Source organism: Deltaproteobacteria bacterium (assembly GCA_016218975.1).
Taxonomy (GTDB): domain Bacteria; phylum Desulfobacterota; class Deferrimicrobia; order Deferrimicrobiales; family Deferrimicrobiaceae; genus JAENIX01.
On record JACRCO010000086.1, the window covers coordinates 1 to 47,341 of the forward strand.

The following is a 47,341-nucleotide window of genomic DNA, read 5'->3' on the forward strand; positions in this document are numbered from 1 at the left end:
CGGTAGTTTTTATCATAATGAGCAATATTTAGTATAAATTAGATATAATTAACTCACCTTAATCCGGTGAATGCGAGGTGGATCATGAAATCACGGCCGGCGGCGTTCCTGGCGGTAGTCATGCTTGCTGCATTTCTTTCGATCCCCGGCCCGGCGCCTGCCGAAGAGGGCGCCACCCCTGCCGCGGGAGCGGCGGCATATCCCGACGGGCTGGTCTACACCGTCGCCGAAGGGGATACCTTGTGGGATCTTTCCGCGAAGTATCTCGGGTCCCCATGGAAATGGCCGGAGCTCTGGGAGAAAAACCGTTTCCTTACGAATCCGCACTATATTTATCCCGGAATCAGGCTTGTAATCTTCCTGCCTCCGGGAAAGGAAATCGCCCTGCCGATGACGGGAGCCCCTGAAGAGGGGGCCGCAGGCGCCGACGTCGCCGGGAAGCCGCAGGCGACCGCCGCCGGGCGGGGCGCCGCCGTAAAGCCGCCGACGCTTGCCATTTCCCCGTCGGAATATGTGCGCGCAGGTGAATTCGTTAAAGAGGCGCAGGCCGGCATAGGGCGCATACGGGGAGGGGATGAGCCGAAAGTGGCGTATTCCGACGGAGACACCGTGTATATGAAGCTCGGCAAGGATATTCCGTCCGGGCAGCTCCTCGGCGTGTATCGCGTTCGCGGTCCGATTGACGCACCGGGCGACCGTCCCGTTTCCGGATACGCCGTGTATCTTGTGGGACTCATTCAGTCGTTGGGAAAGAAGGACGGCGAATCGGCCGGGATCGTGCGGAAATCCTTCGAAGACCTTTTGCGCGAGGATATCCTCCGCGAGGAGATTCCCTCCTACGTTCCGGTAGTGTTGTCCCGCGTGAAGGGTGACAAGCTCGAAGCGAACATCATATCGGGGCAATGGGAAAACGAGGAATTGGCGGACGGTAATTTCATCTTCCTGGACCGGGGAGCAGCCGCCGGAGTCGCCGTGGGGGACGTTTTCCTGGTTCTGGATGAATGGGGCAGGTCGCTCGAGGGCAGCGCGGGGGCGGGGACCAGTGTCCCCGTCGAAGTGGCCGAGGCCGTCATCGTCCGCGTGTCGCGAGATTTTTCCACGGGATATATCTTGAAGAGCCGGCAATCCTTTTCCGCCGGCGCCAGGGCTGTTCGGGGGGGACCGGGGCTGCGGTAGGAGAGCCGGCCGAAGGTGGCGGGCTCGTCTCCGGCACGCCTTTTGATCGGACGGAAGACGATATGGAAGCGTCCGATCCGATGCCGTTCGAATCAGCCTCTCTCGATATCCTCCTCAGGCTCTGCCAGGTGGAGGGCTTTACGGTACGGCATCTCCGCTCGCTGCGGCAGGAGAGCCGATATCCGTGCCTTCCCGAAATGGAGGGGGGAGACCTCCAGGGTATACTCCGTAAAGGGATCGATGCGCTCACTTCTACCCGGGCGGGGGAAAAAGCGCTGGGTATCCGCGAAGCATGTTGCAGGGGCGGCATCCGGATCGTTCCCTTCGGTTCCGGGGATTACCCTCCCTTGTTGCGCGGCATTCCCGACGCTCCGCCGGTGCTTTTCCTTGTGGGGGGGAACATCGCGCTCGAAAATTCCGTGGCGATCGTCGGGAGCCGCTCCCCCACCGATGCTGCAGTCGAGTTCGCGGGCCTGCTCGCCTCGGACCTGGCCTGCGCCGGATGGACTATAGTGAGCGGAATGGCGCGGGGAATCGACGCGGCTGCTCACGAGGGCGCCCTTCGAGGAGGCGGAACGACGCTTGCGGTACTCGGTTGCGGCGTCGACATCGTCTATCCTCCGCAGGCTGCGGGACTGCGAACGCGGATCCTGCGCCGGGGCGGACTCCTTTCGGAATATCCTCCCGGGACCAAGCCGTTGCCTTACCGTTTCCCGGCGAGGAACCGGATCATAAGCGGCGTCTCGCGGGGCGTCGTCGTCGTCGAAGCCGCTGCCCGCAGCGGCGCCCTGATTACCGCCCGCATCGCCCTCGAACAGGGGAGAGAGGTCATGGCGGTGCCGGGAAACCCGATCCACGCCCATACGGCGGGCAGCAACCGGCTGATCCGGGACGGCGCAATCCCGGTGACCGGGGCTGAAGACGTTGTCGCCGCGCTCGGCTGGATCCAACCGGTCCCGCCGAGTGGAAGCAGGGAGCGCCGTATAATGGATTTCCTCGACAAGGCGCGGCGAGTAGACGATATCGCGGAGGCCCTTGACATCCCACCGCAAGAGCTGCTTCCCTGCCTGCTGGAAATGGAGATGGCGAAATTGCTTGAAAGAGGAGCGGGGGATTATTATAAAAAAGCGTCGGAATCACCGGGAGGGATCTCCCGTTATTGATATGGAGGAAGAATGGCCAGGTCGCTAGTCGTCGTCGAATCGCCCGCAAAGGCCAAGACGATACAGAAGATATTGGGCAAGGGATACCAGGTTCTTTCATCGATGGGGCACGTCATGGACCTGCCGAAGAGCCGGCTCGGGGTGGATGTCGAGAACGGTTTTACGCCCAGGTACATAGTCATAAAGGACCGCAAGAAGGTTTTGGGGGAAATCCTGGAAGCTTCACGCTCCGTGAAAACCGTCTACCTTGCGCCCGACCCCGACCGGGAAGGTGAGGCGATCGCGTGGCACATCGCCGATGCCATCCGGTCCGACAACGGCAAGAAGAAGAAGAAAGGAAAGGCGGCGCCTAAACCGGCTGCCGAGATCATGCGGGTGCTGTTCCATGAAATCACGAAGAAGGGAATCACGCTGGGGATGGCGGCCCCGCGCTCTCTCGACCGGAACAAGTACGATTCCCAGCAGGCGCGACGTATCCTCGACCGGCTCGTCGGGTATACCCTTAGCCCGCTCCTCTGGTCCAAGGTCAGGCGGGGCCTTTCGGCGGGCCGGGTGCAGTCGGTGGCGGTGAAGATCGTCTGCAGCCGCGAAGGGGATATCGCCGCCTTCGTTCCCGAGGAATACTGGTCCCTGTCGGCGCGCCTCGCGGGAGAGTCGCCCCCGCCCTTCCTCTCCCGCCTTGTGGAAGCGGGCGGCGAGAAGGTGCGGCCGAGGAGCGAGGGGGAAACCCTGGAACTTAGGAAGGCCGTGGAGAACGGCCCCTTCGTCGTCCGGGAGATCAGGAAAAAATTGCGCCGGCGCTCCGCCCCCCCGCCGTTTACGACATCGAAGATCCAGCAGGAGGCGGCCAGGGTGTTGAGGATGCCTCCGTACAAAACGATGATGGTCGCCCAGTCCCTCTACGAAGGGGTGGACATCCCAGGGGAGGGACTCGTCGGCCTGATCACCTATATGCGGACCGACTCCGTAAGGGTCGCGGAAGAAGCGGTGAGCGCGGCCAGGGAATATGTCCTGGCGGCGCACGGGGAAGCGTACCTTCCCCAGGCGCCGAACGTTTTCCGTAACCGGAAAACCGCGCAGGACGCCCACGAAGCGATCCGGCCCACCTCGATGGAGCACTTTCCGGAGAAGCTCAAGTCGATACTTTCCCGCGATCAACTCCGGCTTTACCGGTTGATCTGGAACCGCTTCGTGGCGTCGCAGATGGCGCCGGCCGAATTCGAGCAGACCGCGATCGACATCCTCTGCGACCCCGAGGGGGGAATCGCCGGCGGCTACCTCTTCCGGGCGACTGGGTCGGTGCCGAAATTCATGGGATACCTCGAAGTGTACCAGGACGGCGGCAACGGCAACGGACGGCAGGCGGGGCAGGGCGCCTCTGAAGGAGACGCTTCGGGCGGCAACGGCGGGGAGAACGGGGAGACTGACGGGGAAAAGGCGGAAGGGAACCTGTTGCCGGTTCTCTCCGAAGGAGATCGCCTTGACCTGAAGGAACTGATCGGGGCGCAGCATTTCACCCAGCCGCCTCCGCGTTTCTCCGAAAGCTCGCTTATCAAGGAACTGGAGGATCAGGGGATCGGCCGCCCCTCGACGTACGCGTCCATCGTGAAGACGATAAAGGACCGCGGCTATGCCCGGCTCGAAGAGGGCAGGTTCCATCCGACGGAGCTTGGCCGGGTCGTCACGGGATTGCTGGAGGAAAGCTTTCCCAAGGTCATGGACGTCGCATTCACGGCCCGGATGGAGGAAGAGCTGGACCAGATAGAGGAGGGAGAGCGGGAATTCACCCAGGCGCTTACGGACTTTTACGGGCCGTTTTCCGAGGAACTGGAGCGGGCGAAGCTCTCGATGCCGATGGTGAAGGACGAGCTGATCGCGACGGGAATCTCCTGCAGCGCATGCGGCGGGGAAATGGTGATCCGATTCGGGCGCGCAGGGAAATTTCTCGCTTGCCGGAATTACCCCGAGTGCCGCAATACCGCCAATTTCCGCGAGACCGCGGAGGGAAAGATAGAGATACTTCCCGACGAAGAAGCCGGAGTCGCGTGCGACAAGTGCGGCAAGCCGATGGTGATACGTAGATGGAAGGGTGCCAGGTACATCGCCTGTTCCGGTTACCCCGATTGCCGGAACAGCCGTCCGTTCCCGATCGGCGTCGCCTGCCCCGAGTGCGAAGAAGGGGACATCGTCGAGAGGACTTCCCGCATGGGAAAGGTCTTCTACAGCTGCTCGCGTTTTCCCGAATGCCGCTTCGCATCATGGAGCCGCCTCGTTCCGGGGCAATGCCCCGTTTGCGGCTATAAAGCTATGGCGGAGAGGGTCCGGAAAGGCGGCCTGACCGAGATCGTCTGCGCCCGGAAGGGGTGCGGTTCGAACAAGGCGAAAAAAACCGCGGCGGGGGAGTGACCGTTTGAAACATCGCCTCCTGGTGGTGGACGACGAGCAAAGCCTGCGGCAGTTCCTTACGCTTTTCCTCCAGAAGGAAGGATACGAGGTGGACGTCGCCGCCTCACGCATCGAGGCGGAGAAAACGATTCGGGAAAACGTATACGACCTCGTAATCACCGACATGCGCATGGCCGCCGAGGACGACGGGTTAAGGATCCTGCGCGCGGCGATCGAGATGTCTCCATCCACCCAGGTGATCGTGCTTACGGCTTTCGGCACGATCGAAGGCGCCGTCGAAGCCATGAAGCTCGGGGCCTATAATTACATCGTCAAGCCGTTCAACAACCAGGATCTGCGCGACCTTATCCGCGGTGCGCTGGCCAGCAGGGAAACCGCCGTCGAGCGGCGCCGGGCGCTCCGCCAGGAAATACAGGGGAAATCCTCCTTCGAAGGGATCGTCGGGCGCAGCGAAGCGATGCTCATGGTCTACGAGCTCATAGATCGGGTCGCCCCTACTAACGCCAACGTGATGATCCTGGGAGAAAGCGGCACGGGGAAGGAGCTTATCGCCTCCGCCCTGCACGCCCGGAGCGAACGAAAGGACGCCCCCTTCATAGCGATCAATTGCGCCGCTATACCGGAAACGCTTATGGAGAGCGAGCTTTTCGGCCACATGCGGGGTGCGTTCACTGGCGCCGTTCAAACCAAGCGCGGGCTCTTCGAGGCAGCACACAAGGGTACGTTGTTCCTCGACGAAGTGGGAGAAATCCCGGCGAACATGCAGAGCAAGCTGCTTCGGGCGATCCAGGAGCGGGTTTTCAGGCGCATCGGCGGCAACGAGGACATTTCGATCGACGTCCGGATCGTGTGCGCTTCGAAGCGTAAGCTCGAAGAGGAGATGAAGGCGGGGCGTTTCCGCGACGACCTGTATTTCCGCCTGAACGTCATCCAGATCGTCGTGCCCTCCCTGCGTGAGCGAAGGGAGGACATACCCGTTCTTGCGCAGCATTTTCTAGATAAATATGCGAAACTGATGGGCAAGCCGATAGCCCGGATGGACGGGGGAACTATGCGGTCCCTGCTTGCCTACGATTACCCGGGGAACGTGCGGGAACTGGAAAATATCATGGAAAGGGCGACGATCATAGAGACAAAAGATGTCATATCGATTGCTTCCCTCCCTCAAAATGTGACAAAAATTGACAGTTCCGCCGGTGAAGCTGCGGTGTTCATACCGGAAGCGTTCGACGTCGAGGGAAGTTCCCTCGATACCGTGGTCGACCGCCTCGAAAAAGAACTTTTATTGAAGGCACTTGAACGGTCGGGAGGGAACCGCACGGAAGCCGCGAAATTATTGAATATCTCCTTCCGCTCCATGCGATATCGGCTCGACAAGCACGGGATCGAGTAGATGGCATGGTTTATGCGTTATAAAATATCCCGGAATATTCCGGGAAACAGCGAGGGGCTAAAATGACCGGGAATAAAAGGGGTTTTAGCCTGGTTGAGCTTATGATAATCGTCGCGATTATCGGGATTATCGTGACATTGGCGATTACCACCTATATGAATTTCATCGTGAAAAGCAGGAGATCCGAGGTCAGGTACAACCTGGAAGGGATCTATAAAGCCGAATTATCCTGGTACGGTGAATATAATTATTTTTCAGACAGTTTTTCGACAATTCGCTGGCAACCCGAGGGAGTATGCCAATACACGTATTTTTTAGGTGGAGCAGAATATAAGGGCAAGGACATACTTGCGAATCCTGAACCGACCGCTCCTTCTCCGCCGATAGTGCCTGCCACGGTTGCCGGCAGCTCTTTCACTGCAAAAGCATGGGGAAATATCGACAACGATCCAACTTTTGACGTATGGCACATAAATGATGTAAAAGATATGCAGAATACGGTTGATGACCTTTCGTCTTGAATTGGCACCGCGGTTGCAAGATTTTTTGACGGATTCGATGAAAGGCAATCAACCCGCGGGAAAGGAGAAAACCATGCGGATCGGAAAAAAGGGATTCACACTGATCGAGTTGATGATCGTCGTGGCGATCATCGGCATCCTGGCGGCAATCGCGATACCTAACTTCCTCAAGTTCCAGGCGAAATCAAAACAGTCCGAGGCGAAAACGAACCTGAAGGGGATCTACACGGCGGAGACATCGTACTTTGGTGAACAGAATACTTACGGCAACTTGACCGCTGTGAGTTGGGTTCCTGTAGGCAGGACACGTATTTATGGGTATACGATCCAGACCACTCCGATAACCGGTGGCGCTGCCGATACCGACCTCATGAAGCCGGCGACCACTGCCCTTACCGGCACACAGACCCTTGTTGTAACGCCGGGTTTTGCCTCGAACGCCTTCACCGCATCTGCGGCGGGCAACATCAGCACCGGCGGCACACAGGACACCTGGTCCATAAACGACGTAAACTCGCTGGTCAACAACACGACTGGGCTCTAGTAGCACGCAAGGATTTCTCAAGAGGATCGGGGGCGTCTCGTCCCTGATCCTTTTCATTTTGTTCTTCTCGGCCGTTGCGCACGGCGGCGAGACCCCCGTCTCTCTATTCGTCATCCGGCTGGCGGCGTTTTCCCTGGCTGGGGTCGCGCTTTGGCGTTCCCGAAAGGAATATCCCCTGTGGCTGCCGGTCGACATCTCCGTAACTGTTTTCCTGTTTTATGTCACGCTCTCGACAACCTGGGCGGTTTATCCGTGGTCGGCGCTCCAGTATGCGATGAATGTGCTGGCGGCGGCGTCGGTTTACGTTTTGCTTCGGGTGCAATGGATGGAGGGCGACACGGGGAAGCATGCGGAGCGCCTGCTTCTTGTCATGGTGGTTGCGGGAATCGTGCAGTCGGCCTGGGCGTCATATCAGTATCTCTACGGACAGCCCGGGCGTGCGAGCGGATCGTTCGCCAATCCCAATCACCTGGCCGGCTTTCTCCTTTTCGGGGTAGCGGCGGCCGTACACTTCCTGAAAAGAGAGGTCGACAGGCGCAATGCCGCAGGAATATTCGTATTCGGTGCCTTCGCTTTTCTGATGGCGTGCAGCGTGGTTCTTACGAAGTCGCGGGCGATGATTCCGGTGATTGCCGGGGCCTTCCTGTTCCTGTTGTTGGCCTTGCGGGGGAGGAATGCATACCGATTCCTGGCGGGAGCGACGGCGAGCGCGGCAATCCTTGCGGCCGTGGCAGCGCCGCGATTTTCCGCCCTGGTCGATCCGTACGCGTACAGCCGCTGGAAAATATGGAAGGCGGCGGTGCGGACGGCGCTTGACCATCCGCTTGGCGCAGGCCTCGGCGGGTTCAAGTTCTTCTGGCTTCATTACCGGGATCCGATCGAAGGGGCGGTATTCCGGTACTGGAAAACCGCGGATACGGCACACAGCCAGTTCTTCGGGTTTCTTTCGGAGCTTGGGTTCCCGGGTGTTTTCCTTGCGGCGACGGCGGCCGTGTCTGTCCTTGCTCTTGTTCTGCGGGAAAGCCGGAGGGAAGACCGCATTCTTCCATTGTCCCTGATTCCGCTGGCCGCAATGATCCACGCGTTTTTCGACGTGAACCTGGATATTCCGGGCATAACCCTGCCCGTGGCTGCCTGTACCGCCCTGCTGGCGAACCGGAATATGGGAAGCCCCCGGAGAGGCATCTCCGTTTCCCCGGTCATCAAGTCGGGCATTTCGCTTATTCTGCTCCCGTGTCTTGCGTATTCCGTAGCGACGTTTGCGGGGCATCGCCGGTATGCGGATGGCGTGGAATTTCTCCGGAAAGGCGACACGGAAAGGGCAATGGAGGGTTTTTCGGAAGCGAGCCGCATTGATCCTCTCAACTCCGGCTACCCCGACGCTGTGGCGTCGGTGCATTACCGGAGATTCCTTGCAAGCCGGCATCCGCAACACCTGGCGGCATCGGTCGATGCCGAGCGGAGAGCGATTTCCGCGAGCCCATGGAATCCATACCATTTGTCCCAGGCGGGATTTCTGATGGGAGAGTTGTCGAAAACGTTTCCGGACGGGGAGTCCCGGCGGCGATTGCTGTCATTATCGATATCCACGCTTGAGGAAAGCCTGCAGAGGAATCCCAACGACATCGTTGCGCAAATGAGAATGGCCGACGTTCTTCGAATTTCGGGCATGGAGATGGGCGCGCGCGATATATTGGAAAAGCTGATTGCCGTCGAGCCCAACGCCGTTCGAGCCTACGTAATGCTCGCCGACGTTGAGGCATCGGCATATCCCGGGAAAGCCGCGGAGCTTTACCGAAAAGCAATTGCCTTGTCCATGGAACTTGAGGGAAAATCGCTCGAGCCTTCGCTTCGGGAATTCGTGGAACTGGACCGGGACGCAATCCGGCAACGCGTCGAAATCCTCGAAAGCGACATTTCAGGCCGCATCTCGCGGGAGAATGATAAAATCCGAACGCGATAGCAGGTTCGGAGGAAGGGTTTGGCGGAAGAACGTTCGATTTCGTATTCGAGGGGAGCGGCAGGGTGGATTGCGTCACTCATCCTCTTCGCGGGATCCGTCCATTTCTCCTCCCATATCGCCCTGGAACGGAAATCCGCCGTACCGAGTGCGGGTCCGCACGCCGAATCCGGTCTTCTGGAGGAGCTCAGCCGCCGGCCTTCGCTCGCGTTCGGATTCGGGAATTTCCTGGGAGACGTGGTCTGGCTGAAGGCGGTGCAGGTATCGGGGGCCCTGAGTATGTCCCGTGCCGACTACGATCGGCTTTATGTTCTTCTAGACACCGCCATAAATTTCGATCCCAGGTTCACGGTCCCCTACCTTCTCGGCGGGATGATCCTCGGGGATTCGCCGAACCATACCGGCGCTGCGCTCCAGGTGCTTGCCCGGGGTCGTAAAAACCACCCTTCGGAATGGAGGATTCCGTTCTACATCGGTTACATTCGATATTTTTCCCTTGGCGACCCCGTCCGTGGCGGCGAGGCGTTGTTCGAAGCGTCGCGTATTCCGGGAAGCGCCCCATACTTGCCGTTGCTGGCGTCGCGGATGCTTTCCGAGGGAAGGGCGCCCGCGACTGCGCTTGCGTTTCTGGAAAGGATGATGGACCAGGAGACGAATCCCGCCCGCAGGGAAACGCTTGATCGTCGAATGCGCGAAGTGATTGTGGAGCGTGACGTGCAGATGCTGGAAAGAGCTGCGGAGGAGTACAGGCGGCGGGAAGGAAGGGCTCCGGAGCGTCTTTCGGATCTCGTGTCGACAGGCATGATATCGTCGGTTCCGAGAGAGCCGAACGGAGGAAGGTATATCATAACGTCCGAAGGCAAGGTTAGGTCGAACAGGGTAAGTACGCGATTGAAGGTGTTCAGGGGGAAATGACCACGGTCCGTCCGATATTGAGCATCGACGGGATTTCCAAGTCGTACCCGGTCGGCTTCACGAGGAAGCGCCACAGGGTGCTTTACGACCTCTCCTTCGCGGTCTGCGAAAACGAAATCGTGGGGTTCCTGGGTCCCAACGGAGCGGGGAAGACGACCACCATCAAGATCGTCAACCGCCTTTCGTTCCCCGATGAGGGCGAGGTTACCGTCTTCGGGGAACGGATCGGGCGGAGGCCGGAGTTTCACCGGCGAATCGGTTTCATGCCCGAGCAGCCCTACTTCTATGAATATCTTACCGGTGTGGAGTTCCTTGGGCTTTGCGGGAGCCTGAGCGGCATGAGGAAGACGGCTATCGCCGTGCGCTCCCGGTCGATGCTGGCGCGCGTGGGACTGGAGGGGGCCGGAAAGACGGCGATCCGGAAGTACTCCAAGGGGATGATGCAGCGGCTGGGTCTTGCACAGGCGCTTCTTCACGATCCCGAGCTTGTCATCCTCGACGAGCCGATGTCGGGTCTCGACCCCATGGGGAGGCTGGATGTAAGGAACCTGATCCTTGAACTGAAAGCGGCGGGGAAGACGGTGTTTTTCAGCACGCATATCATCTCCGACGTCGAGGCGCTGTGCGACCGCGTGATCATGATCGACAAGGGACGCAAGGTGGCGGAAGGCTCGGTAGAGGAGTTGATGGGCGGGGAAGGCGTTCAGTACGTCGAGATCGTGATTTCCCCTGTTCCCTCCTCCGGGTGGATTTCCGCGGCCGGATTGCCTCCCGCCGCAGGCGCCGTTCGCGGCAACACCTTCGTCCTGAAGGCGGGAAGCGTGGAGGAAGCGAACCGGTGGATCGACGGGTTCCGGCGGGCGGGGTCCATGGTGGTATCGTGCGTTCCCGTCAAGAAGCACCTGGAAGAGATCTACGTGGAACGGGTGGGGGGGCGTGGTTAACAGGATACTGTCCATAGCCGCGAACACGTTCCGCGAGACGGTCCGGAACAAAATTCTTTACGCGATTCTCGCGTTTGCTCTTCTGGTAATAATGCTTACCTACTTCCTTGCAGACTTGTCAGTCGGGGAACTGACCCGCATTATAGCCGACGTCGGGCTTGCCTCGATCCACATCTTCGGCGTGATCATGGCCGTCTTCATCGGAATTACCTTGGTCAGCCAGGAAGTAGACCGGAAAACGGTCTACCTGATTCTCTCGAGACCCGTTCCCAGGTGGGAGTTTATCATCGGAAAGGCTTTCGGACTGTCCCTGACGCTTGCGCTCACGACTCTCGTCATGTCAGTGACGTTGTTCCTGGTGCACGCCGCGTACGGCAGGGCGCCGGAAACCGGTATCTTCATCGCTTCAACAGGGATCTACATGGAGCTCGTTGCGCTCATCTGCCTTGCCTCTCTCTTTTCTACGTTCACTACGCCGGTGCTCAGCGCCATTTTCACGCTCTCCATGTTCCTCATTGGACATGTCACCGGGGAGTTGCTCGTTTTCAGCGAACGCGCCTCGTCGGGAATCGCGCGCTCCATATCCAGGATTCTCTTTTACGTCCTTCCCAACCTCGAGAACTTCAACTGGAAGAACGAAGTGGTTTATGAAAAGGTCCGTTCGGCAGGCGTTCTATGGGCGGCGTCCGGTTATCTTTTTTGCTATTTCGCGGGTGTGCTCTGCGTCGCCTGTCTCCTGTTCTCACGGAAAGACCTCAAATGACCGGAGGCGCGGTGTTGGCCGTCGCAGCCTCGTGCGCAGCCTCGCTCACCGCTTCCCTTCTTCTGTCTCTCTACCTGACTCCCATATTCCGGGATTCGGCGCGGAAGTTCGGCGTGCTCGACCGGCCCGACGGGGAGCTGAAGACGCAGAAGGAGCCCGTTCCCTATTTCGGCGGCCTCGCCGTTTACAGCGCCGTCCTGATTCCCGTGGCTATATTCCTTCGGTTCAGCGACCAGTTGATGGGGCTGCTCCTCGCATCCACCCTCGTCGTTCTCATGGGACTCATCGACGACCTCGGCGGTCTTTCTCCCCGGATCAAGCTCATGGTTCAAGTCGTCGCGGTGTTCCTCATGATCAAGTCCGGAATACGGATTCGAATCGATTTCATGCCTCCGCTTGCGTGCATCGCCCTGACGTTCCTGTGGATGATCGTGATGACGAACGGCTTCAATCTCATCGACGTGATGGACGGGCTTGCGGGAGGGGTCGCCTGCGTTTCCTCAGCTGCGATGGCCGTTATATTTTTACTGCAGGGGGAATCGATCGGCGCGATCGTTTGCGTATCGCTGGTGGGGGCGCTCATCGGATTCCTCCGTTACAACCGGCCGCCGGCCCAAATCTACCTGGGCGACGCCGGATCGCTTCTCCTCGGATTCCTGCTGGGCGGCCTTGCCGTCAAATGCGACTACACTTTGCGGAATCCCATGGGATGGCTGACAGCGCTGGCCGTTTTCGCGGTCCCGCTGTTCGAAATCGCTTTCGTGTCCTGGCTCCGCGTACGAAGGGGCGCCTCCATCTTCGCGGGCAGCCGGGACCATTTCAGCCTGCGGCTCAGAAAATGGAGGCTGTCCACGTCGCAGACGGTGGTCTGGAGCTGCTTCGCGGCGGCGTTGTCGTCGGCAATAGGGATCGCGGCGATGCATCTTCGCCCCGCCGTGTCCCTTGCATACTACGCATCCATCGCGGGACTCTTTTTCGCGGTCGCGGCCTGGCTGAAGAAGATCGACATGAGTTTGTAAGAGCGGGCGGAAGGTATGATCCTGGTATTGGGCGGAGGGGTGACGGGACTGGCCGCCGGGACGGCCCTCCAGGCGGCAGGAGCGGAGTTTCTCGTCCTCGAGAAGGAGGCCGAGCCGGGAGGGTGGTGCAGGTCGTTTTCCTCCGGAGGGTACGCTTTCGACCTGAGCGGACACTTCCTCCACCTTTCCGATCCTGCCGCGAAAAGTTTCATTCTCGATGTCCCCGGCGTTCCCTGGCAAAAGGTGGAGAGGGATGCGAGGGTCTGGCTCCGGGAAGTGCTGACGCCGTATCCCTTCCAGGTTCATCTCAAGGGGCACGACCCCGCATTCGTCCGCCGCTGCCTCGCCGATTTCGCCTCCGAGAGGATAAGGGACGCGATTTCCGGGGAAGGGACGCCCGGGAACCTTGCGGAGTGGCTCATAAGGAGATTCGGAAAGGCGATGTGCGAGGCTTTCTTTTATCCCTATAACAGGAAAATGTGGCGGGCACCGCTTTCGAAGCTGGGTCACGAGTGGACTGGATGGTCGGTGCCTGTTCCAAGGTTCGAAGACCTGCTGGAAGGGGCCTCGGGCGGAATTCATAAAGGAATGGGGTACAACGCGGAGTTTTACTATCCCCGCCGCGGGGGGATCGGGAGCCTTGCCAGGGCGTTGGGACGCGGCATTGGAAGCCGGTTGCGCACCGGGGTCGAAATCGAGCGGATCGACCTCAGGCGCAAGGTTGCGTATGCTTCCGGCGGCGAGTCGTTTCCGTTTCGATCGGCGGTCTCCACCGTCCCGCTTCCCCGAATGGCGGCCTTCTCCGGCGGCATTCCTTCTCGGGCGCGCAGGGCCGCGAATTCCCTTTCCTGGGTGAAAGTGCTCGCGATCAATATCGGCGTCAGGAATCCGGGCATGGCGCCGGGGCACTGGGTGTACGTCCCCGAGCGGAGCTATCCGTTCTTCCGGGTCGGATTCCTATCGAACGTTTCCCGTTCGGCTGCCCCCCCGGGCCGCGTTTCGATGTTCGTCGAAAAGAGCTTCCCGTCCTCCGCTCGCGTGAACGTGACGCTTGAAGTCGAGGCGGCCCTTCGCGGGCTCAGGAAAATGGGAGTGCTCAGTGAGGGAAGCAGGATAGAGGAACTCCATCCCGTGATGCTCGATCCGGCTTATGTCCGCTTCGACGGAGCAAGAAAGGGGGCCGTATCCCTCCTTGCGCGTGAGTTCGGGCGGCACGGGGTTTTTCCTGCCGGCCGGTACGGCGCATGGGACTATTACGGAATGGAAAAATCCATGGCGGACGGCATTCGCGCCGCCCGCGAAGCGGTTCGTGCCGCGCGGATGAGATAAGCAGCCGGTGGAAGGCCGGTCCCTTCATGGGAAGCGCGCGTGCGTTGCGCACGTCATTACGCTCCTCGAGTGGGGGGGCGCGCAGGAGAACACGCTCTTCACCGTCGCCAACCTCGATCCGGAACGATTCGACAGGGTCCTTGTCGCCGGCAAGGGGGGGATGCTAGATTCGAGGGCTGCGAGGATCCCGGGCATAAGGTTCCGGCAGGTCGATTCCCTCGTGCGTGAAATCCGTCCCGCGTGCGATGCGCGAGCCTTCATTTCGCTCAGGCGGATTCTGCGTGAGGAGAAACGACGGATGGAAGGAATCCCCCTCATCGTGCACACGCACAGTTCCAAGGCGGGTATCCTCGGGCGGGCCGCCGCGAGGGCGGCAGGCGCCGATGTCGTCCTTCATTCCGTTCACGGCTTCGGTTTCCATGACGGCCAGCGAAAAAGCCTGCGGAGCTTGCTGGTGGGTCTGGAACGCGCCGCATCGCACTGGACGGACGCATTCGTCGCGGTTTCCGAGGAAAACATCCGGACTGGAGTGCGGGAGGGGATCTTTCCGTCAGGCAAGGCGCGGTTGATCAGGAGCGGATTCGAAACCGGCAGGTTTCTTGAAGGATCGCGCGAAAGGGGGCGGCGCCTCCTTGGTCTTCCCGGCGATGTTCCCGTCGTGGGGACGGTAGCGGTATTCAAGCCGCAAAAAGCCCCGCTGGATTTCATCGAGGTCGCGCGCCGTGTGCGGGAACGGATCCCGGCCGCCCGGTTCGTCATGGTGGGAGACGGTGAACTTCGCCGGGAGGTGGAGCGGGCGGCGGAAAAGGCATCGCTCGCGGATAGTCTCGTCCTCGCGGGTTGGCGGGATGAAATTCCGGACCTGCTGCGCGCGTTCGACGTCTTTCTCCTTACGTCGCGTTGGGAGGGTTTGCCGAAGGTGGTTCCCCAATCGCTTCTCTCCGGCGTTCCCGTCGTCGCCACTGCGGTCGATGGAACGCGGGAAATAATCGACGACGGCGTCGACGGCTTCCTGGTTCAGGCGGGGGACGTCGCCGGACTCGCGAACCGCGTTTCGGGGCTGCTGGCGGGGGAACTCAAGGTAAATCCCCTGTCCAGGCGGGCGCGGCTGCTCCGGGAGTTCGACCAGGGGGAAATGGTCCGCGCCCAGGAGCGTTTATACGAAGAACTGTTGATGAAGAAGGGGATCGCGGTTTGACGGCCCTCACTATCCTGGCATTCGTCGCGGGCGCCTGCATCGGCAGCTTCCTTAACGTGCTTATCCATCGGCTTCCCCGCGAAGAGTCTATCGTCAGTCCGGGCTCCCGCTGTCCCGCCTGCGGCCGCGGCATACGGCCGTGGGAAAATATCCCCCTTGCGAGTTTCGTTTTTCTCGGCGGCAGGTGCAAGGGATGCGGGATCAGGATCTCCCTGCGGTATCCGTTCGTCGAGGCGATAACCGCCGCCGGTTACGCGCTCCTTCTCCATTTCGACGGCATGGGATTCACTCTCCTCCGCGATCTTGTCTTCTTTTCCCTCCTGGTGCCGATTACCTTCATCGATATCGATCACCGGATCATCCCCGACGAGCTTTCCCTCGGCGGGCTCGCCGCAGGCGTTCTCCTCTCCTTCCTCCCCGGTGGCGACTGGCAGGGGAGCCTGCTGGGAGGCGTGGTCGGCGGCGGGATCCTGTATGCGACGGCGGTCGCATACGAAAAGGCGACCGGCAGGGAAGGAATGGGAGGAGGCGACATCAAGCTCATAGCCATGATTGGCGCGTTCCTCGGATGGAAAGGGGCGCTGCTGGCCATTTTTTCCGGTTCATTGCTGGGAACGGCGGGTGGTTTGATCGCCATGAGGAAAGGCAAGGATGGGTTGAAGACCGCTATCCCGTTCGGCCCTTATCTCTGCGCTGCGGCCGTGATCGCCCGGTTCCTTGGCGGGACTTTCTGGGGTTTCCTCATGGGTTATTGATCCTGAGAGTTTCGGGTCTCCTTGTCGCGTTTTTCCGCCAGTCTCCTTGAAAGGTCCTGCAGGAGTTCCGCCGTTTCGTGGAAGAAATCGCCGTGGCGGAGCGAGATCTTTTCCGGATATTCTCCGGAAGCGAGCTGCTTCAGGATGTTGTTGATACGGTATATCGGACCGGCGACCCGATGGCTGATATAAAGCGTATAAACGAACACTCCCGCAAGGGTGGCGAGGACCGCCGGCCAAATCCTGTCATGGAGGACGAGAAATTCACGGGCTGCGGGAACCAGCTCATCGGTCTTCGTTCCCGTCGCCAGGCGGAGGACCGACGGCGCGAACATGAGGGCGACGCCGATGAATAGAAAAAACAGATATGCGATCATCATTCGCCAGGCCAGCCCGATCTGGAATTCCCTGTCGATCATTCTGAACCGCTGGCGTTTCACGGGATGAGTCACGTCACCCTCCCAGAGCCGTTTTTGTTATTCTAATATTCGTGCGCCGCGTGTCAAACCACTTCCTTCCCGGGCGGTCCGGTTGAAACGGGACGTTTCGGTGCGGACGGGCGTCGTCATCCAGTTGACGCTTATCGCCGTCGGCTCCCTTTCCCTGCTGGCCCTTTTTTCCCTGAAAGCCATCGAACTCAGCATGGAACGCCGTCATGCCGAGGCGGCGCTTTCGGTCGCATACGCCGTCAGAAGCTCCGTTGAAGCGGCGGGAGAAGGCGGGGTCGCCGGCATGGCAAGAATCCCGGGGGCGGTTTCCGGTCAATCGCCCTATGTGCAGGGGGTGGATCTGCTTCCCGAAGGCCCTCCGGCGGACGGCGTCATCGTCGAACCGGCAGGCGAAACCGCCGGCGGAATACTTTCCGTCCATCCGGCGGTAGATGTGACTCTTCCGCTTGCCGCGGGGACGGATCGCGCCAGGGGAATTCGTGTCCGGTTCTATTCGCCCGGGGTCGTAAAGGAGGCGCGGCACCTCGTCAGGATCGCGGGCCTGCTGGTGGGAGCGGATATAATCGTCATGGTCCTGTTCGGGACGTTCCTCATGGATCGTTCGGTCGTGCGCCCCTTGCGGCGCCTTGCATCAGTAGCCGAAAAGATTGCAGCGGGTGATTACGGCCTGCGGGCGGACGAATACCCGGGGAATGAGGTGGGGCAGCTGGGCGCCTCGTTCAACCGGATGGTCGAAGCGATGCTTTCGGCGAGGGAAAAGGCCCGACGTGCCGAATTCGACGCGTACCGTTCCGAAAAGCTGGCGACGGTCGGACGGCTGGCCGCCGGTGTCGCGCACGAAGTGGGAAGCCCTCTGATGGCGGTGAGAGGGTACGCGGAGTACCTCGGGAAGACTTCCGTGGACAGGGCGGAGCGTGAGGAATGTCTTGGCAAGATCGTCGAGGAGACGCGGAAAATAGAGAATATAGTCCGCGGACTACTGTCGGTGGCTTCCCCGGGGGGGATCGAGGGCGAGGCGCAGGCGGACATTAATGCCGCCGTGCGCGAAACATTGGATGTTCTCTCGTTCAGGAAGATGTTCCGTAATATCGAAATCGATGTCGAATACGGGGAGGTCGGCCGTGCGTGCATTTCCGCAGGGCGGCTTCAGCAGGTCCTTCTGAATCTGGTTCTGAACGCGGTGGACGCGATGGGAGATAGTGGAACGCTCCGGATCCGCACCTTCGAAGTCGTGCCGTGGATTCCGCGGTCTGCCCGCGACGTAAGAAGGCGCGCCACCGATCCATCGAATGTGGATGTCATTACGCTGCGCGGGGGGCGGGAAAAGGCCCAGTCCGAAGGGGTGGCCGTGTCGATCTCGGATACCGGGGGCGGGATAAGCCCCGAAAACCTGGAGATCGTATTCGATCCGTTTTTCACGACAAAGGAACCGGGTAAAGGGACGGGCCTCGGCTTGTCTGTATCACGCGCCATCGTGGAAGGGGCGGGGGGTGAAATTCGCGCCGGGAGCGAGAAGGGCAAGGGCTCGACCTTTACCGTCGTCCTTCCCGTCAGTCCGGCTGCAAGTGCGGCGGCGGCCGCCGGAAGGGAATCGGATGTCTGACCGGGTATTGGTGGTCGACGACGAAGCGGGGATGCGCGATGTGCTCGGTAAAATCCTTTCCTCCGAGGGATACGCGGTTGCGCAAGCCGGAAACGGAAAGGAGGCGCTCCATGCTCTCGAGAGGGAGGCGTTCGATTTCGTCCTCTGCGACATCAGGATGCCGGAAATGGGCGGACTGGAGCTGCTCCGGGAGATCGTCGCACGCAGGATCCGCGGCACCGTGATCATGATGTCAGCGTTCGGAACGTTCGAAACCGCCGTTGAAGCGATGAAATCGGGCGCTTACGACTACGTTTCCAAGCCGTTCATGAGCGATGAGATCCTTTTGACGCTCAGGAAGGCCCGGGAGAGGGAGGCCCTTCGAAGGGAGAACGAGTACCTGAGGAGCGAAGTCGTAAAGGCGCCGCGGCCCGACGACCTGCTGTACGCGAGCCCGGCCATGGCGGAAGTCGTCCGGATGGTGGAAAAGGTAAAGGATTACGATGCCACGGTTCTCGTCACGGGAGAAAGCGGAACGGGAAAGGAACTCGTGGCCCGGATGCTTCATTTTGCCGGACGCCGGGGAAAGGGGCCGTTCGTGGCGATCAGCTGCGGAGCGATCCCGGAAAATCTCCTGGAGAGCGAACTGTTCGGGCACCGCAAAGGCGCGTTCACGGATGCGAAATCGGACCGGGAAGGCCTCATTGAAAAGGCGGGCGACGGGACGCTGTTCCTGGACGAAATCGGCGAGCTTTCCCTTCCGCTGCAGGCCAAATTGCTCCGCGTGCTTCAGGAAGGGGAACTTCGCCGGCTTGGAGACACCGAAATCAGGAAAGTCGACATCAGGCTTGTCGCCGCAACCGCCAGGGACCTGGAGCAGGAGGTGGCGGACGGAAGGTTCCGTGAAGACCTGTTCTACCGGCTGAATGTGATACGGATCCACATTCCTCCATTAAGGGACCGCAGGGAGGATATCCCGCTGCTTGCGCAGCATTTCCTCGGCCGTTTCTCGCAGAAATTCGGGAAGCCCTCAATGTCCCTCATGCCGGAAAGCCTTGAGACCCTGAGGGAATACGATTGGAGGGGGAATGTGCGGGAACTGGAGAACCTGATCGAGCGTTGCGTCCTTCTTTCGGGGGGTAGAGATGTCAGCCGCGAGGAACTGCTTTCCATTTGGAAACGCGGGACCCCGGTGGATCGGAGGGAATCCCCCTCTTACCTCGTACAGGTTCCCGTACCATTGGATCGACCCGATCTCAAGGAGGCGATCCGGGAAGTCGAAAAGCAGCTTATACGGCTTGCACTCGAGCGCACCGGGGGGAACCGGCCGAAAGCGGCGGAGCTTTTGGGTATCAGCCACCCGGCATTGATATACAAGGCGAAGGCTTACGGTTTGAACTGATCATCGGTTTGAATTGATCATAATTTAGTATAATTATGCTAATTTAATATTCAGTTAAAAATCGCTTGACTTAAACTTACAGGGAGGTATGATTTTGCCCAGGGCCCGCACGGGTGCGATTCAAACGCCTTTTCCGATCGGGGGGTTGGTGTCCCAATGATGAAAACGACGAAAGAGAGGACTAAACTGGAAGCCAATAATGTCCGAAAAATCAGGGAAGGGCTGCTGATGAGCAAGGCTGAGCTGGCCCGGCGCGCCGGCGTGTCGGTCTTGACCATCGACCGGGTGGAAAAGGGAATGGCGTGCCGCATGGATACGAAACGCAAGATCATACTGTCCCTGGGGCTCCAGTTGTCCGACAGGGACAAAGTCTTCAAGAAGGAAGACTGATCGCGGGGATGGCGATGGCGATATTCGGATCGAAAGACCTGATCGGCCTGGACATAGGCTCAAGCTCGATCAAGCTTGCACATATCAAGGCTGCCGGGAACGAATACGGCGTGAAGAAATTCGGGGTGTTCCACCTTCCGCCGGATGCAATCGTAGACGGGGCCATAATGGATCATGCCTCCGTGATCGAAGGAATAAAAACTGCCTTGCGCGAGCTGAAAGTGAGGGAAAAGGAGGTGGCCACCTCCCTTTCCGGGCATTCGGTCATAATCAAAAAGGTCGTCCTGCCCACCACGACTCCGGAAAAGCTGGAAGAGTCCATCCAGTGGGAAGTGGAGCAGTACATCCCCTTCGACATCAAGGACGTCAAGATAGACTTCCAGGTGATCGGGCCTCTCAAGGACGATCCTTCCAGGATGGACGTTCTCCTCGTGGCCGTGAAAACGGACCTGGTCAACGATTATATCTCCGTGGTAAAGGATGCCGGTCTGTCCCCGTCGATAGTGGACATCGACTCCATCGCCGCGGGGAACGCGTTCGAGTTCTGCCATCCGGTCTCCGACGAGCAGGTCCCGATGGTGATAAACGTCGGAGCTTCCTTCATGAACGTCAACATCCTCCATTCGGGTGTCCCCCTGTTTACGAGGGACGTGCCGATGGGAGGGGGGATGTACACCTCCGAGATCCAGAAACAGCTTGCCGTGAGCTTCGAGACGGCGGAAGCGCTGAAGGTCGGGGCCAAGGATGCCGCAGACCGCGCCGAGAAGCTGACGGAAGTCATGAAAACCGTTTCCAGCGTCCTCGCCACGGAAGCGCAGCGCTCCTACAACTTCTTTTCGGCCACTTACCCGGACCGGCTTGTCACGAAGGTGTTCCTGACCGGCGGGGCGGCGAAATCCCGGTTCCTGAAGGAAATGATGGCCGAGAAGATCGGCGTCGAAGTCGAGATCTTCAACGCCTTCGAAGGGCTGACGGTGGATGAGCGCCTGGTGGATCCTGCGGTGGTGTCCCGGAATACGACGGCCGCGACGGTAGCGATAGGACTTGCGCTCCGTAACCTGGAGGATCGCCGATGATCCGCATAAACCTGATCCGCGGGAGACGGAAGAAACGCAAGGAGCTGGACATAAATGCCGCCTATCTCGTCCTGCCGCTGCTCATCCTTGCGGGGCTGTTCATGTTCCACAGGATGGAGACCAACCGGATCAAGGAACTGGAGACCGATATAGTCCGCAAGAACGCCGAGATCGAGCGTTTGAAAAAGGAGATAGGAGAGGTCGAGAAGTTCAAGCTCCGGAAGGCGGAACTTCTGCGGAAGGTGGACATCATTTCCAACCTTCAGAGGGGGAGGACGCTCCCGATGAGGGTGTTCGAAACGGTTTCCGCTTCCATACCCGAGAAATGCTGGATCGACAGGATGGAAATGAAGGGCACACAGGTTTCCCTTTCGGGCGTCGCCCTGAACAACCATACGATCGCCAACTTCATGACGGCGCTCGGTCAAAGCGGGCGTTTTCAGAACGTGGCATTGGGATCGGCGGACCAGACGACGGTCATGGGCGTCAAGTTGATGAAATTCAATTTGACGTTCGAGATGATGCCCGGCTGACCGGGGAACGGGAAGAGGTGTCGGGATGGCGTTGAAACTGGGTGATCTCTCTAAAGTCCCGCCGAAGCAGAAAGTGTTCCTTGCCGTGCTTGTCTGCATGCTGATGGTGACGGGATATTACTATCTCTACCACCGTGAACTGGCGGTTCAAAAAGCCGATAAACAGAAGAAGCTGAACGAACTGGACGCCGTAATCAAAATGCAGGCCGACATCGCGAAAAACCTGCCTTCCTTCAAGGCGGAGGTCAGCAGGCTCGAAGAGCAGCTTGGCCTTCTGCTGGAGCAGCTTCCCAACTCCGCGGAGATCCCCAGCCTTCTGAAGAACGTATCGGACCTGGGCAAGGAGTCCGGGCTGGAATTCATCAAGTTCGCTCCCGCCAAGGAGGGGGCGAAGGATTTCTACGCCGAGATCCCGGTCTCCATCGCAGTGAGCGGCGACTTCCACAGCTATCTCCTTTTCGCCGACAAGGTGAGCCACCTGCCCCGCATCGTGAATCTTTCGGAAATTGTCTTCAGCAATCCTAAACCGGCCGGGGAAAACCATATGTCGGTCAGCGTGTCCTTCACCGCCACCACGTACCGGTTCCTCGAGCAGAAGCCCCAGGAAGCTTCCGAAGCCGGAAAAGGAAAAGCGAAATGACCTGGATGACCGCGCGGTCTATTCTTGCAATAGCGGCGGTGTTCGGCCTGTGCGCGGTAGGCACGGCCGGATGCGCGAAGGAGGAGCAGGCGCCGCAGCAAGTCGTGAAAAAGATGGTTCCCAAGGAACAGCCCAAGCCGGCGGAGGGGGCGAAGCCGCTCGATAACCAGGCCGTAAAACCGGCGGCGGCCCTTTACAGCCCCGCGGGGAAGAGGGATCCGTTCGTGCCGTTCGTGAAGGTGGAGCCGAAAGATGTGCGGGCGAGGATGGAGGGCGTTCCCCCGCTGCAGCGGTACGACCTTGGCGAACTCAAGTTCGTCGGGGTCATATGGGGTCCCAAGGCGGCATACGCGCTCGTGGAGGACGCCGAAGGGAAAGGATACACGGTTACCGTGGGGACGAAGATCGGGCGGGGAGGCGGCACCGTTCAGAAGATTTCCGACGGTGAGATGGTGGTGAAGGAAGAACACCGGGACAATACGGGTGCGGTGGTCGTTCGGCGTATTTCACTGAAGTTACAGAGCGCAGGAGGAAATTGAAAATGGACGTTATCCCGGGCACGCGGGCAAGGAAACGCATACCGGCATGGCCGGTCGCCCTTGTTTTGCTGGCGATCATCGCGGCAGTCCCTTCCGTGCCTGGTGCTGCCGAAAAGGAAGCGCCGGCCGGTCCCGGAGGAGCCGTAAAGGATGTCACGGTCTCCCGCACGCCGTACTACACCAATATAGAGGCCCGGTTCGAGGGAAAGATAGAGAACTACAATTCCTTCAAGCTGAATGACCCGTTCCGGATAGTCGTTGACATTTGGGGGGTAAACAAGGGAACCGCCGCATCCGAGATCGCAGTCGGCACGCCGCAGGTCAAATCCGTGAAACTGTCCCAGCAGGAAAAGAAGCTCCGCCTGTTGGTGGAAACGCCGGAGGATCGCCCGCTTCCTTTCCTTGTGACTTCGGAAGATGGAAAGATCGTCGTATCCGTGGGAGGGGGGCAGGAAGAGAAAGTTACCAGCATGGATCGTGTCGAGGAAGGGAAACCGCCGGCCAAAGGCCCTGCCGTCGTCGGGATCGACATCGAGGACCTTCCTGACGCCTCCAACGTCGTGGTCACCGTCGCGGGCGGAGCGAGCCACCAGGTACGTAAAAAAACCGGGAGCGTTATATTGTCCTTCCCGGGCGCAAAGGCGGAGAAGGGGCTGCTGCGGCTGATCGATGCGCGCAAGCTCGGTATTCCCGTGACCCGCGTTGAGCCCGTTGCGGGAAAGGCGGGGGTAGACGTGACAGTGGCCTTCGCTTCCGATGCCGAATATACGGTGGAGAAGCGCGGCGACGCCGTGGTCGTCTCTTTCCCCAGGAAGGGCCCCGGCGCCGCGGAAGGCGTCATGGTCGCCCGGGTGGAGCCCAGGGCTGAGGCTGCCGCGGCTCCTCAAGCGGGAGCCGATAAGGGCAACGGGACGGCCGCGGGGGCGCCTCGCCTGGGGTTCGTTTACGGCGGGGATTCCGGCAGTCAGCGAAAATACACCGGGCAGCGGATATCCATGGACTTCAAGGACGCGGACCTGCAGAACGTCTTCAGGATCATCGCTGAAGTCAGCAACCTCAACATAATCACGTCCGACGATGTCCGCGGAAAAGTGACTCTTCGCCTCGTCAACGTCCCCTGGGACCAGGCGCTGGATCTTGTCCTTCAGGCGAAGTCCCTCGGCTTGAAGCAGGAAGGAAACGTTGTCAGGATCGCTCCTCTGGCGACCTTGCGCGCGGAGGAAAAGAACCGCCTGGATACCCAGAAGGAAGTGGAGAGGCTGAAAGCCACTTTTGAGGCCATTACGGAAACCATTCCCATTAGTTATACGAAAGCCGGCGACCTGCAGGTTCAGATCAAGGATCTGCTTTCGGAGGGCGGGAAGCTTCAGGTGGATGAGCGGACCAACACGATAGTGATCCGGGACCTGGCCAAGAATATAGCGGAAGCGAAGTCGCTGATCGCACGCCTCGACACCGCGACGCCGCAAGTGCTGATCGAGGCGAGGATCGTGGAAGTCGACACCAACGCCACGAAGGAGCTCGGAGTGCGTTGGGGGGGCATTTATCAGGGAACAACGGGAAAAGCAGGGGTGGGCGTGAGCGGAATCCAGGGAGCGGACGGGACGTTCCTGTCCGGTCTGCCGATCTCCAATACACCGAATCCGTTCGAAACGGCCAATTATGCGGTAAACCTCCCCGCCGCGGTCGGGCAGGGCGCCGGAGGCGGGATCGGTTTCGGAATATTCACGAACAATTTCCGCCTGGATGTATCCCTGTCTGCACTGGAAGCCGCCGGAAAGGGGAAGGTGATCTCGTCTCCCAAGGTCATTACGATCGACAACAAGGAGGCGGTTATCGAACAGGGGACCCAGATCCCCTATTCCACGGTTTCCGCTTCCGGCACGAACACCCAGTTCGTGGACGCGACACTGAGCCTGAAGGTGACGCCGCATATCACCCCCGACGGCAGCGTGATCATGAAGATCGAGGCGAAGAACGACTCGCAAGGTGAAGTGGGAGCGACCGGCCAGCCGGCGATCAACAAGAAGAAGGCCACCACCAACGTGCTGGTTCGCGACGGGGAGACGGCAGTGATCGGAGGAATTCTCCAGATCACCCGTAACGAATCCCGGGCAGCGGTTCCCTGGCTGTCGAAGATACCGATCTTCGGTTATCTTTTCAGGAAAGACGCGAACGTGGCGACAAACCGGGAGCTTCTGATTTTCATAACGCCGAAGATCATGAAGCAGGAGCCGGCGCAGGCCAAGACTTCCTGATCGGTCATCGGCAGATTTCGCATTGACCGGAGCACCTGGTCGCGGGGGACCGGGTGCTCCATTTAATTTTGATCGGAGTGTGCCATCGGCAGGTTGACGTTCCATACCGCGGGAGAAACACACGGCCCGGCGCTCGTCGTCATCGTCGAGGGGCTGCCGGCCGGTCTTCCTGTAAGCGCGCAGAGAATCGGGCGCGAGCTTGCGCGGCGTCAGGCCGGGTACGGACGCGGGGACCGGATGAAGATCGAGCGGGACGAGGCGGAAATCCTGTCGGGCGTCCGCTTCGGGCGCACGCTCGGAAGCCCGGTGGCGCTTCTCATCAGGAACCGTGATTGGGAAAACTGGCGCGACAAGATGTCGCAGGAGGGAGAAGGCAAGGGGATTCCCCCCCTGCTGACCGCAAGACCCGGGCATGCCGATCTTTCGGGAGTCCTAAAATACGGACACAAGGACGTCCGCAATGTGCTCGAGCGCGCCAGCGCGAGGGAGACCGCGGCTCGCGTCGCCGCCGCAGCCATTGCGGGAATGTTCCTTCGTGAATTGGGCGTCGGCATCGCCGGCCACGTGCTTTCCATCGGGAACGTCCGCGTGCCGGGAGAAGCGTCCGGGAACTGGGACAGCACGGTATGCGCGGAACAAAGCGTTTTGCGTATGGCCGATCCCGGCGCGGAGGCCCGCGCGATACGCCTGATAAACAGGGCGCGGAAAAAAGGCACGTCCGCGGGCGGAACGGTGGAGACGATCGCAAAGGGTGTCCCGCCGGGCCTTGGGTCGTTTGCGTCGTGGGACAGAAGACTGGACGCCCGCCTGGCGGCGGCGGTGATGAGCATTCCGGCGATCAAGGGTGTCGAGATCGGCGGCGGTTTCGCGCTTTCCGTTCTTCCCGGGAGCAGGGTGCACGACGAAATATTCCCCGGGAAAAGCGAAGGGAATCCGCTACGTGGCAGGGCAACTCTGCCGTTCCACAGGAAGACGAACCGGGGAGGCGGGGTGGAGGGCGGCATGAGCAACGGGGAACCGATCCTGGTACGAGCGGCCATGAAGCCCATTCCGACCCAATCCCGTCCGCTTCGCACCATAGAGATCGGGACCTGGGCGCAGGATTCCGCCCACCGCGAACGGAGCGACGTCTGCGCGGTCCCGGCGTGCTCCGTAGTGGTCGAGGCAATGGTGGCCCTGGTTCTTGCCGACGCTTTCCTTGAGAAATTCGGGGGCGATTCGATGAAGGAAATCCAATATAATTATGCGGGTTACTTGAAGAATATCGGGGCGGGATGAGCCGCGGGGAAAAGGGTCCGCGCGAAGCGGTTCTAGTCGGGTTCATGGGCGCGGGGAAAACCACCGTCGGGAAGATGCTCGCGAAGCGACTGGACGCCGAATTCGTGGACGTCGACGATCTGATAGAGAAGGCGGAAGGGCGAAGCATCCGGGAAATTTTCGCTTCCCCGGGGGAGGGTGCGTTCCGCAAGATGGAAAAGGCGGCGATACGCAACGTGGTTTCCGTTCCGGGACGGGTGATCGCAGCAGGGGGCGGCGCTTTCCTGGATGAAGGGAACCGGCTTATGTTGTCGGCCTACGGTCCGGTTTTCTTCCTCGATGTCTCCTGCGAATCCGTCCTTGCGCGGCTGTCCGGCGACAGGTCCCGCCCGTTGCTCCCGGGAGAGGAGAAGGGATTGCGGGAATTGTTGGAGGCACGGCGCCCCTTTTACCTGCTGGCCGATTTCACCGTGCCCACGGGAAGCCGCCCGGCGCGGGAAGTGGCCGAGGACATCCTTGCGCTTCTGTCAGGCGGCCGCCACGCGGGCCGGGAGGAGGGAGGCGCATGACCTCCGACATGCTGACTGTCGCATTGGGCGAGCGGACGTACGACATATTTTTCGGGGAGGATGTCTATCCGCTCCTCCAGGAGTGGATCTGCCGGTTCTTTCCGGGCAGATCGGTGTTCGTCGTGACGGACCGGACCGTGGCTGCCATCTACGGCGACGATATACGCGCCGGCCTGGGCGGCATCTCCCACCGCATCCATGCCGTCGAGCCGGGAGAAGAGACGAAGAACTGGCAGACGGTGCTTGGGATTTACGCATTCCTCTCGGAAGGTAACGCGGACCGGGATTCGCTGGTCATCGCCTTCGGCGGAGGAGTTGTCGGGGACCTCGCAGGTTTCGCCGCCGCCACGTGGCTTCGCGGCGTCCCGTACATACAGGTGCCGACCACGCTGCTTTCCCAGGTGGACAGCAGCGTCGGGGGGAAAACGGGGTTCAATCTGCCTGAAGGGAAAAATCTCGTCGGGGCATTCCACCAGCCGCGGGCGGTCTTCATCGGCGACGGATTCCTACGGACGCTCGACGACCGGCAGTTACTGTCCGGCATGGGGGAAGTGGTCAAGTGCGCCCTTGCGGGGGACGCGGCGCTCTGGGAAACGCTTTGCTCCATCGGAAGCCGATGGCGGTCCATGTCCGGGCGGGAATGGCGCGATGTCGTGAGGCGGACCGTCGCCTTCAAGGCCTCCATCGTGGAAAAGGACGAGCTGGAATCTTCAGTGCGGAGAGTCCTCAACCTCGGGCACACCGTGGGGCACGCCATGGAGCAGGCGGGCGGATACGGAAACCTCCTTCACGGAGAGGCGGTTGCGATGGGGCTCGCCTGGGAAGCGGTCCTTGCGCGACGTCTCGGAGTCACCCCCCGGGAGGTCGAGGAACGGCTCTGCTCGCTTTTGAAGGAATTCGGATTCGCCCTCGACGAACCGGGCATAGCGTCCGAGGCGATCGCTTCCGCGATCGGGGCGGACAAGAAGCGGGTCGTATCGGACGTGGATCTTCCGATGGTGACCGCACCCGGAGCTTTCGTGCTGAAACGGATCCCCCTGTCACTGATCAGGAAGGAACTTCCGGCCGTCCGTGAGGAGGTAAGGAGGAGGGATCGCGGGACGTCCGTCGATTCCGCCGAGGAAAAGGCGTTGCGCGCGCGGATGGAAGGGGGCGACCTGGAGGGGGCGATACGATCGCTGGAACGCCTGGTCGCGGAAAACCCGCGCGATCTGCGGGCCATGTCGCTGCTGTCCGAAGCCTACCTCGCCGCCGGGAAATATTCCGCGGCCTGGGAAACGATCAAGGAGGCGCTTCACCAGTATCCAGCCGATCCCGGAGCGCAGAGGCTGGCCCGGGAGATCGAAAGGGAACTCATCGGCTCGGTTTCCACGGAAGGAGATGCGGCTCCGCCGCCTCTGGAGGACGTTATTCTCCTCGACGAGGGGATCTTCGAAATCCGTCCGGCCGAGCTTCCGGAGGAATCCGCAGAGGAATCCGCGGAGGAACCTGCTCCCTCCGTACTTACCGTTACCATGGCCGATGTCTGCTGGGACCAGGGCGAGAGGGAGATTGCACGCCGGATCATCGACGAGATCCTCCGGCGGGATCCGGGCGACATACGCGCGCTGGAATGGAAAAAGACGCGAGAGGAACGGGCGGTCGAAACCGCGCTGGCCTTCTTCCTCGGAACGATCGCGAAGGAGTACGGCTATGAGCTTTCGGGACCTCATTGAAGGGATGCACAGGAAGAATCCCGGCATCCGGGGGGGAGCCCTGGCGGGCGGAGACGGTCTGCCGGTAGAGGAGTGGCAGGTTTCGCCGCAGACTCTGGATATTTCGGCGCTTTGCGCCGAGATGGCGCAGTTCTTCAAGGAATCCGGCCGCATCGCGTGCGAAAACGGCCTGGGAAGCGCAAGGGAGGTGTGCGTCGCCGGAGACGAGGGGTCGATACTTGCGGCGCGCGTGAACGAGGATTACATAATCCTGCTGGTCGCCGATCCTTCCGCCGTTCCGGGCAAGTGCCGATTCCAGCTCCTCCAGGCGGCGCGGCGGGCGAAGGAGATGCTATGAACCGGCCGGGCCGACGTCCCAGGATCCTGTTCATCGACGGCCCGAACCTGAACGTGCTCGGCCTCCGCGAGCCTGAAGTGTACGGGAAGACGACCCTTGCGGAAATACGCCGCTCGGTCAAGAAAGCGGCGCTTTCGGAAGGCGCCGTCGTGCAATTTTTCCAGTCAAACCACGAGGGAGAGATCGTCGGCAGGCTCCAGGAAGCCCGCGGGAAGGCTGACGGCCTCGTCATCAATCCGGGCGGTTACACGCATACAAGCGTCGCCATCCGTGACGCGCTGATATACGCCGGCATGCCCGCCGTGGAGCTGCACCTGAGCAATCCCGCCAGCCGGGAGCCGTTCCGGCGTACCTCCACGGTGGAGGACGTGGTGGCGGGCCGCATCGCCGGTTTCGGAGGCTACGGTTACGTTCTCGCCCTGAAAGCCATACTTCATCTCCTGCGGGAAGCGGACTGATTTGCCGGCAGGCGGTTTCCGCATCGACAGGCTCGTTTCGATCCTGCAGAGACGCAGGATCGACATGTTCCTCTGCGTCCGGCTCACGAACATCCGCTATCTTTGCGGTTTCAGCGGAAGCGACGGCATACTCCTCGTGTCCCCCGGCGGGGCCACGTTCCTCACGGACGGCAGGTACGAAGAGCAGTCCCGGGCTGAAGTCGCGGGTGCCGAAGTCGTCGTTTCCGACCGTAAATGGAAAGAGGCGTCCCGGCGTATCCGTCGCGCCCGCCCCGCCCGGATTGGATACGAATCCCGGCACCTGACCGTCGAACAATTCAGGCTCCTCTCGCGAAAAGACGAAAATAAATGGGTGCCGCTGCCGGATCCCGTCGAAGAGCTGCGCATGCGGAAGGATCGGGAGGAGATACTGGCGATCGAGAACTCCGCCGTCGTCGCCTCGGGCGCCCTTCTTTCAGTGTTATCCGGCGGGTTCCGGGGGCGCTCCGAATCGGAGGTGGCGGCCGACATCGAGAGGAAGATGAAGGCGCTCGGCGCGGAGGAGACATCCTTCCGTCCGATCGTCGCATCCGGCCCACGCGCCGCGATGCCTCATGCCGTGCCCATATCGCGCCGCATCGGAGCGGGGGAGGCGGTCATCGTCGATTTCGGAGCAAGGAAAGCGGGATACTGCTCGGATGAGACCGTCACCCTGCTTCCCGAACGACCCTCCTCCGCGATCCGTCGGGCATACGACGCCGTTCGGCGCGCACAGGACGCGGGAATCCGGGCTCTCCGCCCGGGAACGCCCTGCCGCGAAGTGGACGGGCGCGTGCGGGAATCTCTGGACCGCTCGGGATATTTGAAGTATTTTGTTCATTCCACCGGTCATGGCGTCGGCCTCGATATCCACGAGCGCCCTTCGCTTTCCGTCCGGTCCGGGGACCGGCTTGCCGAGGGAATGGTGGTCACCGTGGAGCCGGGGGTGTACCTTCCGGGGGAGGGAGGGATAAGGCTGGAAGACATGCTGAGGATCGCCGGGACGCGGGGGGAGCGGATAACCTATCTTCCCAAAACGGGTTCGCGTCTGGTCTGACAGGGGAGGAAGGGTTCATGTTTACGACATCGGATTTCCGCAACGGCCTCAAGATCGAGTTCGAGGGCGATCCGTACGTCATCGTCTATTTCCAGCACGTGAAACCCGGAAAGGGAGGAGCTTTCGTCCGGACGAAACTGAAGAACCTCAAGACGGGCGCCGTGCTCGAGCACACATTCCGGAGCGGCGACAAGGTCGACAAGCCGGACCTGGAAGACCGCGAAATGCAGTTCATGTATCGCATGGAGAACGTCTGCCACTTCATGGATACGTCGACCTACGAGCAGATCTACCTTGACGACGATCATATAGGAGATGCGGGCAACTACCTGATCGAGAACCTGCCGGTCCGGATCCTCTTCTACCGGGGAGAACCGATCGGGATCGAGCTCCCCATATTCATCGAGCTGAAGATAGTCGAGACGGAGCCGGGCGTCAGGGGCGATACCGTCAGCGGGGCCAGCAAGCCCGCGAAGCTGGAATCGGGAGCGGTCGTCCAGGTGCCGTTGTTCCTGAACGAAGGGGACAGGATCAAGGTGGATACACGCACCGGATCATATATCGAACGAGCATAGCAAAGGCGAAGGGGGCGTCATGAATCTCAAGGAGATAAAGGAAATCCTGGAGCTCCTTAAAGGATCCGACGTTACGGAACTGGAAGTGGCCAGGGGAGATAACAGGCTGAAGGTGCGCCGCGGAAGCGTGGCCGAGGTCCGCCCTGCGGCCGCCGCGCCGCCACCGCCTCCTCCCGCGCCTGCGAAGGAGGCGGCCCCCAAGCCCAACGTGAAGGAGATCGTTTCCCCCATCGTTGGGACGTTTTACCGGGCTCCGGCCCCCGACGCCGCGCCGTTCGTGGAAGTCGGCGCGCGGGTGACGAAGGGGCAGGTGCTCTGCATCGTGGAAGCCATGAAGATCATGAACCAGATCGAATCCGATGCAAGCGGCACGGTAGCTGCGATCCTCGTGGAAAACGCACAACCCGTGGCCTACGGGCAGCCGCTGTTCCACATCGCGCTGGATTAGGCGGCCGCATGATCCATAAAGTTCTCATAGCCAACCGCGGGGAGATCGCGGTACGCATCATACGCAGCTGCCGCGAGATGGGCATCAAGACCGTTGCGATCTATTCCACCGCCGACCGGAACGCCATGCACGTGCACATGGCCGACCAGTCGGTCTGCGTCGGTCCTCCCGAGAGCGCGGAGAGCTACCTCAACGTCCCCTCCATACTGAGCGCGATCGAGATCACTGATGCCGACTCGGTCCATCCCGGATACGGTTTCCTCGCGGAGAACCCGGCGTTCGCCGAAATCTGCGAGAACTACGGCGTCAAATTCATAGGCCCCTCCTCCGAAGCGATCCGGCTGATGGGGGACAAGATCGAGGCCCGCCGTGCCGTGCAGAAGGTGAAGGTCCCCGTGGTCCCCGGGAGCGACACCTCCGTCACGGAGGAAGACGAAGGGCTGAAAATATCCAAGGAAATAGGGTTCCCCGTCATCATCAAGGCGGCCGCAGGCGGAGGCGGGCGCGGGATGAAGATCGTGCACAGCCCGGCATCCTTCATCAACGCTTTCCTCACCGCCCAGTCGGAGGCGCTGTCGGCATTCGGCGTTGCTGACGTCTACATCGAAAAGTATTTCGAGCAGTCCCGGCACGTCGAGGTACAGGTCATGGGCGACCGTTTCGGCAACGTCGTCCACCTTGGCGACCGCGACTGCTCGGTGCAGCGCCGGCACCAGAAGCTGATCGAGGAAGCTCCTGCACCCTTCATCCCGGCCCGGACACGCAATCGGCTGTGGAAATCGGCGGTGGATGCCGCCGCCGCGGTAAACTACAACAATGTGGGGACCGTCGAATTCCTGTACGCGCCGGACGGGGAGTTCTATTTTCTCGAGATGAACACGCGAATCCAGGTGGAGCACCCGGTGACCGAGGCGGTCACCGGGGTCGACATAGTCCGGGAGCAGTTCCGCATCGCGGACGGGAAAAAGCTGCGTTTCGAGCAGAAGGACATCCACTTCCGCGGGCACGCCATCGAATGCCGCATCAACGCGGAGGACCCGGAAAGCTTCGTACCATCGCCGGGAACGATCCGATCGTGCCTCTTTCCGGGGGGATTCGGGGTTCGCGTCGATACGGCCATTTATCCCGGCTACGTCGTCCCGCCCACTTACGATTCCCTTTTGGGGAAGCTGATCGTCCACGGGGAAGACCGGAACGAGGCGATAATGCGTATGCGGAGGGCGCTGGACGAACTCCGGATCGAGGGCGTGAAGACGACGACGGACCTGCACAAGAAAATGATGAGCAACACCGATTTCACCGAGGGGCGGCTATGGACGAACTTCCTCGCGAAGGGAAGGACATGACCGCTTCCGCTCCGGACGCGAGCAGGCCGCAGCGAAGCTAAAGGAAAAACGCCGTGGGTTTCCTCGATTCTTTCAAGAAACTGTTCCCTCCGAAGGAAGGGGAGACCCGGACATCCCTTTCGAAGAGAGTCCAGTCCGCACCGCAGGATCCGCAGGCACGGCAGAAACTGGGCATCTTCCTTCTACGGCAGGGGGAGGTGGTCGAAGGGCTGGATCAGCTTGCCCGCGCCGCCGTTATGTACGAAAAGGACGGATTCGCAGGCAAGGCCGTGGCGGTGCTTCGGCATATCATAAAGCACGATCCGGGAAACCTCGAATTCCTGCGTTGGCTGATCCGTCTCCTCGCCCAGGAGGGGCTTGCGGCGGATGCCGAGCGGGAACTGGAGAACGTTATCGGGCGGCAGGGCCTTTTCCCGTCCGACGATCAGAAGGTGGAATTCCTGAGGCAGGCGGGAGAAAGCCTGTCGAAATCGCCGTTTCCCTCCCTGTTCATCGCGGACATCCTTCGATCACAGAGGAAATTGCACGAAGCGATCAACGAATTGAAGAAGGCGGCGGGGCTGGTCGTCTCCTCGCGGATGATTTCCGGGTTCCCGGAGCGCCTGGCGGCGGTGATCGCGGCGGCTGGAGACGATCCGGAGATCCTGGAGCCGTGCGGATTCCTGTGGCTGAAGATCGGAAAGCCGGCCGAAGGCGAATCACTCCTTGCGAAGATCGTCGAGAAGACGCTGGAGCGGGGGAACCTCAAGGAAGCGCGGGAGATGGAGCGGGTTCTCGATGCCGTGCGCGGAGGCTGGGACACCACTACCCTCGAAGTGCTTTCCTTCGCCGATGCGTCTGCGGCGCTTGACTGGAAGGACGCTCCTCCGGCGGAAAAACCGGCTTCGCCCGTCGCCGGAAAAGCGGAGAAGCCTCCATCCGCGGAGGAGACTGCGTACCGCGAAGAGGAAAGCATCGTCAAGGATGCCCTGTCGAAGCTCCAGGCGAAGGTGGAAGAGGAAATCGGGGAGACTGATCCCGCCGCGCGATACAATCTCGGCATCGCTTACAAGGAGATGGGGCTTCTGGACGAAGCCGCCGGTGAATTTCAGCACGCGCGGCTGAAACCCGAATTCTTCATCGGCGCCTCCTCCCTTCTGGCGGACACGTATGCGGAGAAGGGCGATTTCCCGGCGGCGCTTACCGTGCTTGACGAAGCCCTTCTCTCTGGTCCTCTCGCCGAGGACGAGATGCGGAACCTCAGGTACCACAAGGCCGTTCTGCTGTCGAAAATCGGGAGGGAGAACGAGGCGAAGGAGATCTTCCTGTCGATACACGAAGAGGCGCCGGATTACATGGATGTGGCGGCGCGCGTTGAAAAGTACCGCCGCTAAATATACGGTTTCAAAATTACGGCAACCTGCTGACTGCGCACGACGAGGCCGGGTCCCTGCCGTCGTTGGATGCTCTCCCCGCGGCTACGGCTCGTCGCCCCTCCATGGGCTCCTCGCCTGCGACTCAGCTTGCTCTCGCCCTCCATGGCTTCGCTGCGCTTCGTACGCCGCCGCGTGGAGACATCCAAACTCCGGCTGCCCGCCCCTCATGTCCGCAGCTCGAATGTTCCATTCCGGCGTATGCCCAACGGCCTGTTCAGTGTTGTTGCTTTTCAACGCGCACCTGTGGTAAATAACGGGGTCAAGCGGGCGTAATTCAGGGGTAGAATGCAAGCTTCCCAAGCTTGACGTCGCCGGTTCGAATCCGGTCGCCCGCTCCATTCTCCTCCTTTAATTGGAATTCCTTTATAATTAACCATCATGGCGAGGCGATGGGCGTGGTGGACAGCGGGCGGTCTCCTCCTCGTCGTCCTCCTGGCTTTCGGTGCATGGCGGCTCACCCTTGAGATCCCCGACCGCCTGCGCGAGGCGGAAGAGGCGATCCGGCGGGAGGCCGCAAGATACGGTCTTCGGGTTTCCTTCAGGAACCTCCGGTTCCATTTCCTATACCCGCATGTCTCGCTGGAGGACCTCGAGGTTATCGACCTCAAGGCCGGGACGCCCTTGCTGCGCGCCGGGAACGTCGACGTTTCCCTTTCCCCCGGCCGCCTTCTGGCCGGAGATTCTCCGGTTTCCCGGATACGCATCCGTAAATTTTCCCTTATAGCCGGCGAGGCGAACCGGCCGGTGTTCGATCGCCTTCGTGAAGGAGAGCGCAAGGGGTCTATACCGGAAATCCTCTTCCTCGAAGGCGAAGCGCGGCTGGGGCCGTTCGGGCCGCTCACGCGATGGGAATCGAAAATCAGGGAAATCCGCATCCGCGATGTCAAGTTCCTGGGTACCAGAATTTTCCTGAAGGCCGAGGAAGGCAGTGGAGCGATCGCGGTTTCGGGCGCGGAATCCGCGAACTGGCCGTTGGATTCGCTGGAAACGGAACTGTTCCACCAGGAAGGAGCGCTTCGCGTGCGCAGGATGCGTGCGTCGGGGCCTTCGATTTCCCTCAAGGCCTCCGGCAATATGGATCTCAACCGGAATACCGGCGACGTGAAGCTGTCCGGGGCATTGGATCTTGCAAGATGGTTATCGACCGGCGGCCCGGGCTCGCCGTGGATCAGGCGGTTCGCGGAGAAAGGAATTCTCGACCTTTCCGTCGACTTGTCGGGGAGACTGGAAGACCCGTCGGGTACTGGAAAACTGGTGTTGCGGGATGGCCGGTTTTCCGGGGATGTCGCGGTGGAATTGGATCTTGCGGCTTCCGTGGCGAACCGGAAAATGCGGGTGGACTCGCTCAAGGGGAAGGTATCGGGCGGGACGCTTGCGGGGAACGGCGTCTACGACCTGGACGCCCGAACGGGGGAAGCGAAGCTTTCCCTCGCGCGGATTTCTCTTGGGACGATCCGGGGAAATGAGCGGGGCATTGCATGGCGCCCTTCGGGGACGGGGGATGCGGAAATTGCGCTTTCCGCTGACCGGCGGAAAGTGAATGGGACGCTTGCCGTTCGATTTCCGGGCGGATTGGATCGCATCGAGGAAGGAAAGAGGGCCGGCGGGATCCGACTGCCCGTTTCCGCTGCGGCGACTGCGGAATACAGGTACGGAGGAGACTTGCGGATCGCCGCGGCGCGTGTCGTTGCAGGGGAAGCCGTTCTCTCCGGGAGCGGCGAGATCGACCCAGCGGAGCGGACTATCCGATTTGACGGGAAATTGGCCCTGCCGCGAGGAAGGTCGGCGGAATACGGATGGGACGATCCGGTCTCATGGGCGAGCATTGCGGGCGAGTGGAAGGCTGCCGGGCCATTGACGAGGCCCCGTGTCTCCATGCGGCTGGAAGCACGTGAACTCCAGGCCCGGTCGTTTCCTCCGGTTCCCCTGGTCGTAAAGCTCGATGGAGATCCTGCCGAAATCGTCAGTTTCGTGGCGGACATCCCCGCGCCGGCGGCGAAGGTGACGGCGACAGGTTCGATCGCGTCCCCCCTTTCCTCTACGCACAGGGCACTGGAAGCGGCGGTGGCGGTGCGGGACATCGATTTTTCGGAAGGAAATCGATGGATAGCGGGCGTGCTTTCCTCGCTCGGCAGGGATCCGTCCATTGTTGCGCGGCACCTGCCGGGATTGTCCGGCTCCGGCAGCGCAGATATTGAAGTGTCCGCCGGCGGGAATGCGGTTGCGATCAACGGCTCGTTTCGTGCGGCGGAACTTCGGGGCCGGGGGGCGGTCCTTCGGGATGTTTCGATCAGCGGGAACTGGAGCGACTCGGAAGGGCGGGTAGCATGGAAGGCGGCAGGCGGCGGAAAGTTGGGTGACGGCAAGATTCGCATGGAGGGAGGAGGAAAGAACGGGTCGGCGGAATTGGCCGGCTCGATGGAAGGTCTCGATCTTCGCCTGGCGGCTTCCATTGCAGCGCATGGAAAGGCGCCGGCCATGGAAGGGACCGCCTCCGTCCGGTTTGCCGCCCGGCGTTCAGCCGGTGATTGGTTGCTGGACCGGATCTCCGCGGCCGTTCCAAGGTTGTCGGTCGACAATTCGGTGCTGGAGCGGGTGTCGGCGGAAGGAGCCATGGGAACCGATTCGGGCAGGTTCTCGATCTCGGTGCAGACACCTCCGATCCAAATCGCCGCGGACGTACGCAGGGGAGGAGAATGGCCGGCCAGCGTCACCCTCACCGCCAGCGGCGTGGATACGCAATTCCTCCTTGCCGCCGCGGGAAGGCCGGGACAGGCGTCCGGGGGCAAGTGGGACATCGGCGCGGAAGGGACCGTGCATGCGGCGAGCCTCGTATCCGACAGGTTTTCCCTGCCGGAGGCGGTTTCCGCATTGCGGTTTTCGCTTGCCGCTTCGTCCCCTTCGGTTGCCGGTGTGTCCTTCGACAAGTTGCTTGCGAGCGGGAAAAATGAGGGAGATGCCGTTACGGGAGAATTCCGTTCCGCAGGTCCCGACTCCAGGCTCGCATTCACCGTGAGCCTGAAGGAACCGCATGCCTTCCGCATGGAGGGCCCTTTTTCCTTCGCGACGGCGGTTGAAGGCAAGGAAAGGGGGAACGGAAAGACCCGCTATGCGGTTTCCGGCGAAGCGAATATCGCCGGGGCGCTCACGGCGATCGGGAAGACCACCGGATCGCTCACCGTACGTCGTTTCGACTACAGGAACGGAGGGCTTGATTTTTCCGGGAGAGATGTCTCGGCGCAGCTTTCTTCGGATGGAGTCCGCTGGGCGGGGGGGACGGTGCTGGCTGCGGGCAACCCCGTGAAGATTTCCGGGAAGGTATCGTGGAAGGGGGACATGGATGCCCGTATCGAGGGAAAGCTCCCGGCTGCCGCCATCCGTCTCGCCACGGATGTCTTCGACCGGCTGGACGGGGTGATGCGGCTGGACCTGCGGTTGTCCGGGAAGTGGAACGATCCCTCGTTCGTCGGTTCAGGACGCCTCGATGGCGGGGTTTTCTCCTTCCGCGGGTACGGCCAGCTCTTCGAAGAGATGCAGGTCGATGCGGTCTTGAGCCGGGAGAAGATCGTTTTCGAGCATTTCGAGGGGCGGAGCGGAGGCGGTTACATAGACGGAAGGGGAGAACTTCCGTTACGCTTCGACGCGCATCAGCGGCTTTTCTTCTCGGCGGACTTCTTCGACATGCGCTTCCCCTACCCGGACGATTTCCGCCCCGTGTTGCAGGGACACGTGGAGCTTTTGGGCCCGTACGACGATTTCCTTGTGACGGGGGAAGCGGAAGTCCAGTCCGCGCGGTACACGAAGACGATCCGGCCCGAAAAGGCCCTCGTGGATTTCCGTAAACGGCTTGCGGACGTGACCGCCCGCCGGGATAAATCCGATTTCCGCGTCCGGCTTGACATCAGTGCGATCGCGGACGGGACGATCAAGATCAAGAACAATATCGCCGATGCGGACGTGAAAGGGGAGTTCAAGGTCGTGGGGGACGCATCGCGTGTCATCATCCTCGGGGCGTTCGATGTGATCGAGGGCCACGTCGATTACCAGGGAAACCGGTACGAGCTCAAGCGGGTAAGCGTCGAGTTCCAGGACCCGAGGCGCAACAATCCCAGGCTGGATGCGCGCGCCGAAACGAAAAAGGGAAACGTCACCGCGATCGTCAGCGTGACAGGTACGTTGGAAAAATACGAGGTGGACCTGTCTTCCGATCCGCCTCTAAGCAAGAACGATATCGTGAGTCTCCTTTCCCTGGGAGTGACGTCGCAGGCACTCGCGGGATCGGAAGGAACGGTGGGCGCTGCCGCGGCGTCCTCGGTCGTGCTCGGCCCATACAAGGGGAAGGTGGAGGAGGGGATCCGCGGTATCGTGAAGCTCGACAAGTTCGCGATCGAACCTGCGTTTTCATCCTCGACCAAGACCTTCGAGCCGAAGTTCATCGTCGGCAAGTCGTTCGGGGACCGGATGTCCGTGTCGGTGTCCACGAACGTCGGGACGACCGCCGAGAGCAGCGCCACGGCGGAGTACAAGCTCCTGGAGAACGTTTATCTCCAGGGCGCATGGGAAAGCGCAACTTCTACGCAGCAGGGCGACATCGGCGCCGACATCAAGTTCCGTTACCGCTACAGGCAGTTCAAGGATTTCCTTCGTGGCCGGGATTAGGCGGCTGCTGGCTGCGGCCGCGTCGGTCCTCCTGCTGCTGGTTCCCCGTTTCGGGGAAGCGGCGGACGCGGTGCGAGGAAATACCGCGCCCGTCATCGGCTCGGTCCGCTTCCAGGTGGCATCGCCCTACCTCATCTCCTATGAGGAGTTGTCGCGTCTTGTCGCCATCCGGCCGGGCGATACCTTGACCGAAGAAAAGGTGCGGAACTCCATCCGGGGGCTTTACGAAAAGCCGATCTTCAAGGAGATCGCAGCCTATGTGCGGGAAGAGGGAGGGAAGGCGGACCTCCTTTTCTACCTTCGCCCCTCCCCGTCGATCAACGAGATCGAAATCGCCGGCAACAGGAAAGTGCCTTCCGCGCAGATCCTCTCCGCTTCGCGCATAAGGAGGGGCGCACCGTTGGAGGATCGTGACTTCCGGGAGGCGGAAGCCGCCGTGAAAAAAGCCCTGCGGATGAGAGGGTTCACCGCCGCTTCGGTCTCGATCTCCGCCGTTTGCAGCCTGGACAGCGGCGCAGGAAAGGCGAAGATAGACGTGGGGGAGGGAGACCCCGCCACGGTGTCGGCGCTCAATCTTCCCGGGGCGGCGTCTTTTCCCCGGGAACGCCTGCTGGAACTGCTCGGGACGTCTCCGGGCGACCCCTTCGATTTCCGGAAATGGGAAGAGGGCATCAAGAAATTGCGGGTCGCCTACAAGAAAGCAGGCTTTCTTACGGTTCGCATTTCCGGGGAGGACTTTTCCTGCGAAGGGGGTGAGGGGCTCTGTCCTTCGGTCCGGATCGAGGAAGGGCGCCGGTACGAGGTTTCGTGGATTACGTCCGGAAAGATTTCGATAGCGAAACTGGAGGATGCGTCCGGAATATACGGGGATGAGGAAACGAGCGAGGGAGGGCTGATCCACGACGTCCGCGAGCGCCTGCTCGCTTTCTACCGGGAAAAGGATTTTCTGAAGGCCGATGTAAATATCCTCGTCACGGAAAAGGCGGACGGCGCCCGTTTGCTCAAGGTCGAGACGCGGGAGGGCGTCGCCGGCTGGCTGAAGAAGGTACGGTTCGAGGGCAACCGGAATTTCCCGGAGAAAAAGCTGCGGAAGCAGATGACGACCGAGGAACGGGGATTCTTCGCCCCGATCACCGGTTCCGGAAAGTACCGCGAGGAGGAGTGGAACGAAGACCTCGAGGCGTTGATCGGCCTGTACCAGAAGGAGGGGTTCGTTCGAGCCCGGATCACCGCCGTAGACAACGAATGGGACGGACGCGGCGGCATAACCCAGACCATACGTATCGAGGAAGGGGTCCGCTACCGCCTCCGGGAGATCCGATTCCGGGGGAACGACCATTTCCTTCGCCAGGAGCTTTTGGCGCGCATCGGAAACAGGGAAGGAAAATTCGTCGATTACGTGGGACTCGACCGCGACCAGGGAGCCGTCGAGGGGCATTACAGGGATTCCGGATACCTTGACGTCCGGGTGGAGACCCGGCTTCTGTTCGACGAAGGGAAGGACACGGCGGCGGTGCAGATCGATATCGAGGAGGGTCCCCGCTACCGCCTCGGAAAGGTCGTGATCCACGGGAACCTGTTGACGGATCCCGTGGTCGTGTTGCGGGAGGTGCGCATAGTCGAGGGGGCGCCGGCCGGCGAGAAAGACCTGCTCAAGTTCCAGCAGGCGGTGTTCGGAACGGGGCTCTACAAAAGCGTCCGGGTCCAGAAGGTAAAACGGCCGTCGGAGGGGATCGTAGACCTGGTCGTCGAGTTGGAGGAGACGCTGTTCTTCGAAGTCGAATTCGGTGGGGGGTACGGAAGCGATTCAGGCGCTCGCGGGTTCGTCGGGGCCAAGCAGAAGAACCTCGACGGGAAAGGTCGCATGTTCTCCACCAACGTTACCGTCAGCCGGAAGGAGCAGAAGTATCTGTGGGACGTACGCGAGCCGTATATTCTCGGAAACCGCTGGAAGTGGACGGGGGGACTAACCGGCTATCACCAGGAAGCGATAAAACGAAGCTTCAGTCTTCGGAAGACGAGCCTCACGGCGAGCATAAACCAGACGTTTTTCGAACGGTCCTCCGTGTCGCTCCAGTACGAGGTGTCGAGAGACCATGTCTTCGACGTGGCTCCCGGGGCCATCCTGTCGCCGGAAGACCAGGGGAGCGTAAACATAGCGGCGGTCCGCGGTCTCTTCGTCCTCGACCTGCGGGACGACCCGTTCAATCCGCGGCGCGGATCGTTCCATTCCGGCTCGGCGGAGTTCGCGTCGGTATTTCTCGGATCCGAAGTCGACTATTACAAGCTTGCGGGGCAGACCAGCTGGTATTTCCCGGTATTCCGTAAAAACAGCTTCGTTCTATCCGGGCGTGCGGGGTACGTCCGTCCCTTGCGCGAGACCCTGCAGGTCCCGATCCAGAAACGGTTTTTCCTCGGGGGCCGGACGACGGTGCGGGGCTTCAAGGAAGATTCCCTCGGCGCGCGCGCGACGGACGGCACGCCGACCGGCGGAGATTACATGCTGAACCTGAACTCCGAGTTCCGCGTTCCGTTGCAGTACGGTTTCAACCTGGCGTTCTTCGTCGACGCCGGAAGCGTATGGTTCAGCGGGATTCCGGACGCCGGGTTCGACCTTCGGGAAAGTGCGGGAACGGGCCTGCGATACATAACGCCGATCGGCCCTATAAGTCTCGATTACGGGTGGAAGCTGGACCGCCGCGAGGGTGAATCCCGCTCCGAGTGGCACTTCACGATCGGAGCCGTGTTCTGATCGGCGCTCTCGGTGCGTTACCGTATTTTTTTAACTGGAACACTAAGCCAGCGCAGGCACCGCTTCCTTGCGGATGACGCGTGTCTTCGCGATCCTGTCACCGAGGCGCAGCCGGTCAGGGGAGCGGAACATCGCGGCGGTTTCGACGACAAGCGCCAGCGGGAGCGCGTAGGGGATGAGAAACAGGACGTTCCGGAACGACGAATCCACGAAGGAAATGGACCGCCCGTCCATGTGGACGACGCGTATTCCCATGACTTTTTTCCCGATGCTCTGGCCGGAAAATATGCCGTCCCGGAAAACGATGTAGATCATCGAAAGGAAAACTCCCCAAAAATGGTAAGTGGCGCCGAGACCGTAGAATAAAGTGATGAAAAGGATCAAGTTGATCAGGAGCGCCAGGGACCGGGTCTGCCAATCCGCCGGAACGGATGCTTCCGTCATGGGTTCACCTCATAAGGAAATATAATCATATTAACCGGTTTCCTCCTTTCTCGTCATGCGGAAATCATGGTAATTTCTCATGATGCAGTCGTCGGGAAATCATGGTTCCGGCGTGAGGATACGCTGGAAAGCTCCGTTCGCAGGCGTGGTGCTCGGCATCGTAGCCTGCACCGCGGCGGCCTTGGGTATTTACTCCGGTTGGGGGGCGGCGTGGGGGTCCTTCGCCTTGCCCGCCGTCGCGGGGGAACTGCTGGCGGCCGCCGGTCTGTTCTTATTTCTCGATCGGCGGATTTTCCGGCCCGCGGAGCGTTGGGGCAAGCAAGCGTCCGCCCCGGAGGGGACTTCCTTTTCTTCCGATGCAGGCCTGCTCGCGCCTCTGGCCGCCGCCGTCGCCGTAAGGGGCGAACGGACCAAGGCGGAACTCGAAGTGGAAATCCGGAAGCGTGAAGAGAAACTGCGCCAGATCGAGTCGCTGAGGCGCGATCTGGAGGAAACGAAAGTCCATCTCCAGGCGAAAATCCAGGACCTCCGCACCATTTACGAGGTTTCCACCGCCATCGCCGGGACGCTGGACCCGGACGAGATTTTCCGCATTCTCCCGGAGCGGGTCATGGGGACCCTCGGGCTGAACGATTTCGCCATCCTCATGTACGACCCGGACCAGCGCATGTTGATATGTCGAGCCGGCGCGGAAATGTCGGCCGGCCTCGCGGGGGAGTTCAGGATCCCCCCCGGCGAAGGCGTGTCGGGCAGGGTGTTCGAGACGGGGGAGCCTGTCTATATCCCCGATGTGCGGTCCTCACCCGAATTCCGTTATTACAACGGGGCGCGGATGGACGTGCGCTCGTTCATGTGCGTGCCTCTCATGTCCCGGGGGAAGGCGATCGGAGTGCTGAACGTCAACCATTCCGAGCCGAACGCGTTCGACGCGGAATCGCTCGCAACCATGCGTGTGCTGGCTTCCTATATCGCAATTGCCATAGAAAACGCGAACCTGTTCAGATTCGTCAAGGCCCTTGCGGAGAAGGATTCACTGACGCTGCTTTACAACCACGGCGCGTTCCACGAGAAGCTCGGCATAGAACTGGAGAGAGCGGCCCGGTACGGGCGCCCTCTCTCGGTCCTCATGCTGGATCTGGACGATTTCAAGGGAGTCAACGACACTTATGGGCATATTCTGGGGGACCGCATCCTCCTTATGACCGCGGGTGTGCTTTGCGCGCACCTGCGAAAAAGCGATATCCCCTCGCGGTACGGCGGGGACGAGTTCGCCATTATCCTGCCCGAAACCGATCTCGGGGCGGCCTCTTCCATCGCGGCGCGCATCGCCGCGGGGATCTCGGAGGTCCGCATGGACACGGGGAAGGACGAGGAAATCTCCTTCACCGCCAGCATAGGTTACGCATCCTGCCTTCCGGACTCGCGGGACAGGGAAAACATCTTGAATGTCGCAGACCGGTTGATGTACGAATCGAAACGCAGGGGACGCGGAGGTGTGCTGGGCGAGCTGCTGTAACGGATCAATTCCGCAAACCGTTTGAAGGATTGGACAGGCAAGGCCGACTCTGCTATCAAGATGGGGAGGCAGCGTGGGGGTTTCGGCAGGGGGGTGGGTCGGGAGGTTCTTGATGAGCCGGTTGAAAAAGTTCAGCATCGTCTCCAGCGACGTTCCCACCACCGAAGAGCTGGAACTGCTGAAGGAGGCGCGGGAGCGGGCCGGACTGGTCATCCGGGCTCGTTGGGTCATACTCGCAACTCTCGCCCTGTACGGCCTCGTGGTTTTCATTTTCTTCCATCACGCATCGGCCGACGTGGCGAAGGTCACGCCGCTCCACCGCGCCGTCGCAATCGTCGCCTTCCTGGCAGCGGTCGCGTACAACGCCTGGTACCACTATTCGTATGGCTGGTTCGCCGGGATCCGATCGCTCAACTCCATCCAGCTCCTCTTCGACCTGCTCTTCATAACCGTCGTCGTCCATTTCAGCGGGGGCGCCGTGTCCTGGTTCTGGACGATGTACATGATCCTCACGCTGGAATCGGCAATCATCATGGAAAAGCGTTCGGACACGTACGCCATCGCCATGGCCGGGTCCCTCGCCTTCGGCGGGCTCCTCACCTTCGAGTATTACCGTTTGATTCCCCCCGTGCCGATGCCGTTCGAGAACAACGCTCTCCAGTCCGTCTACTCATACGAGATGATCAAATGGGCATGGGTCACCATCACTAACTTCTGCGTCGCCTTCGTCGGCGTCTACATGATGGACACGATCCGGAGACGGGAAGCCCGGCTTCGCGACCTCGCCGTCAGGGACACGCTCACGATGCTCTATAACCGGCGGTATTTCTTCTACCGTCTCAATTCGGAGATCCAGCGGTCCCGGCGGTACGGCAGGACGCTTTCCCTTCTCATCCTCGACGTCGACAATTTCAAGAAGTTCAACGACCGCTACGGCCACCTGGCGGGGGACAAGCTGCTCCGAAACCTTGCGGAGACGATGATGGGCAACATCCGCCGGAGCGACGTGAAGCCGACGTACGAAGTCGACATAGCATGCCGTTACGGCGGGGAGGAATTCGCCGTTATCCTTCCGGAAGCGGCATCGGTGCAGGGAGCCGCCACGGCCGAGAGGATCAGGGCCAGCGTGGAAACAAAGGGAGCGGTGGCGGTCGCGGAACGGATCCGGCAGCAGGTCGAGAGTTCCCGGTTCGAGGGAGCGGCAGGAGTGACGATCAGCATCGGCGTATCTTCCTATCCCGAACACGCAGTTGACGCGGAAGCGTTGATCAAGGCGGCCGACGATGCACTTTACGCGGCGAAGCGCACCGGCAAGAACCGGGTGGTCGTGGCCGGGTCGCCGCCCTCGGAGGGAGAATAGGAAAAATGGACAGGAAAACCGTGGAGCAGCACCGGCTCGCCCTTTTCGGGCGGATGGTGATGGGCGTCGCCCACGAAGTGGACAACTACCTGAGCGTCATTTTGGGCTTCGCCGAGCTGATACAGATTTCCGGCGGGGGGGAGAGGAAGACGCTGGACGGCATAGCGAAGATTTTCAACGCCGGCGAGAAGATCAACGTTATCATCAAGCATTTTTCCCAGTACGTGCGGCCCCACGAACCCGCGCGCGACCTCTTCGCACCTTACGAGGTCGTGGGGGAGTGCCTGGTGTTCGCGCGTTACGACCTGGGGCGTAGCAACGTGGTCCTCAAACTGCCCGAAAGCCCGCCGTCCGGCATGCTGGCCGTCGACCGGAAAGATTTCGCCCTGATCCTTCTCGCCCTTTTGTTCAACGCGGCGGAATCCATGGAGCAGGCGGGAGGGACACTCCAGCTGGAAATCTCCCGGAGCGGCGGCGGCTGGGAGTTTACCGTTATGGACGAAGGCCCCGGCATTCCGCCGGACATTGCGCCAAAGGTTTTCGACGAGGGGTTCACGACGAAGGGGGGGGTGCTTCACACCGGGATGGGCCTCCCCGTTGCCGGAAGCCTCGCGTCGGGCATGGGGGGATCGCTGTCCCTCACCAACCTTCCGGAGCGCGGATGCAAGGCCGTTCTCAGGATCCCGGGAAACTGACCCATTAACCTTCGCTGCCCTGGATATTATTCGAGGCGCACGGAATCGACGTACATGGAGCGCGGCGCCGGCAGTTTCATGGCGAAGAGCCCCACTGCCCGAATGTTTTCGAGATCCATCGCTCTATCCTTCGGCGCATTCGCGACGTCGTCCAGGTCGATCCGTATTTCGTTCCATCCAGGCGGAAGACGGTAAAACCTGTTGAATCGGTCCTGGGTTTGTCGTTCCCCTTCCTCGTGGCGCTTGTCGTGGATCCGGCAGCGGATATCCAGCGGATCGGGAGACGGGTTCAATACATCGATGACCAGGGCACGGTATCCGGTCCATTTCCTGGGGAAATAGACCAGAGATACGCCCGAGTACAGCGAAGTGTCCATATCCACCCGCAGGGACGACTTGCCGCGGCGGGCGATTGTCGTGTCGACGGAGTAGCGCGCACCCCCCTCCCACCTGCTTTTCTCGAAGGGTGTTTCGAAATCGGACAGCACGGGGAACCGGGAGCGGGAGGCGGCTTCGTCGAACAGGGCTGTCGCGAGCGGCAGGCATGCAACCACGAGGAAGAATACCGCCAACGCCCCCGTGGCCCGCCGGGCATGCCGGGAAAACGATTTCGCCGAGGGGGCGAAGAAGGAAAGCGTGAGCCATCCTCCCGCCACGTCCCGAAGAACATCGCCGAGCGAAGCATCTCTTCCGATCCACGACTGGATCCACTCCGACCCCGCTCCCGCGACCATGCAGAAGGCGATGCCGAGCGCCCTCTGCCGCAGAGGGGAATATTCTTCCACGCGGCTCCAGGTGACCAGCAGGTAGGTCCAAAGGGAGAAAGCCACGATATGTCCGAGGTTCCATAACGCTTGGACCGATCGAAGGGAATGGTATCCCGGCCCGCCTGCGAAAAGGAGAACCGCCAGAACTACGGCCGGAGGCCACAGGATCCACCGGTGGTTGAACTTGCCCGGCCATAACCGCTGCCCGTCGCTCATTCCGCTATTTTCGCTTTAACCCGCATTTTTCACCAGGGTTCGTAGCGAGGGTTCGCCGCAGTGGAAGTTTGGTGAAAAATGCGGCCCGCGCTCCCATATCAGACTTGAAAGATGCCTTGTCATGGTGTTATGTGCATATTGTACAATTTGCACAGAAGGGGGGCGGCCATGCCCAGAATGACGATGACAGCAGCCCGCCGGGATCTCCCGGAGGCGGTTAACAAGCTGGTGTACGGAAACGGGGAACCGATCGTTCTGTCCCGTCGCGGGAAAGATCTTGCGGCGATCGTCCGGATCGAGGATCTGAAGCTCATCGAAGAGCTCGAGGACCGGATGCTATCGGAAAAGGCGAAGAGATCCCTCAAGGAGAAGGGGAGAATCCCCTGGGGGAAGATCAAGAAGGATCTTGGGCTCTAATTAATGCACTACAAGATCGAATTCACCCCGTCGGCCGAAAAGGCGTTCCGAAAACTCCCGAAGAACGTCCAGAGGATCGCCCGGGATCGGATCGACGCGCTGGCGGAGGATCCCCGGTCGTCTTTTGCGACACCGCTTCGATGGGGGCTCAAAGGGCTCTGGAAGATCCGCATCGTGGATTATCGCATTGCCTACACCATAGAGGACAAGAAGCTTATTGTGCTGGTCGTTTGCGTCGGTGATCGCAAGTAAATCTATCCGATCCTGGAACGAATGAAGAATCGGTGATGATCAGGGCAAGCGGCTCTTCCTCGCTATTCGCTCGGCGGCCCCTTGGAGTTCGACTCCCTGCAGGGCACCATGAA

41 protein-coding genes, 1 tRNA gene and 1 pseudogene are annotated in these 47,341 nt (G+C 60.8%); 40 read left to right on the forward strand and 3 right to left on the reverse strand.

Annotated elements, in window-relative coordinates; all coding sequences use genetic code 11:
* Nucleotides 1–84: 84 nt before the first annotated feature.
* The 14 genes and pseudogenes from HY896_12555 (at nt 85) to HY896_12620 (ending at nt 16,086) form a co-directional block, all read left to right on the forward strand.
* On the forward strand, nt 85–1,176 hold the full coding sequence (locus HY896_12555) for a LysM peptidoglycan-binding domain-containing protein (protein MBI5577177.1): 1,092 nt from the start codon (nt 85–87) through the stop codon (nt 1,174–1,176).
* Nucleotides 1,177–1,238: 62 nt separating this feature from the next.
* Nucleotides 1,239–2,339 carry a DNA-protecting protein DprA gene (dprA, locus tag HY896_12560; protein MBI5577178.1) on the forward strand — a complete coding sequence of 367 codons (1,101 nt, stop codon included), beginning with the start codon at nt 1,239–1,241 and terminating at the stop codon, nt 2,337–2,339.
* Nucleotides 2,340–2,351: 12 nt separating this feature from the next.
* On the forward strand, nt 2,352–4,745 hold the full coding sequence (topA, locus tag HY896_12565) for a type I DNA topoisomerase (protein ID MBI5577179.1): 2,394 nt from the start codon (nt 2,352–2,354) through the stop codon (nt 4,743–4,745).
* A gap of 4 nt (nt 4,746–4,749) precedes the next feature.
* Nucleotides 4,750–6,138: a sigma-54-dependent Fis family transcriptional regulator gene (locus tag HY896_12570; protein ID MBI5577180.1), complete on the forward strand. Its 1,389-nt coding sequence runs from the start codon at nt 4,750–4,752 to the stop codon at nt 6,136–6,138.
* 62 nt (nt 6,139–6,200) lie between these two features.
* Complete coding sequence (locus HY896_12575) at nt 6,201–6,659, forward strand: prepilin-type N-terminal cleavage/methylation domain-containing protein (protein ID MBI5577181.1); 459 nt, start codon at nt 6,201–6,203, stop codon at nt 6,657–6,659.
* A gap of 73 nt (nt 6,660–6,732) precedes the next feature.
* A pseudogene (locus HY896_12580) lies at nt 6,733–6,918 on the forward strand (prepilin-type N-terminal cleavage/methylation domain-containing protein).
* A 343-nt stretch (nt 6,919–7,261) separates the two neighbouring features.
* Entirely contained in the window at nt 7,262–9,166 is a 1,905-nt protein-coding gene (locus HY896_12585) for an O-antigen ligase family protein (GenBank protein MBI5577182.1), read from the forward strand.
* 18 nt (nt 9,167–9,184) lie between these two features.
* Nucleotides 9,185–10,078 (forward strand): hypothetical protein, encoded by an 894-nt coding sequence (locus tag HY896_12590; GenBank protein MBI5577183.1) that lies wholly within the window; start codon nt 9,185–9,187, stop codon nt 10,076–10,078.
* Entirely contained in the window at nt 10,075–11,022 is a 948-nt protein-coding gene (locus tag HY896_12595) for an ABC transporter ATP-binding protein (GenBank protein MBI5577184.1), read from the forward strand. The genes HY896_12590 and HY896_12595 overlap by 4 nt, the downstream gene beginning before the upstream one ends.
* Nucleotides 11,015–11,785, forward strand: a complete 771-nt coding sequence (locus HY896_12600; GenBank protein MBI5577185.1) for an ABC transporter permease subunit — start codon at nt 11,015–11,017, stop codon at nt 11,783–11,785. The genes HY896_12595 and HY896_12600 overlap by 8 nt, the downstream gene beginning before the upstream one ends.
* A complete protein-coding gene (locus tag HY896_12605) occupies nt 11,782–12,804 on the forward strand; it encodes an undecaprenyl/decaprenyl-phosphate alpha-N-acetylglucosaminyl 1-phosphate transferase (GenBank protein ID MBI5577186.1) in 1,023 nt (340 codons plus the stop codon). The genes HY896_12600 and HY896_12605 overlap by 4 nt, the downstream gene beginning before the upstream one ends.
* Before the next feature lie 15 nt (nt 12,805–12,819).
* Nucleotides 12,820–14,133, forward strand: a complete 1,314-nt coding sequence (locus HY896_12610) for an FAD-dependent oxidoreductase (GenBank protein ID MBI5577187.1) — start codon at nt 12,820–12,822, stop codon at nt 14,131–14,133.
* 7 nt (nt 14,134–14,140) lie between these two features.
* Complete coding sequence (locus HY896_12615; protein ID MBI5577188.1) at nt 14,141–15,331, forward strand: glycosyltransferase; 1,191 nt, start codon at nt 14,141–14,143, stop codon at nt 15,329–15,331.
* Entirely contained in the window at nt 15,328–16,086 is a 759-nt protein-coding gene (locus HY896_12620; GenBank protein MBI5577189.1) for a prepilin peptidase, read from the forward strand. The genes HY896_12615 and HY896_12620 overlap by 4 nt, the downstream gene beginning before the upstream one ends.
* On the opposite strand, the gene HY896_12625 is transcribed toward HY896_12620, so the two are convergent.
* Nucleotides 16,080–16,538: a hypothetical protein gene (locus tag HY896_12625; GenBank protein ID MBI5577190.1), complete on the reverse strand. Its 459-nt coding sequence runs from the start codon at nt 16,536–16,538 to the stop codon at nt 16,080–16,082. The two genes, HY896_12620 and HY896_12625, sit on opposite strands and share 7 nt — an antisense overlap.
* 79 nt (nt 16,539–16,617) lie before the next feature.
* On the opposite strand from HY896_12625, the gene HY896_12630 reads away from it, so the two are divergent.
* The 21 genes from HY896_12630 to bamA all read left to right on the forward strand — a co-directional run bounded on the left by HY896_12630 (nt 16,618) and on the right by bamA (nt 41,561).
* Nucleotides 16,618–18,138, forward strand: a complete 1,521-nt coding sequence (locus HY896_12630) for a HAMP domain-containing histidine kinase (GenBank protein ID MBI5577191.1) — start codon at nt 16,618–16,620, stop codon at nt 18,136–18,138.
* Nucleotides 18,131–19,519, forward strand: a complete 1,389-nt coding sequence (locus tag HY896_12635; GenBank protein ID MBI5577192.1) for a sigma-54-dependent Fis family transcriptional regulator — start codon at nt 18,131–18,133, stop codon at nt 19,517–19,519. Before HY896_12630 ends, HY896_12635 begins: the two co-directional genes overlap by 8 nt.
* A gap of 159 nt (nt 19,520–19,678) precedes the next feature.
* On the forward strand, nt 19,679–19,909 hold the full coding sequence (locus HY896_12640; GenBank protein ID MBI5577193.1) for a helix-turn-helix domain-containing protein: 231 nt from the start codon (nt 19,679–19,681) through the stop codon (nt 19,907–19,909).
* A 14-nt stretch (nt 19,910–19,923) separates the two neighbouring features.
* Nucleotides 19,924–20,985 (forward strand): type IV pilus assembly protein PilM, encoded by a 1,062-nt coding sequence (pilM, locus tag HY896_12645; protein ID MBI5577194.1) that lies wholly within the window; start codon nt 19,924–19,926, stop codon nt 20,983–20,985.
* On the forward strand, nt 20,982–21,518 hold the full coding sequence (locus tag HY896_12650) for a PilN domain-containing protein (GenBank protein ID MBI5577195.1): 537 nt from the start codon (nt 20,982–20,984) through the stop codon (nt 21,516–21,518). The genes pilM and HY896_12650 overlap by 4 nt, the downstream gene beginning before the upstream one ends.
* A 25-nt stretch (nt 21,519–21,543) precedes the next feature.
* Nucleotides 21,544–22,158, forward strand: coding sequence for a type 4a pilus biogenesis protein PilO (pilO, locus tag HY896_12655; protein ID MBI5577196.1), 615 nt, complete (start codon nt 21,544–21,546; stop codon nt 22,156–22,158).
* A complete protein-coding gene (locus tag HY896_12660) occupies nt 22,155–22,697 on the forward strand; it encodes a pilus assembly protein PilP (GenBank protein MBI5577197.1) in 543 nt (180 codons plus the stop codon). Before pilO ends, HY896_12660 begins: the two co-directional genes overlap by 4 nt.
* 2 nt (nt 22,698–22,699) lie before the next feature.
* A complete protein-coding gene (gene pilQ, locus HY896_12665) occupies nt 22,700–24,955 on the forward strand; it encodes a type IV pilus secretin PilQ (GenBank protein ID MBI5577198.1) in 2,256 nt (751 codons plus the stop codon).
* Between the two features lie 93 nt (nt 24,956–25,048).
* Entirely contained in the window at nt 25,049–26,233 is a 1,185-nt protein-coding gene (gene aroC / locus HY896_12670) for a chorismate synthase (protein ID MBI5577199.1), read from the forward strand.
* Nucleotides 26,230–26,781: a shikimate kinase gene (locus tag HY896_12675; GenBank protein MBI5577200.1), complete on the forward strand. Its 552-nt coding sequence runs from the start codon at nt 26,230–26,232 to the stop codon at nt 26,779–26,781. The genes aroC and HY896_12675 overlap by 4 nt, the downstream gene beginning before the upstream one ends.
* Nucleotides 26,778–28,496: a 3-dehydroquinate synthase gene (aroB, locus tag HY896_12680; GenBank protein MBI5577201.1), complete on the forward strand. Its 1,719-nt coding sequence runs from the start codon at nt 26,778–26,780 to the stop codon at nt 28,494–28,496. The genes HY896_12675 and aroB overlap by 4 nt, the downstream gene beginning before the upstream one ends.
* Nucleotides 28,474–28,833, forward strand: coding sequence for a roadblock/LC7 domain-containing protein (locus HY896_12685; protein ID MBI5577202.1), 360 nt, complete (start codon nt 28,474–28,476; stop codon nt 28,831–28,833). The genes aroB and HY896_12685 overlap by 23 nt, the downstream gene beginning before the upstream one ends.
* Nucleotides 28,830–29,291, forward strand: a complete 462-nt coding sequence (gene aroQ / locus HY896_12690) for a type II 3-dehydroquinate dehydratase (protein ID MBI5577203.1) — start codon at nt 28,830–28,832, stop codon at nt 29,289–29,291. The genes HY896_12685 and aroQ overlap by 4 nt, the downstream gene beginning before the upstream one ends.
* Before the next feature lies 1 nt (nt 29,292).
* A complete protein-coding gene (locus HY896_12695) occupies nt 29,293–30,366 on the forward strand; it encodes an aminopeptidase P family protein (GenBank protein MBI5577204.1) in 1,074 nt (357 codons plus the stop codon).
* A gap of 17 nt (nt 30,367–30,383) precedes the next feature.
* A complete protein-coding gene (gene efp / locus HY896_12700) occupies nt 30,384–30,941 on the forward strand; it encodes an elongation factor P (protein ID MBI5577205.1) in 558 nt (185 codons plus the stop codon).
* Between the two features lie 19 nt (nt 30,942–30,960).
* Entirely contained in the window at nt 30,961–31,389 is a 429-nt protein-coding gene (accB, locus tag HY896_12705) for an acetyl-CoA carboxylase biotin carboxyl carrier protein (GenBank protein ID MBI5577206.1), read from the forward strand.
* 8 nt (nt 31,390–31,397) lie between these two features.
* On the forward strand, nt 31,398–32,735 hold the full coding sequence (gene accC / locus HY896_12710; protein MBI5577207.1) for an acetyl-CoA carboxylase biotin carboxylase subunit: 1,338 nt from the start codon (nt 31,398–31,400) through the stop codon (nt 32,733–32,735).
* 53 nt (nt 32,736–32,788) lie between these two features.
* Nucleotides 32,789–34,108 carry a hypothetical protein gene (locus HY896_12715; protein ID MBI5577208.1) on the forward strand — a complete coding sequence of 440 codons (1,320 nt, stop codon included), beginning with the start codon at nt 32,789–32,791 and terminating at the stop codon, nt 34,106–34,108.
* 305 nt (nt 34,109–34,413) lie between these two features.
* Nucleotides 34,414–34,488: transfer RNA gene (locus HY896_12720), tRNA-Gly, on the forward strand.
* A 40-nt stretch (nt 34,489–34,528) separates the two neighbouring features.
* Entirely contained in the window at nt 34,529–38,809 is a 4,281-nt protein-coding gene (locus HY896_12725; GenBank protein ID MBI5577209.1) for a translocation/assembly module TamB, read from the forward strand.
* Nucleotides 38,796–41,561 carry an outer membrane protein assembly factor BamA gene (bamA, locus tag HY896_12730; protein ID MBI5577210.1) on the forward strand — a complete coding sequence of 922 codons (2,766 nt, stop codon included), beginning with the start codon at nt 38,796–38,798 and terminating at the stop codon, nt 41,559–41,561. The genes HY896_12725 and bamA overlap by 14 nt, the downstream gene beginning before the upstream one ends.
* 42 nt (nt 41,562–41,603) lie before the next feature.
* Here the strand turns inward: bamA and HY896_12735 are convergent, their stop codons facing one another.
* Nucleotides 41,604–42,005: an RDD family protein gene (locus tag HY896_12735; GenBank protein ID MBI5577211.1), complete on the reverse strand. Its 402-nt coding sequence runs from the start codon at nt 42,003–42,005 to the stop codon at nt 41,604–41,606.
* Nucleotides 42,006–42,117: 112 nt separating this feature from the next.
* On the opposite strand from HY896_12735, the gene HY896_12740 reads away from it, so the two are divergent.
* From HY896_12740 to HY896_12750, 3 genes are all read left to right on the forward strand, one after another.
* Nucleotides 42,118–43,521 (forward strand): diguanylate cyclase, encoded by a 1,404-nt coding sequence (locus HY896_12740; GenBank protein ID MBI5577212.1) that lies wholly within the window; start codon nt 42,118–42,120, stop codon nt 43,519–43,521.
* Between the two features lie 112 nt (nt 43,522–43,633).
* On the forward strand, nt 43,634–44,881 hold the full coding sequence (locus tag HY896_12745; GenBank protein MBI5577213.1) for a GGDEF domain-containing protein: 1,248 nt from the start codon (nt 43,634–43,636) through the stop codon (nt 44,879–44,881).
* A gap of 5 nt (nt 44,882–44,886) precedes the next feature.
* Entirely contained in the window at nt 44,887–45,576 is a 690-nt protein-coding gene (locus HY896_12750) for a HAMP domain-containing histidine kinase (protein MBI5577214.1), read from the forward strand.
* Between the two features lie 26 nt (nt 45,577–45,602).
* Here the strand turns inward: HY896_12750 and vanZ are convergent, their stop codons facing one another.
* Nucleotides 45,603–46,559, reverse strand: a complete 957-nt coding sequence (vanZ, locus tag HY896_12755) for a VanZ family protein (protein MBI5577215.1) — start codon at nt 46,557–46,559, stop codon at nt 45,603–45,605.
* A gap of 168 nt (nt 46,560–46,727) precedes the next feature.
* On the opposite strand from vanZ, the gene HY896_12760 reads away from it, so the two are divergent.
* Nucleotides 46,728–46,976: a type II toxin-antitoxin system Phd/YefM family antitoxin gene (locus HY896_12760; GenBank protein MBI5577216.1), complete on the forward strand. Its 249-nt coding sequence runs from the start codon at nt 46,728–46,730 to the stop codon at nt 46,974–46,976.
* Between the two features lie 3 nt (nt 46,977–46,979).
* Nucleotides 46,980–47,228, forward strand: coding sequence for a type II toxin-antitoxin system RelE/ParE family toxin (locus tag HY896_12765; protein ID MBI5577217.1), 249 nt, complete (start codon nt 46,980–46,982; stop codon nt 47,226–47,228).
* The last annotated feature ends 113 nt before the right edge of the window (nt 47,229–47,341 follow it).

What these genes read in the sequence shown, in the direction of transcription:
- HY896_12555 (MBI5577177.1), top strand. Translation starts at nt 85, where the DNA reads ATGAAATCACGGCCGGCGGCGTTCCTGGCGGTAGTCATGCTTGCTGCA.
- dprA (MBI5577178.1), top strand. Translation starts at nt 1,239, where the DNA reads ATGGAAGCGTCCGATCCGATGCCGTTCGAATCAGCCTCTCTCGATATC.
- topA (MBI5577179.1), top strand. Translation starts at nt 2,352, where the DNA reads ATGGCCAGGTCGCTAGTCGTCGTCGAATCGCCCGCAAAGGCCAAGACG.
- HY896_12575 (MBI5577181.1), top strand. Translation starts at nt 6,201, where the DNA reads ATGACCGGGAATAAAAGGGGTTTTAGCCTGGTTGAGCTTATGATAATC.
- HY896_12595 (MBI5577184.1), top strand. Translation starts at nt 10,075, where the DNA reads ATGACCACGGTCCGTCCGATATTGAGCATCGACGGGATTTCCAAGTCG.
- HY896_12605 (MBI5577186.1), top strand. Translation starts at nt 11,782, where the DNA reads ATGACCGGAGGCGCGGTGTTGGCCGTCGCAGCCTCGTGCGCAGCCTCG.
- HY896_12610 (MBI5577187.1), top strand. Translation starts at nt 12,820, where the DNA reads ATGATCCTGGTATTGGGCGGAGGGGTGACGGGACTGGCCGCCGGGACG.
- HY896_12635 (MBI5577192.1), top strand. Translation starts at nt 18,131, where the DNA reads ATGTCTGACCGGGTATTGGTGGTCGACGACGAAGCGGGGATGCGCGAT.
- HY896_12640 (MBI5577193.1), top strand. Translation starts at nt 19,679, where the DNA reads ATGAAAACGACGAAAGAGAGGACTAAACTGGAAGCCAATAATGTCCGA.
- pilM (MBI5577194.1), top strand. Translation starts at nt 19,924, where the DNA reads ATGGCGATATTCGGATCGAAAGACCTGATCGGCCTGGACATAGGCTCA.
- HY896_12650 (MBI5577195.1), top strand. Translation starts at nt 20,982, where the DNA reads ATGATCCGCATAAACCTGATCCGCGGGAGACGGAAGAAACGCAAGGAG.
- pilO (MBI5577196.1), top strand. Translation starts at nt 21,544, where the DNA reads ATGGCGTTGAAACTGGGTGATCTCTCTAAAGTCCCGCCGAAGCAGAAA.
- HY896_12660 (MBI5577197.1), top strand. Translation starts at nt 22,155, where the DNA reads ATGACCTGGATGACCGCGCGGTCTATTCTTGCAATAGCGGCGGTGTTC.
- pilQ (MBI5577198.1), top strand. Translation starts at nt 22,700, where the DNA reads ATGGACGTTATCCCGGGCACGCGGGCAAGGAAACGCATACCGGCATGG.
- HY896_12675 (MBI5577200.1), top strand. Translation starts at nt 26,230, where the DNA reads ATGAGCCGCGGGGAAAAGGGTCCGCGCGAAGCGGTTCTAGTCGGGTTC.
- aroB (MBI5577201.1), top strand. Translation starts at nt 26,778, where the DNA reads ATGACCTCCGACATGCTGACTGTCGCATTGGGCGAGCGGACGTACGAC.
- HY896_12685 (MBI5577202.1), top strand. Translation starts at nt 28,474, where the DNA reads ATGAGCTTTCGGGACCTCATTGAAGGGATGCACAGGAAGAATCCCGGC.
- aroQ (MBI5577203.1), top strand. Translation starts at nt 28,830, where the DNA reads ATGAACCGGCCGGGCCGACGTCCCAGGATCCTGTTCATCGACGGCCCG.
- efp (MBI5577205.1), top strand. Translation starts at nt 30,384, where the DNA reads ATGTTTACGACATCGGATTTCCGCAACGGCCTCAAGATCGAGTTCGAG.
- accB (MBI5577206.1), top strand. Translation starts at nt 30,961, where the DNA reads ATGAATCTCAAGGAGATAAAGGAAATCCTGGAGCTCCTTAAAGGATCC.
- accC (MBI5577207.1), top strand. Translation starts at nt 31,398, where the DNA reads ATGATCCATAAAGTTCTCATAGCCAACCGCGGGGAGATCGCGGTACGC.
- HY896_12725 (MBI5577209.1), top strand. Translation starts at nt 34,529, where the DNA reads ATGGCGAGGCGATGGGCGTGGTGGACAGCGGGCGGTCTCCTCCTCGTC.
- HY896_12735 (MBI5577211.1), bottom strand. Translation starts at nt 42,005, where the DNA reads ATGACGGAAGCATCCGTTCCGGCGGATTGGCAGACCCGGTCCCTGGCG.
- HY896_12745 (MBI5577213.1), top strand. Translation starts at nt 43,634, where the DNA reads ATGAGCCGGTTGAAAAAGTTCAGCATCGTCTCCAGCGACGTTCCCACC.
- HY896_12750 (MBI5577214.1), top strand. Translation starts at nt 44,887, where the DNA reads ATGGACAGGAAAACCGTGGAGCAGCACCGGCTCGCCCTTTTCGGGCGG.
- vanZ (MBI5577215.1), bottom strand. Translation starts at nt 46,559, where the DNA reads ATGAGCGACGGGCAGCGGTTATGGCCGGGCAAGTTCAACCACCGGTGG.
- HY896_12760 (MBI5577216.1), top strand. Translation starts at nt 46,728, where the DNA reads ATGCCCAGAATGACGATGACAGCAGCCCGCCGGGATCTCCCGGAGGCG.
- HY896_12765 (MBI5577217.1), top strand. Translation starts at nt 46,980, where the DNA reads ATGCACTACAAGATCGAATTCACCCCGTCGGCCGAAAAGGCGTTCCGA.